The sequence below is a fragment of the Streptomyces yunnanensis genome (assembly GCF_029011865.1).
Lineage (GTDB): Bacteria > Actinomycetota > Actinomycetes > Streptomycetales > Streptomycetaceae > Streptomyces > Streptomyces yunnanensis.
This window is the reverse complement of the sequence record NZ_CP095749.1, coordinates 7,141,318-7,198,368: the sequence shown is the minus strand read 5'-3', so window position 1 is coordinate 7,198,368 and position 57,051 is coordinate 7,141,318. Positions and strand designations below refer to the sequence as shown.

Annotated in this window: 48 protein-coding genes, 3 rRNA genes and 1 pseudogene (2 of these 52 cut by a window edge); 20 read left to right on the top strand and 32 right to left on the bottom strand. The window is 71.7% G+C overall.

The window, feature by feature from the left end:
* Positions 1–295 carry the 3' portion of a helix-turn-helix domain-containing protein gene (locus MOV08_RS31400; protein WP_275306792.1) on the top strand. Its footprint begins 59 nt before the window's first position, so only the last 295 of its 354 coding nucleotides appear in the window; its start codon lies beyond the left edge, outside the window; its stop codon occupies positions 293–295.
* Between the two features lie 119 nt (positions 296–414).
* Here MOV08_RS31400 and MOV08_RS31395 read toward each other — a convergent pair whose 3' ends face one another.
* Positions 415–1,629: a beta-1,3-glucanase family protein gene (locus MOV08_RS31395; protein ID WP_275309727.1), complete on the bottom strand. Its 1,215-nt coding sequence runs from the start codon at positions 1,627–1,629 to the stop codon at positions 415–417.
* A gap of 209 nt (positions 1,630–1,838) precedes the next feature.
* Between MOV08_RS31395 and MOV08_RS31390 the strand changes: the two genes are divergently transcribed.
* Positions 1,839–3,464 (top strand): PucR family transcriptional regulator, encoded by a 1,626-nt coding sequence (locus MOV08_RS31390; protein ID WP_039637666.1) that lies wholly within the window; start codon positions 1,839–1,841, stop codon positions 3,462–3,464.
* A gap of 19 nt (positions 3,465–3,483) precedes the next feature.
* On the opposite strand, the gene MOV08_RS31385 is transcribed toward MOV08_RS31390, so the two are convergent.
* The 3 genes from MOV08_RS31385 to recN form a co-directional block, all read right to left on the bottom strand.
* A complete protein-coding gene (locus tag MOV08_RS31385; protein ID WP_275309726.1) occupies positions 3,484–4,647 on the bottom strand; it encodes a glycosyltransferase family 4 protein in 1,164 nt (387 codons plus the stop codon).
* A gap of 401 nt (positions 4,648–5,048) precedes the next feature.
* Entirely contained in the window at positions 5,049–5,876 is an 828-nt protein-coding gene (locus tag MOV08_RS31380; protein ID WP_275309725.1) for a hypothetical protein, read from the bottom strand.
* A 41-nt stretch (positions 5,877–5,917) separates the two neighbouring features.
* Positions 5,918–7,654, bottom strand: a complete 1,737-nt coding sequence (gene recN / locus MOV08_RS31375; RefSeq protein WP_275311944.1) for a DNA repair protein RecN — start codon at positions 7,652–7,654, stop codon at positions 5,918–5,920.
* 245 nt (positions 7,655–7,899) lie between these two features.
* On the opposite strand from recN, the gene MOV08_RS31370 reads away from it, so the two are divergent.
* Positions 7,900–9,366, top strand: a complete 1,467-nt coding sequence (locus MOV08_RS31370) for a S41 family peptidase (RefSeq protein WP_275309724.1) — start codon at positions 7,900–7,902, stop codon at positions 9,364–9,366.
* Between the two features lie 15 nt (positions 9,367–9,381).
* Here MOV08_RS31370 and MOV08_RS31365 read toward each other — a convergent pair whose 3' ends face one another.
* Genes MOV08_RS31365 through MOV08_RS31355 form a run of 3 tightly spaced genes read right to left on the bottom strand, consistent with a single transcriptional unit; the run spans position 9,382 to position 11,527 of the window.
* Entirely contained in the window at positions 9,382–10,260 is an 879-nt protein-coding gene (locus MOV08_RS31365; RefSeq protein WP_338057424.1) for an NAD kinase, read from the bottom strand.
* Between the two features lie 59 nt (positions 10,261–10,319).
* Positions 10,320–11,135: a TlyA family RNA methyltransferase gene (locus MOV08_RS31360; RefSeq protein ID WP_102923805.1), complete on the bottom strand. Its 816-nt coding sequence runs from the start codon at positions 11,133–11,135 to the stop codon at positions 10,320–10,322.
* Positions 11,136–11,149: 14 nt separating this feature from the next.
* Positions 11,150–11,527 carry a hypothetical protein gene (locus tag MOV08_RS31355; protein WP_275309722.1) on the bottom strand — a complete coding sequence of 126 codons (378 nt, stop codon included), beginning with the start codon at positions 11,525–11,527 and terminating at the stop codon, positions 11,150–11,152.
* A gap of 64 nt (positions 11,528–11,591) precedes the next feature.
* On the opposite strand from MOV08_RS31355, the gene MOV08_RS31350 reads away from it, so the two are divergent.
* On the top strand, positions 11,592–11,939 hold the full coding sequence (locus MOV08_RS31350; protein ID WP_039637659.1) for a sterol-binding protein: 348 nt from the start codon (positions 11,592–11,594) through the stop codon (positions 11,937–11,939).
* Here MOV08_RS31350 and MOV08_RS31345 read toward each other — a convergent pair.
* From MOV08_RS31345 to MOV08_RS31335, 3 genes are all read right to left on the bottom strand, one after another.
* Positions 11,923–12,759 carry an ABC transporter ATP-binding protein gene (locus MOV08_RS31345; protein ID WP_275309721.1) on the bottom strand — a complete coding sequence of 279 codons (837 nt, stop codon included), beginning with the start codon at positions 12,757–12,759 and terminating at the stop codon, positions 11,923–11,925. The two genes, MOV08_RS31350 and MOV08_RS31345, sit on opposite strands and share 17 nt — an antisense overlap.
* 76 nt (positions 12,760–12,835) lie before the next feature.
* Positions 12,836–13,975 (bottom strand): FecCD family ABC transporter permease, encoded by a 1,140-nt coding sequence (locus tag MOV08_RS31340; RefSeq protein ID WP_420834228.1) that lies wholly within the window; start codon positions 13,973–13,975, stop codon positions 12,836–12,838.
* 118 nt (positions 13,976–14,093) lie between these two features.
* Positions 14,094–15,152: a FecCD family ABC transporter permease gene (locus MOV08_RS31335; RefSeq protein ID WP_275309720.1), complete on the bottom strand. Its 1,059-nt coding sequence runs from the start codon at positions 15,150–15,152 to the stop codon at positions 14,094–14,096.
* Between the two features lie 111 nt (positions 15,153–15,263).
* On the opposite strand from MOV08_RS31335, the gene MOV08_RS31330 reads away from it, so the two are divergent.
* Positions 15,264–16,298: an ABC transporter substrate-binding protein gene (locus MOV08_RS31330; RefSeq protein WP_275309719.1), complete on the top strand. Its 1,035-nt coding sequence runs from the start codon at positions 15,264–15,266 to the stop codon at positions 16,296–16,298.
* A gap of 73 nt (positions 16,299–16,371) precedes the next feature.
* Positions 16,372–17,274, top strand: a complete 903-nt coding sequence (locus tag MOV08_RS31325) for a siderophore-interacting protein (RefSeq protein ID WP_039637655.1) — start codon at positions 16,372–16,374, stop codon at positions 17,272–17,274.
* Positions 17,275–17,369: 95 nt separating this feature from the next.
* Here the strand turns inward: MOV08_RS31325 and MOV08_RS31320 are convergent, their stop codons facing one another.
* The gene (locus MOV08_RS31320; protein WP_275309718.1) at positions 17,370–18,392 is read right to left on the bottom strand and encodes an HAD-IIA family hydrolase; all 1,023 of its coding nucleotides are present in this window, start codon (positions 18,390–18,392) and stop codon (positions 17,370–17,372) included.
* A 177-nt stretch (positions 18,393–18,569) separates the two neighbouring features.
* Between MOV08_RS31320 and MOV08_RS31315 the strand changes: the two genes are divergently transcribed.
* From MOV08_RS31315 to MOV08_RS31295, 5 genes are all read left to right on the top strand, one after another.
* Positions 18,570–19,835, top strand: coding sequence for a DUF1015 domain-containing protein (locus MOV08_RS31315; RefSeq protein ID WP_275309717.1), 1,266 nt, complete (start codon positions 18,570–18,572; stop codon positions 19,833–19,835).
* A gap of 161 nt (positions 19,836–19,996) precedes the next feature.
* On the top strand, positions 19,997–21,544 hold the full coding sequence (locus MOV08_RS31310; protein ID WP_275309716.1) for a pyridoxal phosphate-dependent decarboxylase family protein: 1,548 nt from the start codon (positions 19,997–19,999) through the stop codon (positions 21,542–21,544).
* A 41-nt stretch (positions 21,545–21,585) separates the two neighbouring features.
* Positions 21,586–22,911, top strand: a complete 1,326-nt coding sequence (locus MOV08_RS31305; protein WP_275309715.1) for a lysine N(6)-hydroxylase/L-ornithine N(5)-oxygenase family protein — start codon at positions 21,586–21,588, stop codon at positions 22,909–22,911.
* Positions 22,908–23,474, top strand: a complete 567-nt coding sequence (locus MOV08_RS31300) for a GNAT family N-acetyltransferase (RefSeq protein ID WP_275309714.1) — start codon at positions 22,908–22,910, stop codon at positions 23,472–23,474. The genes MOV08_RS31305 and MOV08_RS31300 overlap by 4 nt, the downstream gene beginning before the upstream one ends.
* The gene (locus MOV08_RS31295; protein WP_275309713.1) at positions 23,474–25,279 is read left to right on the top strand and encodes an IucA/IucC family protein; all 1,806 of its coding nucleotides are present in this window, start codon (positions 23,474–23,476) and stop codon (positions 25,277–25,279) included. The genes MOV08_RS31300 and MOV08_RS31295 overlap by 1 nt, the downstream gene beginning before the upstream one ends.
* A 67-nt stretch (positions 25,280–25,346) precedes the next feature.
* Here the strand turns inward: MOV08_RS31295 and MOV08_RS31290 are convergent, their stop codons facing one another.
* From MOV08_RS31290 to MOV08_RS31265, 6 genes and pseudogenes are all read right to left on the bottom strand, one after another.
* Positions 25,347–26,099 (bottom strand): tetratricopeptide repeat protein, encoded by a 753-nt coding sequence (locus MOV08_RS31290; protein WP_338057422.1) that lies wholly within the window; start codon positions 26,097–26,099, stop codon positions 25,347–25,349.
* 99 nt (positions 26,100–26,198) lie between these two features.
* Positions 26,199–26,942 (bottom strand): annotated as a pseudogene (locus MOV08_RS31285) (hypothetical protein); the annotation flags it as partial.
* A 326-nt stretch (positions 26,943–27,268) separates the two neighbouring features.
* Positions 27,269–27,385: ribosomal RNA gene (gene rrf / locus MOV08_RS31280) — 5S ribosomal RNA — on the bottom strand.
* Between the two features lie 139 nt (positions 27,386–27,524).
* Positions 27,525–30,645: ribosomal RNA gene (locus tag MOV08_RS31275) — 23S ribosomal RNA — on the bottom strand.
* A gap of 308 nt (positions 30,646–30,953) precedes the next feature.
* A 16S ribosomal RNA gene (locus MOV08_RS31270) occupies positions 30,954–32,482 on the bottom strand.
* Together the 16S, 23S and 5S rRNA genes form the textbook arrangement of a ribosomal RNA operon.
* A gap of 637 nt (positions 32,483–33,119) precedes the next feature.
* Positions 33,120–33,770, bottom strand: coding sequence for a DNA-3-methyladenine glycosylase (locus MOV08_RS31265; RefSeq protein ID WP_275309712.1), 651 nt, complete (start codon positions 33,768–33,770; stop codon positions 33,120–33,122).
* A 153-nt stretch (positions 33,771–33,923) separates the two neighbouring features.
* Between MOV08_RS31265 and MOV08_RS31260 the strand changes: the two genes are divergently transcribed.
* The 3 genes from MOV08_RS31260 to MOV08_RS31250 all read left to right on the top strand — a co-directional run bounded on the left by MOV08_RS31260 (position 33,924) and on the right by MOV08_RS31250 (position 36,250).
* On the top strand, positions 33,924–34,706 hold the full coding sequence (locus MOV08_RS31260) for a sporulation protein (RefSeq protein WP_275309711.1): 783 nt from the start codon (positions 33,924–33,926) through the stop codon (positions 34,704–34,706).
* Positions 34,707–34,748: 42 nt separating this feature from the next.
* Positions 34,749–35,288, top strand: a complete 540-nt coding sequence (locus MOV08_RS31255; RefSeq protein ID WP_039637644.1) for a YbhB/YbcL family Raf kinase inhibitor-like protein — start codon at positions 34,749–34,751, stop codon at positions 35,286–35,288.
* Positions 35,289–35,743: 455 nt separating this feature from the next.
* Positions 35,744–36,250 carry an HNH endonuclease gene (locus tag MOV08_RS31250; protein WP_275309710.1) on the top strand — a complete coding sequence of 169 codons (507 nt, stop codon included), beginning with the start codon at positions 35,744–35,746 and terminating at the stop codon, positions 36,248–36,250.
* 49 nt (positions 36,251–36,299) lie between these two features.
* Here the strand turns inward: MOV08_RS31250 and MOV08_RS31245 are convergent, their stop codons facing one another.
* The 4 genes from MOV08_RS31245 to MOV08_RS31230 all read right to left on the bottom strand — a co-directional run bounded on the left by MOV08_RS31245 (position 36,300) and on the right by MOV08_RS31230 (position 39,547).
* Complete coding sequence (locus tag MOV08_RS31245; protein WP_275309709.1) at positions 36,300–37,073, bottom strand: sulfite exporter TauE/SafE family protein; 774 nt, start codon at positions 37,071–37,073, stop codon at positions 36,300–36,302.
* A gap of 78 nt (positions 37,074–37,151) precedes the next feature.
* Positions 37,152–38,084 carry an SPFH domain-containing protein gene (locus MOV08_RS31240; protein WP_039637642.1) on the bottom strand — a complete coding sequence of 311 codons (933 nt, stop codon included), beginning with the start codon at positions 38,082–38,084 and terminating at the stop codon, positions 37,152–37,154.
* 99 nt (positions 38,085–38,183) lie between these two features.
* Positions 38,184–38,597: an NfeD family protein gene (locus MOV08_RS31235; RefSeq protein ID WP_039637641.1), complete on the bottom strand. Its 414-nt coding sequence runs from the start codon at positions 38,595–38,597 to the stop codon at positions 38,184–38,186.
* A gap of 137 nt (positions 38,598–38,734) precedes the next feature.
* Positions 38,735–39,547, bottom strand: coding sequence for an ABC transporter ATP-binding protein (locus MOV08_RS31230; RefSeq protein WP_275309708.1), 813 nt, complete (start codon positions 39,545–39,547; stop codon positions 38,735–38,737).
* 90 nt (positions 39,548–39,637) lie between these two features.
* Here MOV08_RS31230 and MOV08_RS31225 point away from each other — a divergent pair, with 90 nt between their 5' ends.
* Positions 39,638–40,453 carry a hypothetical protein gene (locus tag MOV08_RS31225; protein ID WP_275309707.1) on the top strand — a complete coding sequence of 272 codons (816 nt, stop codon included), beginning with the start codon at positions 39,638–39,640 and terminating at the stop codon, positions 40,451–40,453.
* A 102-nt stretch (positions 40,454–40,555) separates the two neighbouring features.
* On the opposite strand, the gene MOV08_RS31220 is transcribed toward MOV08_RS31225, so the two are convergent.
* The 4 genes from MOV08_RS31220 to MOV08_RS31205 all read right to left on the bottom strand — a co-directional run bounded on the left by MOV08_RS31220 (position 40,556) and on the right by MOV08_RS31205 (position 43,216).
* Positions 40,556–40,801, bottom strand: a complete 246-nt coding sequence (locus MOV08_RS31220) for a chaplin (protein WP_039637639.1) — start codon at positions 40,799–40,801, stop codon at positions 40,556–40,558.
* 163 nt (positions 40,802–40,964) lie between these two features.
* Positions 40,965–41,177 (bottom strand): chaplin, encoded by a 213-nt coding sequence (locus MOV08_RS31215; protein WP_039641913.1) that lies wholly within the window; start codon positions 41,175–41,177, stop codon positions 40,965–40,967.
* 217 nt (positions 41,178–41,394) lie between these two features.
* Positions 41,395–42,078 carry a response regulator gene (locus MOV08_RS31210; protein WP_052286966.1) on the bottom strand — a complete coding sequence of 228 codons (684 nt, stop codon included), beginning with the start codon at positions 42,076–42,078 and terminating at the stop codon, positions 41,395–41,397.
* The gene (locus MOV08_RS31205; protein ID WP_275309706.1) at positions 42,071–43,216 is read right to left on the bottom strand and encodes a GAF domain-containing sensor histidine kinase; all 1,146 of its coding nucleotides are present in this window, start codon (positions 43,214–43,216) and stop codon (positions 42,071–42,073) included. The genes MOV08_RS31210 and MOV08_RS31205 overlap by 8 nt, the downstream gene beginning before the upstream one ends.
* A gap of 456 nt (positions 43,217–43,672) precedes the next feature.
* Here MOV08_RS31205 and MOV08_RS31200 point away from each other — a divergent pair, with 456 nt between their 5' ends.
* Together MOV08_RS31200 and MOV08_RS31195 are read left to right on the top strand one after the other, a co-directional pair.
* Positions 43,673–44,401: a nitroreductase family protein gene (locus MOV08_RS31200; protein ID WP_203232601.1), complete on the top strand. Its 729-nt coding sequence runs from the start codon at positions 43,673–43,675 to the stop codon at positions 44,399–44,401.
* Between the two features lie 337 nt (positions 44,402–44,738).
* A complete protein-coding gene (locus tag MOV08_RS31195; protein WP_275309705.1) occupies positions 44,739–45,458 on the top strand; it encodes a transglycosylase SLT domain-containing protein in 720 nt (239 codons plus the stop codon).
* Positions 45,459–45,560: 102 nt separating this feature from the next.
* On the opposite strand, the gene MOV08_RS31190 is transcribed toward MOV08_RS31195, so the two are convergent.
* Positions 45,561–48,110: an ABC transporter ATP-binding protein/permease gene (locus MOV08_RS31190; protein WP_275309704.1), complete on the bottom strand. Its 2,550-nt coding sequence runs from the start codon at positions 48,108–48,110 to the stop codon at positions 45,561–45,563.
* A 463-nt stretch (positions 48,111–48,573) separates the two neighbouring features.
* Between MOV08_RS31190 and serB the strand changes: the two genes are divergently transcribed.
* Positions 48,574–49,821 (top strand): phosphoserine phosphatase SerB, encoded by a 1,248-nt coding sequence (serB, locus tag MOV08_RS31185; protein ID WP_039637634.1) that lies wholly within the window; start codon positions 48,574–48,576, stop codon positions 49,819–49,821.
* 168 nt (positions 49,822–49,989) lie between these two features.
* On the opposite strand, the gene MOV08_RS31180 is transcribed toward serB, so the two are convergent.
* The 4 genes from MOV08_RS31180 to MOV08_RS31165 all read right to left on the bottom strand — a co-directional run bounded on the left by MOV08_RS31180 (position 49,990) and on the right by MOV08_RS31165 (position 52,632).
* Complete coding sequence (locus MOV08_RS31180) at positions 49,990–50,508, bottom strand: SixA phosphatase family protein (RefSeq protein ID WP_275309703.1); 519 nt, start codon at positions 50,506–50,508, stop codon at positions 49,990–49,992.
* A 111-nt stretch (positions 50,509–50,619) separates the two neighbouring features.
* A complete protein-coding gene (locus MOV08_RS31175) occupies positions 50,620–50,838 on the bottom strand; it encodes a hypothetical protein (protein ID WP_039637632.1) in 219 nt (72 codons plus the stop codon).
* A gap of 219 nt (positions 50,839–51,057) precedes the next feature.
* Positions 51,058–51,174 carry an SGM_5486 family transporter-associated protein gene (locus MOV08_RS31170; RefSeq protein WP_268825885.1) on the bottom strand — a complete coding sequence of 39 codons (117 nt, stop codon included), beginning with the start codon at positions 51,172–51,174 and terminating at the stop codon, positions 51,058–51,060.
* A 135-nt stretch (positions 51,175–51,309) separates the two neighbouring features.
* Positions 51,310–52,632 carry a CynX/NimT family MFS transporter gene (locus MOV08_RS31165; protein ID WP_275309702.1) on the bottom strand — a complete coding sequence of 441 codons (1,323 nt, stop codon included), beginning with the start codon at positions 52,630–52,632 and terminating at the stop codon, positions 51,310–51,312.
* A gap of 154 nt (positions 52,633–52,786) precedes the next feature.
* Between MOV08_RS31165 and MOV08_RS31160 the strand changes: the two genes are divergently transcribed.
* Complete coding sequence (locus MOV08_RS31160) at positions 52,787–53,488, top strand: FadR/GntR family transcriptional regulator (protein ID WP_039637630.1); 702 nt, start codon at positions 52,787–52,789, stop codon at positions 53,486–53,488.
* Positions 53,489–53,836: 348 nt separating this feature from the next.
* Here MOV08_RS31160 and fabI read toward each other — a convergent pair whose 3' ends face one another.
* Together fabI and fabG are read right to left on the bottom strand one after the other, a co-directional pair.
* On the bottom strand, positions 53,837–54,607 hold the full coding sequence (fabI, locus tag MOV08_RS31155) for an enoyl-ACP reductase FabI (protein ID WP_039637629.1): 771 nt from the start codon (positions 54,605–54,607) through the stop codon (positions 53,837–53,839).
* Positions 54,608–54,612: 5 nt separating this feature from the next.
* Entirely contained in the window at positions 54,613–55,317 is a 705-nt protein-coding gene (gene fabG / locus MOV08_RS31150; protein ID WP_039637628.1) for a 3-oxoacyl-[acyl-carrier-protein] reductase, read from the bottom strand.
* A gap of 162 nt (positions 55,318–55,479) precedes the next feature.
* Here fabG and MOV08_RS31145 point away from each other — a divergent pair, with 162 nt between their 5' ends.
* Positions 55,480–57,051, top strand: partial view of a TldD/PmbA family protein gene (locus MOV08_RS31145; protein WP_275309701.1) — the 5' portion only. The gene runs 6 nt beyond the window's last position; only the first 1,572 of its 1,578 coding nucleotides appear in the window; its start codon is at positions 55,480–55,482; its stop codon lies beyond the right edge, outside the window.

Sequence of the window (57,051 nt, the reverse complement as noted above, 5' to 3'; positions counted from 1 at the left end):
GGAAACCTCCTCAGCCCAGATCCACACCGCCACCGGCATTCCGTTCACCACCGTCTATAAGCAGGTCAAGCGCCTGGAAGCAGCCGGCTGGCTCACAAGCCGCCTCGAAACCCGTGCCGAACGGCCAGGCTCCGCACGCCGACGAACGTTCTACTCACTCACCACCGCGGCGCATCAAGCCGCTTCCACGATCACCCGACGTCCCGCGGCGCCGAGGAAAACGACAGCACCGCGGGACGAAACCACCGACACAACGGCAGGACCGCTCTATGAAATCCCAGGTCAGGAGACCTAACGATGGGTCAGATCAGTGAAACCTACACGCCCCTTCGGGGCGCCAACCTCCCGGCGGCCTTCGCTGCCGTCGGATGCCGGCATTCCGCGGGTGGCTTTCCGTGGGTGGCTTTCCGTCGGTCAGAACGGCGTCAGGGTGAGGGTCAGCTCCTTGGGGGCGTGGTCCTCGATGTAGGAGGCGAAGCCGGCGACGTCGTCGAAGGCGAAGCCGTACGCCTTGCCGTCCGACGTCGCGGCGTGCATGGCGCGGGCGTAGTGGTTGGCGAGCGGCTGCTGGTAGAAGGCGGCCGGGTCGGTGACGGGCTGGGCGGCGTGGGTCGCCAGGGTGGCGCGGTTGAGGGCGGCGCCGAGGACGGCGGCCACCGGGCCTCGGGTGCCGTCGTTGGGGGCGGCCAGGGCGCCGTCGCAGAAGAGGACGTCGCGGGTGGACGGTTTGTCGAAGGCGACCGTGCCGACGGGGGCGCTCCCCCATCTGCCGACGGGGGCACCCCCACCCCGGCCCTTGGGGCCTCGGGGGCCGGTGAAGGTGAGCCGGCCCCCGTCGGTCCGGCCGGTGAAGGCGCCGGCGGTGGTGGTGACGGTCAGGTCCTTGGCGGCGTACGCGGACCAGGCGGCGTCGATGGCGGGGGCGAAGTAGTCGGCGGCGAACAGGACGCTGTCCAGGCCGTGGCCGGGGGCGATCACCCGCCGGTCGCCGACGACCAGGCGGTCGAAGCCCGCGGCGGCCTTGACGTCGGCGAAGATCCGGGCCCGGGCGCCGTCCTTGAGCGTGCCGGTGGTCTGGTCGGCGGCGCCGGTGAGCCGCAGGGCGAGCGGGACGCTGAACATGTCGACCATGGTGGTGTTGCAGTACATCCCGTCGGGGGTGTGGGTGAACTCGGCGCAGTCGTGCAGGACGTCGTAGTTGGGGTCGGAGGCGACCCAGCCCGCCGGGTAGGCCAGCGCGGGCCGGCCGTTGCCGTCGGCGACCGCCTTGATCTTGAGCTTGGCCCCCAGGCTGACGTAGATCCGGCCGGACATCGGGGGCAGCGCGAGGGTGGTGGGGCCGTTGGCGGCGAGCGGTATCGCGTAGTCGGTGTAGCCGTCCGGGCCGTTGTCGGCCAGGGCGACGGGGGCGGGGCGGCCGTCCGGGGTGACCCGGATCTGCTGGGTGCCGTCGTTGCCGAGGAGGTAGATCCAGACGGAGCCGTTGGCGTAGGCGCCGGAGTTGTTGACGACGTGCAGCGGGAGGGGCGCCGCGGCGGGGCGGGCGGGGGCGCCGGCGGCGCGGCCGGCGAGGACGGCGGTGGCGGCGCCGGCGGTGAGTCCGCCGAGCAGGGTGCGACGGGTGATCATGAGGCGGCTCCTTGTGGGGGGTGGGGTGAGCGCTCTCGGTGGGACGTGCGGGCACCCTGCCCAGTTGCCGCCGATCTCGTCAAGTGGACCGCCGGGGGCGGGAGTTGGGAAACGCGCCGGGTGGGGCGGGGCGGCCCTCTCCCGGGGCCGCCGGGGGCCATCCGGATCACATTCCTCCGGATGGTCGTACGCGCGGTAGCGTTCGCGCCATGGGGCCGCATGCGAGGACCGACGCCGACATCACGGTGCGCAGGGCGCTGGAACTGCCGGCGCTGCGGCGCGGCCTGCCCGAGGTGCTGGCCGGCGAGGACCGGCTGGGCCGGCCGGTGCGCTGGGTACACGCCGGCGAGGTCCCGCACATCGCCTCGCTGCTCAAGGGCGGCGAGCTGCTGCTGACCACCGGCCTCGGCGTGGGCACCCGGCCGTCCGAGCAGCGCGCCTTCATCCGCAAGCTCGCGGACCGGGACGTCGCCGCGCTGGTCGTGGAGCTGGGTTCGCGGTTCGACGCGCTGCCGACGGCGCTGATCGACGCCGCGCGGGACTGCGGGCTGCCGCTGATCCAACTGCACCGCGAGGTCCCGTACGTCACGGTCACCGAGGAGATCCACACCGAGATCATCAACGGCCACTACACCCTGCTGCGGCGCGCCGACGAGTTGTTGCGGCGCTGCACCGACGTGCTGCTGCGGGGCGGCGGCGCCCCGGAGGTGCTGCGGCTGCTCGCCGTCTTCACCGGCAATCCGCTGTGCCTGGAGGCCCCCGACGGCAGCCCGCTGTACGCGGCCGGGCCGGAGGGCGACGACGGCGGCGCGGACGCCGACCCCCTGCTGGCCTGGGAGGGGCTGCGGGAATCCGGCCTGCGGATCGAGGTGCCCGGCGGCGGACACGGGCCCGACACGGTGCGCGCCCGACTGGTGCTGCTCCCGGTGAACGGGCCGCTGGAGCCGGTGCACCGGATCGCCGCCGAGCGGGCCGCCGATCTGCTGGCCGTGGTGATGCTCCAGTCCCGGCAGGAGGAGGTGCTGGCCGCCCGGGGCCGCGGGGACTTCCTCGCCGAGCTCGCCGAGGGCCGGATCTCCGCGTCCGAGGCGCCGGCGCAGGCCCGCCTGCTCGGATTCCGGCCGGGCGCCGACCCGGTGCTGCCGGTGGTGATGCGGCTGCCGGCCGCGCTGCCCTCCCCCGGCAGCTGGGCGGTGCTCGCCCAGGCGCTGCGCGAGGAGCTGGCCGCCCCCGGCGTGCCGGTGCTGCTCGGTGTGCGGCCCGTGGAGGGCCGGGTGCCGCTGCTGGTGGCGCTGCGGGCGGGCCAGGACCGGGCGGCGCTGGCCGACCGGGTCGCCGAGGCGCTGCGGGCCGGGGTCGTCCGGGCCGGCCTGGACCGGCCGTCCGCGCACCGCCCGGTGGTGGTGGTCGGCACGGCGGGCGACTGGGCGGCGGCCGGTCCCGGGCTGCGGCACGCGGCGGAGGCGGCGGCCGCTGCCCAGGGCCTGCCGGAGGCGTCCTGGTACGACGCCCGTCGCCTGGACATCGAACTGCTGCTGTGGCGGATGCGGGAGCACGGCGAGCAGGGGGTGCTCACCGACTTCGTCGAGCGCGCCATCGGCCCGCTGCTGGCCCACGACCGGGGCGCCCGCCAGCCGCTGCTGCCGACCCTGGAGGCGTATCTGGCCAGCGCCGGCCGCAAGGCCGAGACCGCCCGCGATCTGAACGTCAACCGGCAGACCCTCTACGACCGGCTGGCGCGGATCGCCCAGCTGCTGGGGACCGACCTGGACGATCCGCAGACCGTGCTGGGGCTGCGGCTGGCGCTGCGGGCACGGCGGCACACCGAGCGGTAGGGCCCCATGCCGCCCGGGGTCAGGCCGACCGTTGCGCCGACCGCGGCTGGGTCAGCTCGTCGTAGACGCTGAGGACCTGGGCGACGGTGTCGTTCTCGCTGGGCCAGCCGGCGGCCTGGGCGCGGCCGGCCACGGCCAGCGCGTCCCGGCGCACCGGGTCGGCCAGCAGGTCGAGGACCGTGTGGGCCAGGGCGGAGGCGTCGCCGTAGCGGACCAGGGCGGCGGCCCGGCCGACCAGTTCGGGGGTGCCGCCGGTGTCGGTGGCCACCAAGGGGACGCCGGCGCGCAGCGCCTCCTGGGCGATCAGCGAGCGCGCCTCCCAACGGCTGGGCAGCACCACCAGGTCGGCGGCGGCGAGGAGTGCGGGCACGTCGTCGCGGCGGCCGAGCAGTTGGACGGGCAGCCGTTCGCTGTCGATCCGGCGCTGCAGCGCGGCCCGTTGGCCGCCCTCGCCCGCGATGGCGAGCAGCGGCTGGGGGTCCAGACCGCACCAGGCGTGGGCCGCGTCCAGCAGCAGGTCATGGCCCTGGGCGGGGTCGAGCCGGCCGACCGCGAGCAGCAACGGCCGGTCCACCACGCCCAGTTCGGCGCGCTCCTTGTCGCGGCTGCGGTCGGGGTCGGCGGCGGCGACCCGGCCGGGCCGGGGGCGCGGGATGGCGACCGGCGCGAGGCGGGCGTCCCGGGCACCCCGTTCGCGCGCCCGGTCGACGAGGTCGGAGCAGACGCCCAGGACGACCGCCGCGGCCCGGGCCACCCGCCGCTCCATCAGGTGCACCAACCCGGCCCGCGCGCCCTCGGTGTGCGCCTTGGTGTGCCAGGTGATGACGAGCGGGACCCTCCCGCCGCGCGGGCCGCGCAGCCCGCGCAGCGCCATCGACGCGCGCAGCCCCGCCCGCAGACCGTGCGCATGGACCAGGTCGGTGTCCCAACAGGCGCCGCGCAGGACGGTCATGTTCGCCGGGTCCATCCGCGGGGCGACCGGCACGAACCGGGCGCCCGCCGCGGTGAAGCGGTACGCCTCCTCGGCCTCGGGTGGGGCGCACACGGTCACCCGGACCCCGCGGGCGGCCAGCCCCTCGGCCAGCGAGCGGACGTGGGCCGCGCTGCCGGCTCCGCCGTGGCCGAGCACCTGGACCGTGCGCAGCGGCGCGAGCCCGTGCGGCGGGGTCGGGGTGCTGGTCACGGCGTCGGGCTCCTGGGTCGGGGGGTGCGGTACGGACCGTACCGGCGGGGCGGTTTGGCACTGCGAGGTGCTGCGATGCGCCGGGGCAGAGCGACGCACCGGCCTGCGGGCAGGTCGGGGCGGGCACGCTCCGGCTCCGCGCACCGCGCCCAGGATGCCAGTCCGGCGACGTCAATTCGGCACCGTGCGGACGCCGTTCCGGTGGGAAGTCTCACCCGCCGTTCCCCGGATTCACCCACATGGGCGACCCGGCGCGTGAGCGGACCGCAGCCCGAAAGGGGTGAAGCCCCCCTTCCGGTCCACCTCCGCCGCTGTCCGGAACCCGCCCTTCACTGTCCGGATCGGGTCGCTCCGGATCTTCCGCGGGGCCGAGCGACACCCGGCGCGGGCACCGGGCCCGGTCAGAGCGCCCCGGCCAGCCGGCTGATCCGGTCGCCGGCGGCCGCCGCGGCGACCAGCGCGGCGGCGTGCGCGGCCAGCCCCGCGCGGCCTGCTCCGCTCTCGACCCCGCCGGAGCGGGCGGACCCCCATCCCGCGACGGCGGCCACCCCCAGGGCGGCGCCGAGCGCATGCGCCCCGGCGTCCCCGAGCATCGTCCGCTCCCGGAGGTCGTCCGCGACGACCGCGGCGGCGGCGCCCATGGGGACGGCGGAGAGCGGACCGGCCGGCCCGCGGCGCAGCAGCCCCGGTGCGGCCAGCGCCAGCGCGGCGCCGGCGGCCCGGCCCGGCCGGACGTCCAGGAGGTTGACCAGGTGGGCCGAGCCGGCGATCACCACGCCGGCCAGCAGCTTGTCGGCCGGGCGGTCCTTGAGCAGGGCGCCGGCGGCGAGCCCGGCGGCGCCGATCCCGAAGAGCTTGACCGCGCCGCTGGTGACCTCGCCGTGCCGCAGCGCGGTCAGGTGTGCCCGGAAGCCGCGCCGCGGGTCCCCGGCGCCGGCGATGTCGTCGTAGGCCCCGCAGCCGCCGGCGGCCAGGACGGCCAGCGCCGCCGCGCCACGGGCCCGGGCGGGCAGCCCCGGCGCGCCGGCCGCGGCCAGCGCGACGCCGAGCGCGGCGGCCGGGCCGGCGTGCAGGGTGACCGTCCGGCCCGCGTAGTTCTTCCGCTCCCACCGGGCGGCGCCGCCCGGTGGCCGGCGCCGCAGCACCCCGTAGACCGCCCGGGTCGCGCCGGCCGCCACGAGCAGCGCCGCGCTCCGGGCCGGCGTCCCGCCGGCCGCTCCCACCGTCATCGCCCCTCCCCTTCTCCCCGTTTCTCCCCGTACCGGTGCCGCTACCGGCTGGTGCGGGCGGTCTCCAGCAGTTCCTCGGCGTGCGCGCGGGCCGTTTCGGAGTCCTCCTGGCCGGCCAGCATCCGGGACAGCTCGCGGATCCGGTCCTCGCCCTCCAGGACGGTGACGCCGCTGCGGGTCACCGACCCGTCGTTGGTCTTCTCCACCAGCAGCTGCCGGTCGGCGAACGCGGCGACCTGCGGGAGGTGGGTGACCACCACGACCTGCGCCGACTTCGCGAGCCGGGCCAGCCGCCGGCCGACCTCGACGGCCGCCTTGCCGCCGACGCCCGCGTCCACCTCGTCGAAGAGGTAGGTCGGCACCGGGTCCGAGCCGGCGAAGACGACCTCCACGGCCAGCATCACCCGGGAGAGCTCACCGCCGGAGGCGCCCTTGGCGATCGGCCGGGGCGGGGCGCCCGGGTGCGGGGCCAGCAGGATCTCGACCTCGTCGGCGCCGGCCGGGCCGTAGGCCACGGTGCGGCCGTTCACCTCGATGCCGTCGGCCTCGTCGGCGTCCTCGGCGAGCTCGGTCTGGTGCAGGGCGACGCTCACCCGGGCGTGCGGCATGGCCAGTTCACCCAGTTCGGCGGTGACCGCGTCCGCGAAGCGCTCCGCGGAGGCGGCCCGGGCGTCGGTCAACTGCTGGGCCAGTTCGCCCAGTTCGGCGCGGAGGGCGTCGCGCTCGGCGGTCAGCTCGGCGATCCGGTCGTCGTCGCCGTCGAGTTCGGCGAGCCGGGCGGCGCTCTGCTCGGCCCAGGCCAGCACCGCGGTGATGTCCTCGCCGTACTTGCGGGTGAGGTGGTTCAGGGCGGCGCGGCGCTCCTCCACGGCGGCCAGTCGCCGCGGGTCGGCGTCCAGGCCGTCCGCGTAGCCGGCGAGTTCGGTGGCGACGTCGGCCATCAGGATGCCGATCTCGCCGAGCCGGTCGGCCAGTGCGGCCAGGTCGCGGTCGTGGCCGCGGACCGACTCCAGGGCGCGGTGGGCGCCGGCGACCAGGGTGGTGGCGTCGACGCCCTCGGGGTCCTCGGGGTTGCCGGCCAGCGCGGCGTGCCCGGCGACCGCGGCGGACGCCAGCGCCTCGGCGTGGCCGAGCCGTTCGGCCTCGGCGGCGAGTTCGGTGTCCTCGCCGGGCAGCGGCTCGGTGGCGGCGATCTCGTCCAGGCCGAAGCGGAGCAGATCGGCTTCCTGGGCGCGCTCGCGGGCCCGGGTGGTCAGCTCGTCCAGCTCGGCGGCGACGGTGCGCAGCCGGCGGTGCGCGGCGGTGTACTTGGCGAGCGGGACGGCGACCGCGTCCCCGGCGTAGCGGTCCAGGGCCTGGCGCTGGCGGGCCGGCCGCAGCAGGCCCTGCTGGTCGGTCTGGCCGTGCACCGCGACCAGGTCGTCGGCGAGTTCGCCGAGCACCCCGACCGGTACCGAGCGGCCGCCCACATGGGCCCGCGAGCGGCCCTCGGCGGAGACCGTGCGGCTGATCAGCAGCGCACCGTCGTCCAGCTCCGCGCCGGCCTCCTCGGCCCGCACGGCCGCGGGGGACGAGGAATTGAGGACGATCGTGCCCTCGACCACCGCCGCCCTGGCCCCGATCCGCACCAGGGCGGGGTCCGCGCGCCCGCCCAGCAGCAGGCCGAGGCTGGTGACGACCATGGTCTTGCCGGCGCCGGTCTCGCCGGTCACCGCCGTGAAGCCCGGGGACAGCTCGACGACCGCGTCGTCGATGACACCCAGGGACCGGATCCGCATCTCCTCCAACACGGGTATGACCTTACGAGGTCCGGGGGCCGCCCCGCGACGGCCTCCCCCACACCGCTTCCCGGCTCCGGCCCCCGTCCCGCCCGGTCCGGACGCCGCGCAGGCCCGGGACGTGCGGAAAACCGCACCATGGAACGGGGTGGCCGCCGCAGTGCGCCCGGCCGGGCCCGAACGGCACGCTGAGGGGACACCGCGGCCCGTGCCGCAATCCGCTCCGACTTCCCCGAGGTACTCCCATGAGCGACCCGGCAGCGCCCCGCCCGGCCCGCCGCCCGCGCACCGCCGTCCTCCTGGCCACCGCGCTGGCCACCGTCACCGCGCTCACCGCCTGTGCCGCCCCGGCGGCCCCCGCCCGCGCCGCGGGGGCCGCCGCGCCCTCCCTGGACGGCGTCTGGCGGACGGACGGCTACGGCACCCTCGTCACGATCGAGGGCCGCACCCTGAAGACGTACGAGACCACCGCGCTCAGCTGCCTGCCGGGCGCGGTCACCGGCAGCCGGGCCGGCGCCCCCGGCGCGGACGGCACGCTCCGCTTCACCGTGCCGGACTCCGCGCCGCTGACCGTGGCCCCGGCGGGCACCGACCGCGCCCGGATGGCCTTCGAGGACAACGTCGGCCACCACGCACTGCGCCGGGCCGGGGCGCTGCCGAAGCGCTGCGCTGCCCGGCCGGCCCGGGACCCGCGGGCGGTCTTCGACGTCTTCTGGCAGACGTACGCGGAGAACTACCCCTTTTTCCGGGCGAAGGGCATCGACTGGAACGCGGTCCGGGACCGCTACCGCCCCCGGATCACCGCCACGACGACGGACGCCGAACTCTTCGCGGTGCTGCGCGCGATGATCGAGCCGCTGCACGACGCGCACACCCGGGTCGTCGCCGGACCGGACCGGTGGTTCGCCGGCAGCCGTCCCGGCACCGTGCTGCCCACGCCCGAGTTCACCGCCCGCGTCGACCGGGCGATCGCCGCGAACCTCGGGCCGGGCGCCGTCCAGCGGCACTGGGCCGGCGGCAGGCTCTCCTACGCCGATCTGCCCGGCCGGATCGGCTACTTCCGGGTCACCCAGTTCGCCAAGTACACCGAGCGGGGCGACTACGCGGGGGACGTCGCCGAGCTCGACCGGGCACTGGACGCGATCTTCACCAGGGCCCGCACCCAGGGCCCCACCGCGCTGCGCGGACTCGTCCTGGACCTGCGGCTCAACGGCGGCGGCTCGGACGCCCTGGGCCTGCGGATCGCCTCCCGGCTCACCGACCGGCCCTACACCGCGTACCGCAAGCGGGTCCGGAACGACCCGCGGCACCCGGGCGGGTTCACCGCGCCGGAGCCGATCAGCGTCCGTCCGCACCGCGGCCCGCTCTACACCGGACCGCTGGCCGTGCTCACCGGCCGGCTGACGATCAGCGCGGGCGAGACCTTCACCCAGTCCCTGATGGGCCGCTCCCCCGCGCCCACCCGGATCGGCGAGAACACCCAGGGCGTCTTCTCCGACGTGCTGGAGCGGGCGCTGCCGAACGGCTGGAGCTTCGGCCTGCCCGACGAGGAGTTCCTGACGGCCGACGGCCGGACCTTCGACGGCCCCGGCATCCCGCCCGCCGTCCGCACCCCGGTCTTCACCGACGCGGAACTGACGGCCGGGCGCGACACCGCCCTGGCCCGGGCGCGGGAGCTGCTGGCGCGCGGCACCGGGGCGGCGTCGTCCTGACGAGGCCCTGTCGGGTCAGTGGGGCGCGCCCCGCCAGCCGGCCACCGGGAGGGCGAACTTGGCGACCAGCCGGTCGGTGAAGGAGGCGTGGTGCAGCCGGGCCAGACGGACCGGGACCGCGCCGCGGCGGACCTCCACCCGGGCGCCGGCGGGGAGCTCGACGCTGCGCCGACCGTCGCACCACAGCACCCCGTGCGGGGTCTTGGGCTGGACCTCGACGGCCAGCACCGAGGTCGGCGAGGTGACCAGCGGCTTGGCGAACAGCGCGTGGGCGCTGATCGGCACCATCAGCAGCGCCTCGACCTCCGGCCAGACGACCGGGCCGCCGGCCGAGAAGGCGTACGCGGTCGAGCCGGTCGGGGTCGCGCAGACCACCCCGTCGCCGCCGAAGCGGGAGACCGGCCGGCCGTCCACCTCGGTGACGACCTCCAGCATCCGCTCGCGGGCGGCCTTCTCCACGGACGCCTCGTTGAGCGCCCAGTCGGTGTGCACCACGGCGCCGTTGTTGCGCACCAGGACGTCGAGGGTCATCCGCTCCTCGACCTCGTAGGAGCGGGTGACGACCCGGTCGACGACCTTGTCGAGGTCGTCGCGCTCGGCCTCGGCGAGGAAGCCGACCCGGCCGAGGTTGACGCCGAGCATCGGCACGCCGGACGTCCGGGCGAAGTCGGCGCCGCGCAGCAGCGTGCCGTCCCCGCCGAGGACGACCAGCAGTTCGCAGCCCTCGGCCGCGCAGGGCTCGGACTCCACGCGCTCGACCGGGTCCGGCAGCGGCAGGTCGGTGGCCTCCTCGGCCAGTACCCGCACGCCGATCCCGCTTCTCAGCAGCCCCTGGACGACGAGTTCGGCGCTGCGGACGGCCGCCGGGCGCCCGGTGTGCGCGAGCAGGAACACCGTCCGCCCGGCGCCGCCGCTCTGCGGTGCTGCGCTGCCTTCAACTGCCTGGGTAGTGGTCAACTGGGCCCCTCCGCCACTGCACGGTCGACATCCGCCGGGTCGAGTGCAGGCGCCCCGGCGCGCAGCCACAGAAAGTACTCGACATTGCCCGAGGGACCGGGCAACGGGCTCGCGGTCACGCCGAGGACGCCCAGCCCCAGCCCGGCCGCGCGGTCCGCGACGCCGCGCACCGCCTCGGCCCGCAGTGCCGCGCTGCGCACCACCCCGCCGCTGCCCAGCCGCTCCTTGCCGACCTCGAACTGCGGCTTGACCATCAGCACCAGGTCGGCGTCGGGCGCCGCGCAGCGCACCAGCGCGGGCAGCACCAGGCCCAGCGGGATGAAGGAGAGGTCGCCGACGACCAGGTCGACGGGCCGGTCGTCGATCTGATCGAGGGTCAGCTCGCGGACGTTGGTGCGGTCCTTGACGGTGACCCGCTCGTCGCTCTGCAGCTGCCAGGCGAGCTGCCCGTAGCCGACGTCCACCGCGACGACATGGCCGGCGCCGGACCGCAGCAGGACGTCGGTGAAGCCGCCGGTGGAGGCGCCGGCGTCGAGCGCCCGGCGGCCCTCGACGCGCAGCCCGCGCGGGACGAAGGCGGCCAGCGCCCCGGCGAGCTTGTGACCGCCGCGCGAGACGTACTCCGGGTCGCTCTCGTCCGCCCGGACGACCAGGGCCGCGCTGGTCTCCACCTGGGTGGCCGGCTTGGTCGCGGTCGTCCCGCCGACCGTCACCCGGCCCGCGGCGATCAGCTGGCTCGCGTGCTCCCGCGAGCGGGCCAGCTTGCGGCGTACCAGCTCCGCGTCGAGACGGCGTCGTGCCACTCCTGCCACCTGTGGTTCAGCTCCTACTGTTCGAGCCGGCCGGGACGGCCGGGACGGTCGTGCGTCGGGGACGGGGACGGGACGGGCGGCCCGGGGTGCTGGTCGAGGCCGGCCAGCACGTCGCGCAGCCCACGGTGGACATCCTCGTACATGTCCAGGTGGCCGCTCACCGGGAGGTGGTCGGCTTCGGTCAGGCGCCGCAGGCCGCCGTCGACCGCGGCCTGGCCGGTGGGGGTCACCGCCAGCCCGAGCGGCCGGGGGCCGGCCGGCTCGGCGGGCTCCACAGCCTCGGGGGCCTCGGGGGCCGCGGCGGCCTCGGGGGCCTGCCGGGGGGCCGGCTCCGGTGCTGCGTCCGGGGTGTCGGGGGCCGCCTGCGCCGGGCCGTTCGTCGGGTCTGCCATGCCCCCGACGCTACCTCGGCCGTGCGCCCCCGGCCGTCCGTGACCTGGCGTATCGTCGGGCGCGATGGCAACTCTCGACCAGTGCCGCGCCGCGCTCGACCGGCTGGCCCACAACCTTGCGTCGGCGGACGGCGAGGTGCGCAGCGCCACGGCGCTCGACCGCTCCGTCAGCTGCCGCATCACCGACCTCGACACCACCTTCGTCGGCCGGCTGGCCGGCGGCAGCCTGCGGGACGTGATCTGCGTCGCCGGACCGCCGCCCCAGAAGGCCGAGATCCGGCTGGCGATGGCCGGGGACGACCTGGTCGCGCTGGTGGACGGCCGGCTCAACTTCGCCCGGGCCTGGGGCAGCGGCCGGGTGAAGCTGGAGGCCGGCCTGCGCGACCTGCTGCGGCTCAGGGCCCTGCTGTAGCCGACGCGGTGGCCGACGCCGCCGCGGCGGCCTCCCGGGGTCGGCGGGCGGCCGGCACGACCAGCGGGGTGCCGCTCTCGGGGTCGTCGATGATCCGGCAGTCGATGCCGAAGACCCGGCCCACCAGGTCGGCGGTGACGATGTCCGACGGCGCGCCCTCGGCGATCACCTCGCCGTCCTTCATGGCGATCAGGTGGGTGGCGTAGCGGGCCGCCTGGTTGAGGTCGTGCAGCACCGCGACCAGGGTGCGGCCCTGGTCCTCGTGGAGGGTGGCGCACAGGTCCAGCACCTCGATCTGGTGCTGGATGTCGAGGTAGGTGGTCGGCTCGTCGAGGAGGAACAGCGGGGTCTGCTGGGCCAGCGCCATGGCGATCCAGACCCGCTGCCGCTGCCCGCCGGAGAGCTCGTCGACGTAGCGGTCGGCCAGCGCGGCCACGCCGGTCGCGGCCATCGACTCCTGGACGATCCGCTCGTCCTCGGCCGACCACTGGCGCAGCAGTCCCTGGTGCGGGTAGCGGCCGCGGGCCACCAGGTCGGCGACGGTGATGCCGTCGGGGGCGACCGAGGACTGCGGCAGCAGGCCCAGCGTGCGGGCGACCTGCTTGGCCGGCAGCGAGGAGATCGCCTGGCCGTCGAGCAGGACCGCGCCGGCGGCCGGCTTGAGCATCCGCGACAGCGCGCGCAACAGCGTGGACTTGCCGCAGGCGTTGGGGCCGACGATGACGGTGAAGGAGTGGTCGGGGATGGCGACCGAGAGGTTCTCGGCGATGGTCCGCTGGTCGTAGGCGAGGGTGAGGCCCTCGGCCGTGAGACGGCTCACTGGATGGCTCCTGAGGTGATGGGGGTGGTCGGATCGCTGGGGTCGCCGGGGGCCGCGATGACGGGCGGCCGGCCGCTCACACCCGTCCCGCCTTGCGCTCGGCGACCAGCAGCCACAGCAGATAGCCGCCGCCGAGGACGCCGGTCAGCACGCCGACCGGCAGTTGGTCGGCGCCGAAGAGCCGCTGGGCGGCCCAGTCCGCGCCGACCAGCAGTGCGGCGCCCATCAGCGCGGCGGGCAGCAGGTTGGGGCCGGGCGCGCGGGTCAGCCGGCGGGCGAGTTGGGGTGCGGTGAGGGCCACGAAGGAGATCGGGCCGGCCGCGGCGGTACCGGCCGCGACGAGGACCACGGCGACCAACAGGACGGTGATCCGCACCCGTTCGGTGCGGACGCCCAGCGCGGCGGCCGCGTCGTCGCCCATCTCCAGCATCCGCAGCGGCCGCGCGCACAGCAGCGCCACCGGGACCAGCACCGCGCAGACCGCGGCCAGCGGGCCGACCTGGCTCCAGTCGCGGCCGCTCAGCGAGCCGGTCATCCAGAGGGTGGCCCGGGCCGCGTCGTAGAGGGTGGACTTCGTCAGGAGGTAGAGCACGACGGCGTAGAGCATGGCGGCGGTGCCGATGCCGACGAGGACGAAGCGGTAGCCGTGGACGCCGCGCTTCCAGGCGAGCAGGAAGAGGGCCAGGCCGGTGATCACGCCGCCGACGACCGCGCCGGCGGCCACCGTGCGGGGCTCGCCGTGGAACCACACGAGGACGACCAGCGCGCCGACCGAGGCTCCCTGGGAGAGCCCGAGCATGTCCGGGCTGCCCAGCGGGTTGCGGGAGACGGCCTGGAAGGCCGCGCCGGCGATCCCGAAGGCGGCGCCGACCAGCAGCCCCACCAGCACCCGCGGCAGCCGCAGTTCGTGCACGATGAACTCCTGGCCGGTGGTGCCGCCGCCGGTCAGGGTGGTGAGCACCTCCGAGGGGGTCATCGGGTAGTCGCCGGAGCCGATCAGGGCGACGGTGGCGGCCACCGCGACGGCCAGCAGCAGCGCCCCGGACAGGACGGCGCGCAGGTCCAGGCGGAGCGAGAGCCCGCCCGCGGTCCGCACCACCCGGGTCCGCCGGCCGGCCGGCGCCCCGCTCGGCACCCCGTTCCGCGGCCCGGCCGCGGCGGTCTCCGCCGGCCGTCCCGGGGTCCCGGACCCGTCCGGCTTCACTGTCGTGTGCACTGCCTCTCCTCGCTCGCCGCGTCCGTTCACAGCGCTCCCCCGCCCGCTTCTCCGCCCGCGCGGCGCGGCAGCGCGCCTCTCGTACCCGTCAGCAGCCCGGCGGCCGCACGCGCGACGCTCACAGTTGGGCCATCCGTCGGCGTCGGACGAGGAGGATGAAGACCGGGCCGCCGATGACGGCGGTGACGATGCCGACCTGGAGTTCGCCGGGCCGGGCCAGCACGCGCCCGAGCACGTCCGCGCCGACCAGCAGCACCGGCGAGAGCACCGCCGAGTACGGCAGGATCCAGCGCAGGTCCGGCCCGGTGAGGACGCGGACCGCGTGCGGCACCATCAGGCCGAGGTAGACGATCGGGCCGCAGACCGCGGTGGCCCCGCCGCACAGCAGGGTGACCACGAGCATGGCCAGCACCCGGGTGCGGGTCAGCCGGGCGCCCAGTGCCCGGGCCTGGTCGTCGCCGAGCGCAACGGCGTTGAGCGGGCGGGCGAGCAGCAGCGCGAGCAGCGCGCCGACGGCCAGGAACGGCGCGATCCGCGTCACCGTCGGCAGGGTCGCGTTGGCCAGCGAGCCGACCGTCCAGAACCGCATCCGGTCCAGTGCCGCGGAGTCCATGAGGTTGACGGCGTTGAGGTAGCCGGTGAGGACGGCGGTCAGCGCGGTGCCGGCCAGCGCGAGCCGGACCGGGGTGACGTTGCGGGTGCCGCCGAGCACGTGGACCGCGACGGAGACCAGCGCGGCGCCGGCGAAGGCGAACCACACATAGCCGGTCAGCGAGGTGACGCCGAGGAAGCTGATGGCGGAGACCACCGCGGCCGAAGCGCCGGCGTTGATGCCGAGGATGCCGGGGTCGGCGAGCGGGTTGCGGGTGACCGCCTGCATGACGGTGCCGGCCAGGCCGAGCGCGGCGCCGACCAGCAGTCCGAGGAGCGTGCGCGGCAGCCGTACGTCGCGGATGACGACGTCGGTGTCGGAGCCGGAGTAGTGGAACACCCCGTGCCAGACCTGGTCGAGGGGGATCGCCTTGGCGCCGACGGCGATGCCCAGGACGGCGACGCCGGCGAGGAGCGCGAGGCAGGCGGCCAGTCCCGCGGCGCGGGCGGCGGGCCGCCGCCGGGGTGCGGTGGGGGCCGTCGCCGCGTCGGTGGAACTGTCGACGGGAGGACTGTCAACCAACACGCCAGTTAGGTTAGCCTACCCTCACAAGCAGTCGATCTACCGGCCCTTGCGGTTCGGCCCGTCCGCCATGCCCGTTGGGGCGCTCCGCCTCCAGAGAGGAGCACGCACGTCATGAGAACCCCCCGAAGCGTATCCCCGTCCCGACGCGGTGTCCTGGCCGCCGGCGGTGCCCTCGGCATCGGCGCGCTGCTCGCCGCCTGCGGGGGGAGCAAGGGGTCCGCAGGGTCCGGGGGTTCCGACGGCGGCAAGGGCGGCCCGTGGTCCTTCACCGACGACCGCGGGCAGAAGGTCTCGCTGCCCGGGACACCGCAGCGGATCGTCGCCTTCACCGGCAGCGCCGCGGCCCTGCACGACTTCGGGATCGACGACCGGATCGTCGGCGTCTTCGGCCCCACCAAGCTGCCGAACGGCAAGCCCGACCCGCAGGCCGGCGACCTCGACGTCGACAAGGTCACCATCCTCGGCAACGCCTACGACCAGTTCAACGTCGAGAAGTACGCCGGCCTCGGCCCCGATCTGCTGGTCACCAACATGTACGAGCCCGGCGCGCTCTGGTTCGTCCCGGACAGCAGCAAGGACAAGATCACCAAGCTGGCCAGGTCCGTGGCCCTCACCTCGTCGAGGGTGCCGCTGGACCGGATCATCGGGCGGTACGCGGAGTTCGCCGCGTCGCTCGGCGCGGACCTGAAGGCCAAGAAGGTCACCGACGCCAAGGCCCGCTTCGAGCAGGCCGCGGCGCGGCTGCGCAAGGCCGCCACCGCCCACCCGGTCAAGGTCCTCGCCTGCTCCGGCAGCGCCGACTTCTTCTACGCCTCCAACCCCGGCATCAGCGCGGACCTGATGTACTTCAGGTCCCTCGGCGTGGACCTGATCGTCCCCGACCACCTCGACAAGGGCGGCTACTTCGAGAGCCTGAGCTGGGAGAACGCCGACAAGTACCAGGCCGACGTCCTCCTGCTGGACAACCGGACCGCCACCCTCCAGCCCAAGGACCTGGCCGCCAAGCCGTCCTGGGCCCGACTGCCCGCCGTCAAGGCCGGCCAGATCACCCCCTGGGCCAGCGAGCCGCGCTTCTCCTACGCCGGCGCCGCCCCGCTCCTGGAGTCGCTCGCCCAGGCCGTCGAGCACGCGAAGAAGGTCAACTGACGCACCGCCGGGCCGGCTTCGCCGCCGGCCCGGTCACCCCACCCCGCCCCGCACCGTCCCGGGAGGTTCCCGAATGACCGCGACCGCCACCCCCACCACCGCGCCGTTCCGCTTCTTCGACGTCCAGGTCGCCCGCACCCGGCGACTGGGCCCCTCCATGGTCCGGATCACCTTCACCGGCGAACGGCTGGCGGAGCTGGCGTCCGGCGGCCGGGACCAGCGCTTCAAACTGTTCCTCCCGCAGCCCCACCAGACCGCGCCGGTCTTCGACGACATGGGGGACGGCTGGTACACCGCCTGGCGGGCGCAGGACCCGGCCGAGCGCCCGGTGATGCGCTCGTACACGATCCGCGAACAGCGCCCCGACCCTTGCGAGTTCGACGTGGACTTCGCGCTGCACGGCGCCGACGACCCGGCGTCCCCCGCCCTCGCCTCCGGCGGACCGGCCAGCCGCTGGGCGCTCCGGGCCCGGCCGGGCGACCGGCTGACCGTCCTGGCCCCGGCCGTCGAGGACAACGGCGGGGTGGACTTCCGGCCGCCGCCCGGCACCGACTGGATCCTGCTGACCGGTGACGAGACCGCCCTGCCGGCCATCGCCGGGATCCTGTCCTGGCTCTCGCCCGGCACGGTGGCCAAGGTGTGGATCGAGGTCGGGCACGAGGACGACCGGCAGCCGCTGCCGACCTTCGCCGACGTCGAGGCCACCTGGCTGGTCCGCTCCCACGGCCGCGACGGCGCGGACGGCGGGCCCGTCCTGGACGCGCTGCGCGCCGCCGACCTGCCCGAGGGCACCCCGTACTCCTGGATCGCCGGCGAGGCCGGCACCGTCAAGGCGGTGCGCCGGCATCTCGTCGGGGAGCGCGGATTCGACCGCCGCGCGGTGAAGTTCACCGGCTACTGGCGGCGCGGCGCCACCGAGGAGGACCTGATCGCGGAGCTGACCGCGGCCGCCACGGCCGCCGCCGGCAAGGAGTGACCCACCGGCCCGCCCGTCCCCCGCACGGCCCCGCCGCTCCTCGCGACGGGGCCCGCCGGCCTTCCGGCCCGCGCCGTAAGTAATATGACGTGCCGTCACATACCGAGCGCGCGCAGGGACTTGGTCGCGTCGGCCGGACAACTCCCGGTGCCCGCCGCGGTCCAGGCCGCCGCGCACAGCGCCCGCAGCCCGTCCAGCGGCTCCCCCACGCCGTCCAGGACCAGTTCGTCGCCGGCCGCCTCGGCCCGCCAGTCGCCGCAGCGGAAGCCGGTGCCGTCCGCCGCCACCTCCGGCTGCGGTCGCAGCAGCCCCCGCAGGTCCGCGTCCACGTACGTCGGCCGGTGCTCGGGCGGCGCGGCCAGCAGGGCCGCCGGGGTGGTGATGCCGGTGAGCACCAGCAGGGAGTCCACGCCGCCGTTCCAGGCGCCCTCGATGTCGGTGTCGAGCCGGTCCCCGATCACCAACGGCCGCTGCGCGCCGGTCCGCAGCACCGTCTCGCGGTGCATCGGCGGCCGCGGCTTGCCCGCGACCTGCGGCGCCCCGCCGGCGGCGATCCGCACCACCTCCACCAGCGCGCCGTTGCCCGGCGCGATCCCGCGCTCCTTGGGGATGGTCAGGTCGGTGTTGGAGGCGAACCACGGCACCCCCCGCTGCACCGCGTAGGCGGCCTCCGCCAGCCGCTCCCAGTCCAGCGCCGGGTCGAAGCCCTGGACCACCGCCGCCGGGTCGTCATCCGCCGACGCCACCGGCACCAGCCCGCGCTCGCGCAGCGCCACCCGCAGCCCCTCGCCCCCGACGGCCAGCACCCGGGAGCCGGCCGGCACCTGCTCGGAGATCAAGCGGGCCACCGCCTGCGCCGAGGTGATCACGTCCTCGGCGGTCGTGGGGAGACCGAATCCGGACAGTTGGCCGGCCACCGCCTGCGGGGTCCGGGAAGCGTTGTTGGTCACATACGCGAGGTGCATGCCGCCCTCCCGCGCCGTGGTGAGCGACGCCACGGCGTGCTCTATGGCCCGTCCACCGGCATAGACCACCCCGTCCAGATCCAGCAGCGCCGTGTCGTACGCCTCGCTCAGCGCGCGCCGGCATCCGTCGGGCCGCCTGCGAACCTCTTCCATGCCGTCCTGCTCCTCGCTCCTCCGTGCCGCACGGAGGCTCGCCCCGCACTCCGTGCGCGGGCCGTCCGGCGCCCCCCGGGCCGGTCCCTCCGCCGTCGCGCGGCCACCGATAATTCCGGCCGATTCACGGCCGCTCCCCCGATCATCCCGCACCCGCTCCCGGCATAGCATTCTTCAATGACCAGTACCGACGGCCTCCGCCTCCTCCCGTTCCGCGGCCTGCGCTACGCCCCGGACCGGGTCAGCAGCCTCACCGCGGTCACCTCCCCGCCCTACGACGTCGTGGTCCGCCCGGACGGGGTCCGCGAGTTGGAGACCTCCGATCCGTACAACATCGTCCGGCTGATCCTGCCGCACACCGCGGACCCCACCGCCCGCCACCGCCAGGCCGCCGAGACCCTGCGCCGCTGGCGCGACGAGGGAATCCTCACACCGGATCCGGAGCCCGCGCTGTACGTCTACGAGCAGCGCGGCGGCGACACCCTCCAGCGCGGCCTGATCGGCGCGCTCCGACTGGACGGCCCGGTACTGCCCCACGAGGACGTCATCCCCGAGGTGGTCGAGGACCGGGCCGCCCTGATGGGCGCCGCGGCGGCCAACTTCGAGCCACTGCTGCTGTCGTACCGCGGCCAGGGCACCGCGAACGGCGCCACCGCGGTCATCGAGCGCACGGTCCAGCACGCCCCGCTGCTGGCCACCACCACCGAGGACGGCTTCGCGCACCGCCTGTGGGCGGTCACCGACCCCGCCGAGCTGGCCGCCGTCGACGCGGACCTGGCCCAGCGGCAGGCGCTGATCGCCGACGGCCACCACCGCTGGGCGACCTACCAACGGCTCCACGAGCAGCGGCCGGAGGCCGGCCCGGACTCCCCGTGGGCATCCGGGCTGGTGCTGCTGGTCGACACCGCCCGTTATCCGCTCCAGGTCCGGGCGATCCACCGGGTGCTGCCGCACCTGTCGCCCGACAAGGCACTGGCGGACGTGGCCGGCGCGTTCCGGGTCAGCCGGCTGCCCGACGACCCGGCCGCCGCCCTGGAGGCACTGGCCCGGACGCCCGGAACCGCCTTCGTGCTGTCCGGCGGCCCGGACTCCTTCCACCTCCTGGACCGCCCCGACCCCGGCCTGCTGGACCGGGCGATCCGCACCGACCGGCCCGAGGCGTGGCGGCGGCTGGACGCGACGGTGCTGCACTCGGTGCTGCTGGACGAGGTCTGGCGGATCCCGGACCACCCGTCGGACATCGGCTATCTGCATCACACCGGGGCGGCGGTGGCGCAGGCCGCCCGGCACGGCGGGACGGCGGTCCTGATGCGCGCCACTTCGGAGGAGACGGTCCGTCAACTCGCCCAGCAGGGCGTGACGATGCCCCGCAAGTCCACCTCGTTCGGCCCCAAGCCGGCGACCGGTCTGGTGCTGCGCACCCTGGACGACGAAGGGAGCTGACCCTCCGCGGGAGCCCGTCCCGGACGGCACCCCGCACTCACCCGGTGATCCAGTTAGGTTAGGCTTACCTCACTGCGTCACCGGGCGGGTCCCCCTGCCCCTGTGCACACCTCCGCACCCTGCACAGGACGCGGTTGACCCCGCACCAGGGAGGGCACTTCATGAGTCGCCTCGAGCACCCCGCCGAGGACCCGGCCGACAGCCGCACCTATCTCCTCAACAACCGTACCGCCGACCGCTATCGCTCCGCCGTCACCGAGAGCGTCACCCGGCTCAGCGACCGGTTCGCCACCACCGAGCGCCCCTTCACCGGCGTCTCCGTCGACGAGCTGGCGCCCACCGTCGCCGCCGTCGACCTCGACGCCCCGCTCCACGACCCGGCCGCCGCCCTCGACGAGCTGGAACGCGTCTACCTCCGCGACGCGATCTACTTCCACCACCCGCGCTACCTCGCGCACCTCAACTGCCCGGTGGTGATCCCGGCCCTCGTCGGCGAGGCGGTGCTCTCCGCCGTCAACTCCTCCCTCGACACCTGGGACCAGAGCGCCGGCGGCACCCTCATCGAGCGCCGCCTGGTCGACTGGACGGCCGAGCGGATCGGCCTCGGCCCGACCGCCGACGGCATCTTCACCAGCGGCGGCAGCCAGTCCAACCTCCAGGCCATGCTGCTCGCCCGGGACGAGACCTGCCGCCGCGAACTGGCCCGCCCGGATTCCCCGGACGGCGCCCGGCTCACCGACCTGCTCCCCCGGCTGCGCATCCTCACCTCCGCCTGCAGCCACTTCAGCATCCGCAAGTCCGCCACCCTGCTCGGCCTGGGCGCGGAGGCCGTCATCGCCGTCCCCGCCGACGCCACCAAGCGGATGCGCACCGACGCGCTCGCCGCCGAACTGGAGCGCTGCCGCCGCGAGGGCCTGATACCCATGGCGGTCGTCGCCACCGCCGGCACCACCGACTTCGGCTCCATCGACCCGCTCCCGGAGATCGCCGACCTGGCCGCCCGCCACGGCGCCTGGATGCACGTGGACGCCGCCTACGGCTGCGGCCTGCTGGTCTCCCGCCGCCGCGACCTGCTCACCGGCATCGAGCGCGCCGACTCGGTCACCGTCGACTACCACAAGTCCTTCTTCCAGCCGGTCAGTTCCAGCGCCGTCCTGGTCCGCGACCGCGCCACGCTCCGGCACGTCACCTACCACGCGGACTACCTCAACCCGCGCCGGATGGTCGAGAAGCGGATCCCCAACCAGGTCGACAAGTCGCTCCAGACCACCCGCCGCTTCGACGCCCTCAAACTCTGGCTGACCCTGCGCATCATGGGCGCCCAGGCCGTCGGCGAACTCTTCGACGAGGTCATCGACCGGGCCGCCGACGCCTGGAAACTGCTGCACGACGACCCGCGCTTCGAGGTCGTGGTCGAGCCCCAGCTGAGCACCCTGGTCTTCCGCTACCTCCCCGGCGGCCCCCAGGACCCCGAGCTCACCGACCGGATCAATCTGCACGCCCGGGAGGCCCTCTTCGCCTCCGGTGACGCGATCGTCGCCGGCACCAAGGTCGACGGCCGGCACTACCTCAAGTTCACCCTGCTCAACCCGGAGACCACGCTCGACGACATCGCCACCGTCCTCGACCTGATCGCCGAGCACGCCGGCCGCCACCTGGCCGAGCAGCCCGTCGTCGACCGCCCGGCGCCCGCCCTCAGCGCCCCCTGACCTCCCCACCGACCGACCATCTCCGAAGAGAGCCCCCCCCCGTGACCGTCCCCCACGATGCCCCCTACGACTTCCTCGCCATCGGACTCGGCCCGTTCAACCTCGGCCTGGCCTGCCTGACCGCCCCCATCGACGGACTCGACGGCCTCTTCCTCGACGACCGGCCGGGCTTCGACTGGCACCCCGGCATGATGCTGGACAGCACCCACCTCCAGGTGCCGTTCATGGCCGACCTGGTCACCCTCGCCGACCCCACCTCGCCCTTCTCCTTCCTCAACTACCTGAAGGAATCGGGCCGGATGTACTCCTTCTACATCCGCGAGAACTTCTATCCGCTGCGCGCCGAGTTCAACGACTACTGCCGCTGGGCCGCCGGCAAGCTCGACACCGTCCGCTTCTCCCACAAGGTCACCACCGTCGAGTACGACGAGCGCGCCGAGGTCTACCTCGTCCACGCCGACCACCAGGGCGAACGGCGCACCTTCCGGGCCCGCAGGCTCGTCCTGGGCACCGGCACCCCGCCGCACCTCCCCGACGCCTGCCGGGACCTGGGCGGCGACGCCCTGCACAACGCCGGCTACCTGGACGCCAAGACCACCCTCCAGGCCAAGGACAGCATCACCATCGTGGGCAGCGGCCAGAGCGCCGCCGAGATCTACTACGACCTCCTCCAGGACATCGACACCCACGGCTACCACCTGACCTGGGCCACCCGCTCCCCCCGCTTCTTCCCCCTCGAATACACCAAGCTCACCCTGGAGATGACCTCCCCGGAGTACGTGGACTACTTCCACGCCCTCCCCGCCGCCACCCGCGACCACCTCAACGCCACCCAGAAGCACCTCTACAAGGGCGTCGACTCGGAGCTGATCAACGACATCTTCGACCTGCTCTACCAGAAGCGTCTGGCCGGCCCGGTCCGCACCCGCCTGCTGACCAACTCCGCGCTCCAGGAGGCCCGTTACGACGAGGCCACCGGCACCTACACCCTCGGCCTGCGCCAGGAGGAGCAGGGGCGGGACTTCACCCTCGCCACCCAGGGCCTCGTCCTCGCCACCGGCTACCGCTACCGCGTCCCCGACTTCCTGGACCCGGTCCGCGACCGCATCGCCTGGGACGCCGCCGGCCGCTACGACGTCGCCCGCAACTACAGCATCGACACCACCGGCCGGGACATCTTCGTGCAGAACGCCGAGCTGCACACCCACGGCTTCGTCACCCCCGACCTCGGCATGGCCGCCTACCGCAACTCCTGCATCATCCGCGAGCTGCTCGGCCGCGAGTACTACCCGGTCGAGAAGGCCATCGCCTTCCAGGAGTTCGCCGCCCCGGCCGGCCCGCACGACCCGATGGAGATATCCGCATGAACGCCCCCGCCTTCACCCGCACCGACCCCGCGCTGGGGGAGTTCGCCCTGCGGCCCGTCGACCCCGCCGCCGACGCCCCCGTCCTGCACTCCTGGGTCACCCACCCCAAGGCCGCCTTCTGGCTGATGCAGGACTGCGACCTGGCCGCGGTCGAGAAGGAGTTCACCCGGATCGACGCCGACCCGCACCACGACGCCCTCCTCGGCCTGCACAACGGCACCCCGGCCTTCCTCATGGAGCGCTACGACCCCGCCCACCGCGAACTGGTCGGCATCCACGCCGCCCGGCCCGGCGACGTCGGCATGCACTTCCTGACCGCCCCCACGGACACCCCCGTCCACGGCTTCACCCACGCCGTCATCACCACGGTCATGGAGAGCCTCTTCGCCGACCCCGACGTCCGGCGCGTGGTCGTCGAACCCGACACCCGCAACACCGCGGTCCACGCCCTCAACAAGGCCGTCGGCTTCGAGGTCGTCCGCACCGTCTCGCTCCCGTCCAAAGACGCCTATCTCAGCACCTGCACCCGCGAACAGTTCCTGGCCACCCGAGGAGACCGCTGATGCCCGCCCCCACCGCCCCGGAGCAGCCCGCCCAGGACGCCGTCGCCCACCTCACCCCGGAGCTGTGGGCCCGCGCCAACCGCGCCCTGGTCCGCAAGGCCCTCGCCGAGTTCGCCCACGAACGCCTGCTGACCCCCGAGCCGCTGGCCGACGACGGCCGCTACGCCGTCCACAGCGACGACGCCACCACCAGCTACCGCTTCACCGCCCGCAGACAGGCCCTCGACCACTGGCAGATCGACGCCGAGAGCATCACCCGCCACCGCGACGACGCCGAACTCCCCCTGGACGCCCTGGACTTCATCACCGAGTTCCACACGACCCTGGGCCTGTCCCCGGACGTCCTCCCGGTCTACCTGGAGGAGATCAGCTCCACCCTCTCCGGCACCGCCTACAAGCTCGCTGGCAAGGCCCCCACCGCCGCCGAACTCGCCAGCGCCGACTTCCAGGCCGTCGAGACCGGCATGACCGAGGGCCACCCCTGCTTCGTCGCCAACAACGGCCGCCTCGGCTTCGGCATCCACGAGTACCACGCCTACGCCCCCGAGGCCGCCGCCCCGCTCCAGCTCCTCTGGCTGGCCGCCCACCGCGACCACAGCACCTTCACCGCCGGCGCCGACCTCGACTACGACACCCTGATCGACGCCGAGCTCCCCGCCGCGACCCGGGCCCGCTTCACCGCCACCCTCACCGACCTCGGCCTCGACCCGGACGCCTACTACTTCTTCCCCACCCACCCCTGGCAGTGGTGGAACAAACTCTCCGTCACCTTCGCCGCCGAGGTCGCCCAGCGCCGCCTGGTCTGCCTGGGCCCCGGCGACGACCAGTACCTCGCCCAGCAGTCCATCCGCACCTTCTTCAACACCACCCAGCCCACCAGGCACTACGTCAAAACCGCCCTGTCGGTCCTCAACATGGGCTTCATGCGCGGCCTGTCCGCCTCCTACATGGAAGCCACCCCGGCCATCAACGACTGGCTGGCCCGCCTGATCGACGCCGACGACACCTTCCGCGCCGCCCGCTTCTCGATCATCCGCGAGCGCGCCGCCATCGGCTACCACCACCGCCAGTACGAGGCCGCCACCGACAAGGGCTCCCCGTACCGCAAGATGCTCGCCGCCCTCTGGCGCGAGAGCCCGGTCCCCACCCTCGAACCGGGCCAGCGGCTGGCCACCATGGCCTCCCTCCTCCACGTGGACCGGGACGGCGACTCCTTCGCCGCCGCCCTCGTCGCGGAATCCGGCCTGGCCCCCGAAGCCTGGCTCCGCCGCTACCTCGACGGCTACCTCACCCCGGTCCTGCACGCCTTCTACGCCTACGACCTGGTCTTCATGCCGCACGGCGAGAACGCCATCCTGGTCATCGAGGACGGCGCGGTGGCCCGAGTGATCTTCAAGGACATCGCCGAGGAGATCGCCGTGATGTCCGCCGACGCGGTCCTGCCGCCCACCGTCGAACGCATCCGCGCCGACGTCCCCGACGACAAGAAGCTGCTCTCGGTCTTCACCGACGTCTTCGACTGCTTCTTCCGCTTCCTCGGCGCCACCCTCGCCGACCGCGGCGTCCTCGACGAGGACACCTTCTGGCGCACCGTCGCCGCCACCGTCACCGACTACCAGGCGGCCCACCCCGAACTCGCCGACAAGTTCGCCGAGTACGACATGTTCGCCCCCGAGTTCGCCCTCTCCTGCCTCAACCGCCTCCAGCTGCGCAACAACCAGCAGATGGTCGACCTCCAGGACCCGGCCGGCGCCCTCCAGCTCATCGGCACCCTGCACAACCCCATCGCCCGCTACGCCCCCTGACCCCACCCCCGCAGACATACGAAGAAGGGCGGACCCGCACCGGGTCCGCCCTTCTCTCGTCACTCAGCTACTCGGTCTTCTCCGACCCGCCACCGGACTGCGCCTCACCGCCGGCCTCGGCCTCAGCCTCGGCCCGCGGCTCTCCGGCACCCTTCTCGTCCTCGACCTCGTCCTCGGCCTCGTCTTCGACCAGCGCATCGGTGAACTGCACGCCGTCCATCTCGGCCAGCCGGTCCGATGCATCCGTGGTGCCCGCCTGATCGGCCTCAAGCGCCTTGGCGAACCAGTCCCGCGCCTCGCCCTCGCGCCCGACCTCCAGCAGCGCGTCCGCGTACGCGTACCGCAGCCGCGCGGTCCACGGGTGCACCGCGTTCGACGCCAGCTCGGGGCTCTGCAGCGTCACCACCGCAGCGTCCGCCTGCCCCATGTCCCGCCGGGCCCCGGCCGCGACCAGCCGCATCTCGACCTGCCCGGCCCGGTCCAGCTTCTGCACCTCGGGCTCACCGGCCATCGCCAACGCCTTCTCCGGCCGACCGAGCCCCCGCTCGCAGTCCGCCATGAGGGGCCACAGTTCCGCGCTGCCGGTCATCCGCCGCGCCGCCCGGAACTCCTTCAGCGCCTCGGCGTACTTGCCGGTCCCGTACGCCGCGAAGCCGGCGGCCTCGCGCACCGCCGCGACCCGGGACGCCAGCCGCAGCGCGACCCGCGCGTACCCGTACGCCTCCTCCGGCTCCTCGTCGAGCAGCCGCGCGACCATCACCAGGTTCTTGGCGACGTCCTCGGCCAGCGTCTTCGGCAGGCTCTGCAGCTCCTGCCGCACCGCCTTGTCGATCTCCTCGCCGGTCACGTCCTCCGGAATCGGCAGCCGCTTGATCGGCTCCCGGTCCCGGTCGTAGTCCCGCCGCTCGTCCCGACGCGGCCCGTCCCGACGGTCGTCCCGGCGGTCGTCCCGGCCGCGCCCACCGCCGTACGGCCGCCGCGCCCCGCGCTCGTCGTCCCGCCGGAAACCACCGCGGTCGTCCCGCCGCGGCCCCCGATCGTCCCGCCGGAATCCGCCGCGCTCATCATCACGCCGGAACCCGCCGCGCTCGCCCCGGTCGTCGCGGCGCTCGTCACGCCGGAAACCACCACGATCGTCGTCCCGACGGAAGCCACCACGCTCGTCGTCCCGACGCGGCGCCCGCGGACGGTCATCCCGCCGGAACCCACCACGGTCGTCCCGCTCATCACGCCGGAACCCACCACGACCCCCACCGCGCTCGTCCCGCCGGAACCCGCCCCGGTCGCCGCGGTCGTCCCGGCGCTCGTCACGCCGGAAACCGCCCCGGTCGTCCCGCTCATCGCGCCGGAAACCGCCACGGTCATCGCGCCGCTCGGGCCGCTCGTCCCGACGGAACCCGCCACGGTCGTCACGCCGCTCGAAGCGGTCGTCACGCCGGAAGCCACCGCGCTCGCCCCGGTCGCCACGGTCGTCACGCCGGAAACCGCCACGGTCGTCGCGACGCTCGCCCCCACCGCGGTCGTCCCGCCGGAACCCGCCCCGGTCGCCACGGTCGTCCCGGCGCTCGTCACGCCGGAACCCACCGCGGTCGTCGCGACGCTCGCCACCGCCACGGTCGTCCCGACGGAACCCACCGCGGTAGCCGCCCCGGTCACCGCGCTCGCCCCGGTCACCGCGCTCGCCCCGCTCACCGCGGTCGTCGCGCCGGTAGCCACCGCGCTCACCACCACGGTTGTCACGGCTGTCGCGGTTGTCCCTGCTGTCGCGCCGCGGCCCACGGTCGTCCCGTCGGAAACCACCACGGTCACCGCCGTCGCGCCTCGGCCGGCGCTCCGAACGATCGTCGGAAGGGTTGGTGGACATCGACGTGACTCCTGTCTTCGGTACTGCATTCATTCTCACGCACCGACCCGTTCGGCGCGCTTCGGCAAAACAAAAGGACCCTTGGTCCCAGCGTGAACGCTGGGACCAAGGGTCCTTGAAAAATTGTTCGGCGGCGTCCTACTCTCCCACAGGGTCCCCCCTGCAGTACCATCGGCGCTGAAAGGCTTAGCTTCCGGGTTCGGAATGTAACCGGGCGTTTCCCTAACGCTATAACCACCGAAACCCATTCGGGTTCAAGCGAACAAGCACACTCTTCAGTTAAAGAAGTGGAACCGCCACCCCGCGGAGCGGGATATCAGTTCGTGTACCGACGCTGCGACTGTTCGCAACCCGGGAACAACACAGTGGACGCGAGCAACTGAGGACAAGCCCTCGGCCTATTAGTACCAGTCAACTCCACACCTTACGGCGCTTCCATATCTGGCCTATCAACCCAGTCATCTACTGGGAGCCTTACCCCATCAAGTGGGTGGGAGCCCTCATCTCGAAGCAGGCTTCCCGCTTAGATGCTTTCAGCGGTTATCCTTTCCGAACGTAGCCAACCAGCCATGCCCTTGGCAGAACAACTGGCACACCAGAGGTCCGTCCGTCCCGGTCCTCTCGTACTAGGGACAGCCCTTCTCAAGACTCCTACGCGCGCAGCGGATAGGGACCGAACTGTCTCACGACGTTCTAAACCCAGCTCGCGTACCGCTTTAATGGGCGAACAGCCCAACCCTTGGGACCGACTCCAGCCCCAGGATGCGACGAGCCGACATCGAGGTGCCAAACCATCCCGTCGATATGGACTCTTGGGGAAGATCAGCCTGTTATCCCCGGGGTACCTTTTATCCGTTGAGCGACGGCGCTTCCACAAGCCACCGCCGGATCACTAGTCCCTACTTTCGTACCTGCTCGACCCGTCAGTCTCACAGTCAAGCTCCCTTGTGCACTTACACTCAACACCTGATTACCAACCAGGCTGAGGGAACCTTTGGGCGCCTCCGTTACCCTTTAGGAGGCAACCGCCCCAGTTAAACTACCCACCAGACACTGTCCCTGATCCGGATCACGGACCCAGGTTAGACATCCAGCACGACCAGAGTGGTATTTCAACAACGACTCCACACCAACTGGCGTTGGCGCTTCAAAGTCTCCCACCTATCCTACACAAGCCGAACCGAACACCAATATCAAGCTATAGTAAAGGTCCCGGGGTCTTTCCGTCCTGCTGCGCGAAACGAGCATCTTTACTCGTAATGCAATTTCACCGGGCCTATGGTTGAGACAGTCGAGAAGTCGTTACGCCATTCGTGCAGGTCGGAACTTACCCGACAAGGAATTTCGCTACCTTAGGATGGTTATAGTTACCACCGCCGTTTACTGGCGCTTAAGTTCTCAGCTTCGCCCCACCGAAATGGAGCTAACCGGTCCCCTTAACGTTCCAGCACCGGGCAGGCGTCAGTCCGTATACATCGCCTTACGGCTTCGCACGGACCTGTGTTTTTAGTAAACAGTCGCTTCTCGCTGGTCTCTGCGGCCACCCCCAGCTCAGACAGCAAATGTCATCACCAGAAATGGCCCCCCTTCTCCCGAAGTTACGGGGGCATTTTGCCGAGTTCCTTAACCATAGTTCACCCGAACGCCTCGGTATTCTCTACCTGACCACCTGAGTCGGTTTAGGGTACGGGCCGCCTTGAAACTCACTAGAGGCTTTTCTCGACAGCATAGGATCATCCACTTCACCACAATCGGCTCGGCATCAGGTCTCACCCTGCATGAGAGACGGATTTGCCTATCTCTCGGGCTACACCCTTACCCCGGGACAACCACCGCCCGGGCTGGACTACCTTCCTGCGTCACCCCATCGCTTACCTACTACAAGTCTGGTCCGTCGGCTCCACCACTCCCCTTCACCCGAAGGATCCAGGACGGCTTCACGGACTTAGCATCGCCTGATTCAGTATTGGGCGCTTCAAAGCGGGTACCGGAATATCAACCGGTTGTCCATCGACTACGCCTGTCGGCCTCGCCTTAGGTCCCGACTTACCCTGGGCAGATCAGCTTGACCCAGGAACCCTTAGTCAATCGGCGCAAGAGTTTCCCACTCTTGTATCGCTACTCATGCCTGCATTCTCACTCGTGAACCGTCCACAACTCGTTTCCACGGCTGCTTCACCCGGCACACGACGCTCCCCTACCCATCACAACAGGCGTTAGCCCTCATGCTGCAATGACACGACTTCGGCGGTGTACTTGAGCCCCGCTACATTGTCGGCGCGGAATCACTTGACCAGTGAGCTATTACGCACTCTTTCAAGGGTGGCTGCTTCTAAGCCAACCTCCTGGTTGTCTCTGCGACTCCACATCCTTTCCCACTTAGCACACGCTTAGGGGCCTTAGTCGATGCTCTGGGCTGTTTCCCTCTCGACCATGGAGCTTATCCCCCACAGTCTCACTGCCGCGCTCTCACTTACCGGCATTCGGAGTTTGGCTAAGGTCAGTAACCCGGTAGGGCCCATCGCCTATCCAGTGCTCTACCTCCGGCAAGAAACACACGACGCTGCACCTAAATGCATTTCGGGGAGAACCAGCTATCACGGAGTTTGATTGGCCTTTCACCCCTAACCACAGGTCATCCCCAGGTTTTCAACCCTGGTGGGTTCGGTCCTCCACGAAGTCTTACCTCCGCTTCAACCTGCCCATGGCTAGATCACTCCGCTTCGGGTCTTGAGCATGCTACTCCAACGCCCTATTCGGACTCGCTTTCGCTACGGCTTCCCCACACGGGTTAACCTCGCAACATACCGCAAACTCGCAGGCTCATTCTTCAAAAGGCACGCAGTCACGACGCAAAGAACAAGTCTCTGCGCGACGCTCCCACGGCTTGTAGGCACACGGTTTCAGGTACTATTTCACTCCGCTCCCGCGGTACTTTTCACCATTCCCTCACGGTACTATCCGCTATCGGTCACCAGGGAATATTTAGGCTTAACGGGTGGTCCCGCCAGATTCACACGGGATTTCTCGGGCCCCGTGCTACTTGGGTGGCTCTCAAGCAAGCCGCTGACGTTTCAGCTACGGGGGTCTTACCCTCTACGCCGGACCTTTCGCATGTCCTTCGCCTACATCAACGGTTTCTGACTCACCGACCGGCCGGCAGACCGATCAAGAAAGCTCCCACAACCCCAACCACGCAACCCCTGCCGGGTATCACACGTGACTGGTTTAGCCTCATCCAGTTTCGCTCGCCACTACTCCCGGAATCACGGTTGTTTTCTCTTCCTGCGGGTACTGAGATGTTTCACTTCCCCGCGTTCCCTCCACACTGCCTATGTGTTCAGCAGCGGGTGACAGCCCATGACGACTGCCGGGTTTCCCCATTCGGACACCCCCGGATCAAAGCTCGGTTGACAGCTCCCCGGGGCCTATCGCGGCCTCCCACGTCCTTCATCGGTTCCTGGTGCCAAGGCATCCACCGTGCGCCCTTAAAAACTTGGCCACAGATGCTCGCGTCCACTGTGCAGTTCTCAAGCAACGACCAGCCACCCGTCACACACCCACAAGAGGCGCTTCACCGGGGCCGGCATCGCGAAGGTTCAGACCATAAGTCCGCACCCTCAGACACCCAACAGCGTGCCCGACCAGTTCAACCCACAGTCCCGTGTTCCACGCCGAAGCAGTACTAACGAGCCATGACCCTGAACAGGCCGAGTAGTCAACGTTCCACCCATGAGCAACCAGCATCAGACACTCGCTGATGTACTGGCCTCTGACCAAGCACAAAGCTCGGTAAGAAGTGCTCCTTAGAAAGGAGGTGATCCAGCCGCACCTTCCGGTACGGCTACCTTGTTACGACTTCGTCCCAATCGCCAGTCCCACCTTCGACGATTCCCTCCCACAAGGGGTTGGGCCACCGGCTTCGGGTGTTACCGACTTTCGTGACGTGACGGGCGGTGTGTACAAGGCCCGGGAACGTATTCACCGCAGCAATGCTGATCTGCGATTACTAGCAACTCCGACTTCATGGGGTCGAGTTGCAGACCCCAATCCGAACTGAGACCGGCTTTTTGAGATTCGCTCCACCTCGCGGTATCGCAGCTCATTGTACCGGCCATTGTAGCACGTGTGCAGCCCAAGACATAAGGGGCATGATGACTTGACGTCGTCCCCACCTTCCTCCGAGTTGACCCCGGCAGTCTCCTGTGAGTCCCCATCACCCCGAAAGGCATGCTGGCAACACAGAACAAGGGTTGCGCTCGTTGCGGGACTTAACCCAACATCTCACGACACGAGCTGACGACAGCCATGCACCACCTGTACACCGACCACAAGGGGGACCGTGTCTCCACGGTTTTCCGGTGTATGTCAAGCCTTGGTAAGGTTCTTCGCGTTGCGTCGAATTAAGCCACATGCTCCGCTGCTTGTGCGGGCCCCCGTCAATTCCTTTGAGTTTTAGCCTTGCGGCCGTACTCCCCAGGCGGGGAACTTAATGCGTTAGCTGCGGCACGGACGACGTGGAATGTCGCCCACACCTAGTTCCCAACGTTTACGGCGTGGACTACCAGGGTATCTAATCCTGTTCGCTCCCCACGCTTTCGCTCCTCAGCGTCAGTATCGGCCCAGAGATCCGCCTTCGCCACCGGTGTTCCTCCTGATATCTGCGCATTTCACCGCTACACCAGGAATTCCGATCTCCCCTACCGAACTCTAGCCTGCCCGTATCGAATGCAGACCCGGGGTTAAGCCCCGGGCTTTCACATCCGACGTGACAAGCCGCCTACGAGCTCTTTACGCCCAATAATTCCGGACAACGCTCGCGCCCTACGTATTACCGCGGCTGCTGGCACGTAGTTAGCCGGCGCTTCTTCTGCAGGTACCGTCACTCTCGCTTCTTCCCTGCTGAAAGAGGTTTACAACCCGAAGGCCGTCATCCCTCACGCGGCGTCGCTGCATCAGGCTTTCGCCCATTGTGCAATATTCCCCACTGCTGCCTCCCGTAGGAGTCTGGGCCGTGTCTCAGTCCCAGTGTGGCCGGTCGCCCTCTCAGGCCGGCTACCCGTCGTCGCCTTGGTGAGCCACTACCTCACCAACAAGCTGATAGGCCGCGGGCTCATCCTTCACCGCCGGAGCTTTCCACACGGAGATCATGCGACCCCGTGTCATATCCGGTATTAGACCCCGTTTCCAGGGCTTGTCCCAGAGTGAAGGGCAGATTGCCCACGTGTTACTCACCCGTTCGCCACTAATCCCCAACCGAAGCCGGTTCATCGTTCGACTTGCATGTGTTAAGCACGCCGCCAGCGTTCGTCCTGAGCCAGGATCAAACTCTCCGTGAATGCTTACCGGCCTGCGTTTAATTAAAAACTGCCGGTATCAACACTCGCGTTGAGCGGAACCACAAGGAGGAATAATCCTCGCGGTTCACAGCGTCCTCGCTGTGCGCCTCCCAAAGCCATTGGAAGGACTTTTCAAAGGAACCTCATCTCCATGATGGAGACGGGGTATCAACATATCTGGCGTTGACTTTTGGCACGCTGTTGAGTTCTCAAGGAACGGACGCTTCCTTCGGCCACCCTCTCGGGCTTCCTCCGGGCGCTTCCCTTCGGTCTTGCGTCTCCGACTCTATCAGATCCTTTCGGCTCCGATTTTCGCCGGTGCGATTCGGCCTTTCGGCTTCCTCGCGGTTCCGACTTTATCAGATCCTTTTTCGTTTCCGGGCCGCTTCCCGAGGGGCGCTACCGGCTTCGAATTCGGTTCCGATTTTCGTCGGAGGGGTTCGCCTTTCGGCGTGGTCACTACTTTAGCGGCTTTTCCTGACGGCTCATAATCGAGCCGATCGGGGTGAATTTCGGCAACGCCGAAAGAAACCCGCCAGGGAGTCGTTCGAAGTAGTGGTGGTGCCGCCTCGGGTGTGCAGATAGCACTGCCCGGGTTCAGCGGCTCGGGATACGTTAGGCGTTTGGCGGGACAGAGTCAAGTCGTCGTGGCGGTGCGTCGCCTGGGCGTGTGGGGGCGGTAGGTGCTGACGGTGGGGTCACCGTCGATCCAGTAGCGCCACGGGTGGTCGGCACCGTCGCCGCCGACGCCGGTGCGGGGACCGTTGCACACCCGATCGCGCGGGGCGGGGGTGCCGTGGAGGATCGTGAGCGGGCTGTGGGCCGGGGCGCAGACGTCGACGCCGTCCAGGGAACGGTCGATGTCGAGAGCGGTGGCCAGCCGGGCCGGGCCCTTGGCGAGCTCGTCGGTGTTGCGGGCCTTGGGGCGGCGGCCGGCGGCCAGGGGCGCACCGGTGAGGATCTCGCCGGCGCGCAGCAGGACCGCGCCGGCCTTGCCCTCGGGACCGCAGACCAGGTTGATGCTGAACCACATGCCGTAGATGAAGTAGACGTACGCGTGGCCGGGCGGGCCGTACATCGTGGCGTTGCGGGCGGTGCGGCCGCGGTAGGCGTGCGAGCCGGGGTCGGTCTCGCCGTCGTACGCCTCGACCTCGGTGAGGCGGAGTTCGATCGGGCCGGCGGGGCTGTGACGTACCAGGGTGCGGCCGAGCAGGGCCGGGGCGACGTCCAGGACGGGGCGGTCGAAGAAGTCGCGCGGGAGGGGGGTGCGGCCCGGTACGTCGGTCATGGATCCCGAGCGTAGTGGAGGGGCGCGGGTGGGCGGCGGGGCGGTTTGGGCGGTTGTGGAAACGGAATTGGGCCGATCGGTTCGGGGTGCGTAAGGATCGGGCCACGATCGGCCGGCTGTACGGGGCGCGGACTGCGTCAGGGGAGGGCGAGCATGGGGTTCAGGAAGTTGCTGGCGAGTCTGGGGGCCGGGGGCGCGTCCGTGGAGACGGTGCTCTTCGAGGAGAACGTGGTGCCCGGCGGGGTGGTGCAGGGGGAGGTCCGGCTCCAGGGCGGGTCGGTGCCGCAGGCGATCCAGGGGCTGTCCGTCGGGCTGCAGGCGCGGGTGGAGGTCGAGCGCGGGGACGAGCAGGTCAGGCGGGACGTCGCATTCGCCCGGCTGAAGTTGGGCGGGGCGTTCGAGGTGCAGGCGGGGGCCGTGCACACGGTGCCGTTCGGGCTGGAGATCCCCTGGGAGACGCCGATGACCACCTTCCCGGGGCATCAGCTGCCCGGGGTGAGCGTGGGGGTGACGACCGACCTGGCGATCGCGCGGGCGGTGGACTCCAGTGATCTCGACCCGGTGCAGGTGCACCCGCTGCCGGCGCAGCAGGCGATCCTGGACGCCTTCGGGCGACTCGGGTTCCGGTTCAAGACGGCGGACCTGGAGCAGGGGCGGATCCACGGGACGCGTCAGCAACTGCCCTTCTACCAGGAGATCGAGTTCTCGGCGCCGCCGCAGTACCGCGGGCTGAGCGAGGTCGAGCTGTCCTTCGTGGCCGACGGCCGGGAGATGGACGTGGTGCTGGAGATGGACAAGAAGCCGGGGCTGTTCAGCGAGGGGTCGGACACCTATCGGTCGTTCACGGTGGGGCTGCACGACTTCGAGGGGACCGACTGGGCCGGTTATCTCAACCACTGGCTGGCCGAGGTCGGCGGGCGGCGCAACTGGCTCTAACCTGGCCGGACAGAGTGTCAGCAAGCGACCAGGAGGTCCGAGGTGTCCGAGCTGAAGCGGCGGCCGCTCCCGCACGATTTCCACCCGCCGGTGGCGGAGTTCACCGTGGTGAGCGAGGAGGTGCAGCCGGGCGGGACGCTGCGGCCGGAGCAGGTCCACGCCGCGGGGAACCGCTCGCCGCAGCTGCGGTGGGAGGGTGCTCCCGCGGGGACCAGGAGCTACGCCGTCACCTGCTACGACCCGGACGCGCCGACCGGCAGCGGGTTCTGGCACTGGGTGCTGTTCGACATCCCGGCGTCGGTGACGGAGCTGCCGGCCGGGGCGGGCAGCGGTGACATGAAGGGGCTCCCCGAGGGTGCCGTGCACGTCCGCAACGACTACGGGACGCGGGACTTCGGCGGTGCGGCGCCGCCGCCCGGTGACGGTCCGCACCGCTATGTGTTCACCGTGTACGCGGTGGACCAGGAGAGGTTGGGTCCGGACGCGGACGTCTCGCCCGCGGTGGTCGGCTTCAACCTGCGGTTCCACGCGATCGGGCGGGCCCAGCTGATCGGCGAGTACGAGGTGCCCGCCGCCGGCTGACGCCGGTGCCGGCCGGGCCGTCGGGCCCGGGAGAAATGCGTTGCGCCCCGGCGCTCCCCGCGCGCACAGTGGTACGCGTGCCGCCGCCTCCACGAGGCGGCGGGCAGCTGGTACCACCGTGGGCGGGAGTGCTGGGGCGCAGGTGTGTTCGCCCCCTCCCCCGTGCCTCAGGAGCACGGGAGGGTGCCCCGTCCGGAGTCCGCACGCGCCGGACGTCCGTACCGGCTGTCGTTCGCTCCGGGTTCCGTGCGTCACGGGGGACGGGACTCGGAGCGCACCCTTTTGTGTGTCTTCGCGGCGCCCCCGCCGTCGCTGCGGCACACCTCTTCTTCACCCTGCCCTCACCCGCCATTTCCCTTGTGGCACACGGAAATTGCGTTGTCCGGGAAATACCTGCCCCTGCACAGTGGAGCCACTTCGCCACGGCGGCGATCAGGGTCCGGGAGGTGGACGGGATGCGCGAGACGCTGGTGCTGAATGCGAGCTTCGAGCCGCTGGCGACGGTGTCGCTGCGGCGTGCGGTGGTGCTGGTGATGCAGGACAAGGCGGTCGTCGAGCACGCCCACCCGGGGCTGCGGATCCGGGCGGCGTCGGTGGACGTACCGGTGCCGCGGGTGATCAGGCTCAGCAGGTACGTCCGGGTGCCGTTCCGAAGACAGGCGTCGTGGTCCCGGCGCGGGGTGCTGGCCCGTGACCAGCATCGATGCGCGTACTGCGGGAAGCGGGCGATGACCGTGGACCACGTGCTGCCGCGGTCGCACGGCGGTGGGGACACCTGGCTGAATACCGTCGCTTCGTGTGCGGAGGACAACCACCGCAAGGCGGACCGGACGCCGGAGCAGGCGGGGATGCGGCTGCTCCGGCGGCCCTTCGTGCCGACGCCGGCGGACGCACTGGTGTCGGCCCTGGGGGTGTCCGCGCGGGACGAGCTGCCGGAGTGGCTGGGGGCGCTCCCGGCGTAGCGCCGCGGACGGCTGGCCGACCGGCCGACAAAAGGGCGTCCAACTCCCCCTACTTCAGGAGGAGTTGGACGATGGCCACCAGTCCCACCGCGACGATCACGGCACGCAGGGCGGTCGGCGGGAGGCGTCGGCCGATCGTGGCCCCCAGCTGGCCGCCGAGGGCGGAGCCGATCGCGATCAGGGCGACCGCGGTCCAGTCGAAGTCGGCGACGAAGAGGAAGAAGATCGCCGCGACGCCGTTGACGAGCGCGGTGAGGACGTTCTTGAGCGCGTTGACGCGCTGGAGGTCGTCGCTGAGCAGGACGCCCATCAGGGAGAGGTAGATGATGCCCTGGGCGGCGCCGAAGTAGCCGCCGTAGACGCTGGCCAGCAGCAGGCCGGCGAAGAGGGCGAGGCCGCCGTCGCGGTGGGCGGCGGTGCCGTTGCGGGCACGGCGGGCGCGGACCGCGGCGGCGAGCCGAGGCTGCGCGACGACGAGCACCAGGGCGACGGCGATCAGGGCCGGGACGACCGTGTCGAAGGTGCGGGAGGGCAGGGCCAGCAGCAGGACGGCACCCGTCAGGCCGCCGATGAGGGCGGCGGTCGCGAGGCGCAGCACCCGGCGCCCCTGGCCGCGCAGCTCGCGGCGGTACCCTATTGCGCCGCTGATCGAACCGGGCACCAGGCCAAGGGAGTTGGAGACGTTGGCGGTCACCGGCGGGAGGCCGACGGCGAGCAGGACGGGGAAGGTGATCAGGGTGCCGGAACCGACGATGGTGTTGATGGTGCCGGCGCCCAGGCCGGCGACGAAGACTGCGACTGCTTCCCAGAGGGACAAGTCCATCTCCTCACATGATCAGGGTTGCCTCCCCGCCCTTAGGGCGCTGGGCAACCCTGATCATGCACGAGGGGTGTCGCGGCGTCAGTCGATCGGAGGCGCCTGGCGCTCGGGGCCGCCGGGCTTGGGGATGTTGGCGCCGCCCGCGGGGTTGAAGTTGCCGAGGGCGCCGCCGAGGCCCTTGAGCGCGTCGCCGATCTCGCTGGGGACGATCCAGAGCTTGTTGGCGTCGCCCTCGGCGATCTTCGGGAGCATCTGGAGGTACTGGTACGACAGCAGCTTCTGGTCCGGGTCGCCGGCGTGGATGGACTCGAAGACCACCCGGATCGCCTGGGCCTCGCCCTCGGCGCGCAGGGCCGCGGCCTTGGCCTCACCCTCGGCGCGGAGGATCGCGGACTGCTTCTGGCCCTCGGCGGTGAGGATCTCGGACTGCCGGACACCTTCGGCCTGGAGGATGGCGGCGCGCTTGTCGCGGTCGGCGCGCATCTGCTTCTCCATCGAGTCCTGGATGGAGGTGGGCGGCTCGATCGCCTTGAGCTCGACGCGGTTGACGCGGATGCCCCACTTGCCGGTGGCCTCGTCCAGGACGCCGCGCAGCGCCGCGTTGATCTCCTCGCGGGAGGTCAGGGTGCGTTCGAGGTCCATGCCGCCGATGATGTTGCGCAGGGTGGTGACGGTGAGCTGCTCGATCGCCTGGATGTAGCTGGCGACTTCGTAGGTGGCGGCGCGGGCGTCGGTGACCTGGTAGTAGATGACCGTGTCGATGTTGACGACGAGGTTGTCCTGCGTGATCACCGGCTGCGGCGGGAACGGCACGACCTGTTCGCGCAGGTCGATGCGGTTGCGGATGGTGTCGATGAACGGGACGACGATGTTCAGGCCCGCGTTGAGCGTGCGGGTGTAGCGGCCGAAGCGCTCGACGATGGCGGCGCTGGCCTGGGGGATGACCTGGATCGTTTTGAGGAGTGCGATGAAGACGAGCACCACCAGGATGATCAGGACGATGATGATATCCACAGCGGCTCCCGTTGCCCTTCGTTGCTGGCCCGTCCGGCCGCGGCCGGCTTTCTGTTGATCAGTCTTTCAGAGGTGCGGGGCGTCGTGCACCGGGTTCGGTCAGATGACAAGGGCGGTGGCACCCTCGATTTCCACCACGTCGACCTGTTGGCCCGGTTCGTAGACCCGGTCGCCGTCGAGGGCACGGGCGGACCAGACTTCTCCGGCGAGTTTGATGCGGCCGCCGCTCCCCGCGTCGACCCGTTCGAGGACCGTGGCGGTCCTGCCCTTGAGGGCGTCGATGCCGGAGGCGAGGCGCGGGCCCTGGCCGCGGTGGCGGTTGGCGATCGGCCGGACGACGGCGACCAACGCCACCGACACCACCACGAACACCAGGAATTGTGCGACGGTGCCGCCACCGAGCGCTGCGGTGACGGCACCGGCGACGGCGCCGACCGCGAACATCCCGAATTCGGGCAGCGCGGTCACGACGAGCGGAATGCCCAGACCTACGGCGGCGATCAGCCACCACACCCATGGATCCACGGCCTCATGGTAGGTCCGGCGGGCGGCCCGGGGACAGGGCGCGATCGGTCAGCGACCGGTGGCCGCTGCGCGATGGGGGTACCCCCGGACGAAGTCTGGGGGAGCTTCCGCTCGGGCGGTGGCGGTCACTTGAGGGGCAGCCCCTGCGCGGTCCAGCGGTCGGCGCCGTTGCGCTCGACGACGAGCGGGAGGCCGAAGCAGTGCGAGAGGTTGCTGGAGGTCAGCTCCAGGTCGAGCGGGCCGGCGGACAGCACCTTGCCCTGACGGATCATCAGGACATGGGTGAAGCCCGGCGGGATCTCCTCGACGTGGTGGGTGACCATGATCATCGAGGGTGCGTAGGGGTCGCGGGCGAGCCGGCCCAGGCGGCGCACCAGGTCCTCGCGGCCGCCGAGGTCGAGGCCGGCGGCGGGCTCGTCCAGGAGGAGCAGCTCGGGGTCGGTCATCATCGCGCGGGCGATCAGGGTGCGCTTGCGCTCGCCCTCGGAGAGGGTGCCGAACTTCCGGTCCAGGTAGGCGTTCATCCCGAGGCGGTCGAGGAAGGCCCGGGCGCGCTGCTCGTCGACCTCGTCGTAGTCCTCCCGCCAGCTGGCGGTCATGCCGTAGGCGGCGGTGAGGACGGTCTGCAGCACCGTCTGGCTGCGCGGCAGCTTGTCGGCGAGCGCGATGCCGGCGATGCCGATGCGCGGCCGCAGGTCGAAGACGTCGACGCGACCCAGCTGCTCACCGAGGATCCGGGCGGAGCCGGCGCTCGGGAAGAGGTAACTGGAAGCGACGTTCAGCAGGGTGGTCTTGCCGGCGCCGTTGGGGCCGAGGATCACCCAGCGTTCCCCCTCCTTCACCGACCAGGAGACCTGGTCGACCAGAGCCCGTCCTTCGCGGACCACGGATACGTCCACCAGCTCCAGCACATCGCTCATGAGCGCACTGTCTCCCATTGCTTCTCGGTCGTCGTGTGCGCCTGTAGGCGCAGCCCCCCTGCAAACCTACGCCACTCGATGTCAGTGCCGTTCCCTAGGCTGGGGACCATGCTCGACGAACCTCGTTCAGGACGGCTGGCGGCATGGGGAAATGCCCTTTTGGCCGGATTTGTCTCACCTGATGATGCCGCGCACCGGATCGCCGGCGACGACGCGGTGCACCGCGTCTCGGGCCTGCCCGGGGAAGACGCCCCGGTCGGCCTGACGCTCGCCCTGGGGCGACTGCGGACGCTCGGCGCGACCGGCCTGCGGGTGGCACTGCCGGTGCCGGGGCACCCGCTGGGGCTCAGCGGCCCGCCGGAGTTCAACGCGCGGGCCCTGGAGGCCGAGGAGGCGGTGGTCGCCCAGGGCGCCGGTCTGGGCCTGGTCCCGGAGGTGTTCGAGGCGGGCCCCGAGGGTGCGGCCGGCCCCGATGTGCATGTCGAGGTGGTCTGGCACTGCCTGCCGGCGCGCGAGGCGCCGCCGGCCGATGTGCCCTCGCTGGGCGAGGCCGAGCGGGAGCTGGCGGAGGCCCTGCGGGAGGCGACGGAGGTGCTCTCGCGGCTGGACGTGGCCGGATCCGGCCCGGTGGCGGACGCGGCGCTGGCGGCCTACCGGGCGCGGGCGGAGGCCGGCCGGCAGGTGCTGGCGCCGGGCTATCCGCCGCGGGCGGTGCGGGTGCTGGAGCTGGCCCAGCGGGTCGGCGCGTTGATCGACATCGCCCGGAGCGCGGGCGGGGACGGCCGGGAGCACGGCGCGGCGGTCAGTTCGTCGGAGATCGCGGCCCGCGCCGAGGCGCTGCGGCCGGTGGAGCGCACGGCCCGCCGGGCGCAGGTGGCCGCGTACAACTCCGCGGTGGAGGAGCAGGAGCGCCGCCGGGGGTGAACGGCGAAGGTCCCGCCGGCCATGGCGCGGCCGGCGGGACCCACAGGAGAGCCGGGCTGAAGAGCCCTGGGCGGCCCGGGAGTTGGCCCCGGGCCGGCGGTGTCAGTTGTTGACGGACGCGTTGCCGAAGGCGGGGTTGAGCACGCCCCCGACGTTGACGCTGTTGCCGGTGGCGTTCACGGGCACGTGCACCGGGCCCTGGACGACGTTGCCCGAACCGACGCCCGGGGAGTTCACGGCCTCACCCTTGGCGTGCCCGCCGTCGTGGGCGAACGCCGAACCGGCGGCGGCACCGACGGCGAGACCGGTGGTGGCAAGGACAAGGGCGGCCTTTTTGACGCTGTTCATGGTGGCGTGTTCCTCACGTGGTGGCACAGGGCCGGAATGACGGTGACGGTGGAGAGCGGACCGGCCGCACGGCCAGGGCTGGCGGGGCCGGTCCGGATGACCCGCGCGGGCCGGTGGGCGGCCCGGCGCAGGGGTCAGGTGGTCGGAGCGGACGCTCCGACGATCACTTGTTGACGCAGGTGTTGCCGAAGGCCGGGTTGAGCAGGCCGACGATGGAGAGGGTGTTGCCGCAGACGTTCGTGTCGGTGTCCACCGGAGACTGGACGACGTTGCCGGAGAGGACGCCCGGGGACTGCACCGCGGCACCCTGGGACTGCGGGGCGTCGTGCGCGGAGGCGATGCCGGCGCCCGCCAGGACGAGGCCGGCCCCCGCCATCGTGATGGCCGCAATCCGCTTGATGTTCTTCACTTCTCTTGCTCCTCGTTGCCGATGCCGTGGCCAGCCGCCACGACTGCACTGGGAAACGGCCCGGCACGGAGCGGGGATACGCCAAACGGGCTACGTATACACGACAGTATGAATCTCGGATCCGCGAGGCGACGTTCGGCTAATAGCTTTGATGGTCCGTCAGTGCGCCGCACTCCCCTGTGTTTCAGGCCCCGATGCCGTGTCGCACGGCCCACAGGGCGGCCTGGGTGCGGTCGGCGAGGTCGAGTTTCATCAGGATGTTGGAGACGTGGGTCTTGACGGTCTTCTCCGACAGCACCAGCGCGCGGGCGATCTCGCGGTTGGAGCGGCCGTCCGCGATCAGGCCCAGCACCTCGCCCTCCCGCTCGGTGAGCGAACTCCCGCGTCCCTGGCCACCGTTGCCGTCCTCCTGGGAGAGCAGCGCGCCGGCCACCTCGGGCTGGAGCAGGACGTGCCCGGCGTGCACCGAGCGGATGGCGCCAGCCAGGGCGTCGGGGTCGATGTCCTTGTAGACGTAGCCGGCCGCGCCGGCGCGCAGGGCCGGGACGACGGTGCGCTGCTCGGTGAAGCTGGTGACGACCAGCACCTTGGCCGGGTTGTCGAGGGTGCGGAGCTGGCGGAGGGCCTCGATGCCGTCCATGCCGGGCATCTTGATGTCCATCAGGACGACGTCCGGCCGCAGTTGCTCGGTGGCCGCGATGCCCTCGGCACCGTCCGACGCCTCCCCCACCACCTCGATGTCGTCCTGGACCTCCAGGAACGTCCGCAGGCCGCGGCGCACCACCTGGTGATCGTCGACCAGCAGCACGCGGATCGCGCGCCCTTCGCCCGTGGCCCGTTCCGTACCGCCCCGCGTGTGGTCAGCCACCGGGCACCTCCATCTCGACAGTGGTGCCCTTGCCGGGCTCCGATTCCACGGTGAGCTTGCCACCGACACCGCCGGCGCGGTCGCGCATCGACACCAGTCCCAGATGCCGACCGGCCCGGCGGACCACCCGGGTGTCGAAGCCCCGCCCGTTGTCGGCGATCTTCAGCAGGGTGCCCTGTCCGGCCCGACCGAGGCTGACCTCGACGCGCTCGGCGCCGGAGTGCCGGAGCGCGTTGTGCAGCGCCTCCTGGGCGACCCGGAGCATCGCCTCCTCCTGGGCGCTGGGGAGGGCCCGTACGCCCTGGGCGGTGAAGGTGACGCGGGCGGAGTGGGCCCGGTCGAGGACCTGGATCTGGGAGCGCAGGGTGGCCACCAGCCCGTCCTCGTCCAGTGCCGCGGGGCGCAGCTCGACGACGGCGGCGCGCAGCTCGTCGGCGGCCTCCGCGGCCAGCGCGGCGACCTGGTGGAGCTCGTCCTTGGCGCGGGCCGGGTCGCGGTCGACCAGGGCGGTCGCGGCCTGGGCGGTGAGCCGGAGCGAGAAGAGCTTCTGGGAGACCGCGTCGTGCAGCTCGTGGGCGAGCCGGGCGCGCTCGCCGGCGATGGTCAGCTCGCGGCTGCGCTCGTAGAGGCGGGCGTTGGTCAGGGCGATGGCGGCGTGCTGGGCGAGTATCCCCAGGAGCCGTTCGTCCTCCTCGGTGAATCCGCAGCCGCCGGTGGGCTTGGGGCAGCGCTTGTTGGCCAGGAAGAGGGCGCCGAGGATCTCGTCGCCGTCGGCGACCGGCAGGCCGAGGAAGTCGGACATGTCCGGGTGGGCGGCGGGCCAGCCGCCGAAGCGGGGGTCCTCGCGGACGTCGGCGAGCCGCTCGGGGGTGGCGTTGTGCAGCATCGCGGCGAGGATGCCGTGCTGGCGGGGCAGCGGGCCGATGGCCTTCCACTGCTCGGCGCTGACGCCGTCCACGACGAACTGCGCGAAGCCCCCGTGGTCGTCCGGCACGCCGAGCGCGGCGTACTCGGCGTCCAGCAGCTCACGGGCCGAGGCGACGATCGTCTTGAGGACGTCGCGCACCTCCAGATGCCTGCTCATGGCCAGGATCGCGGTGCTCACCGCGGGAATCCCGGCTCCCGGTCCGTTGCTCATGCGTTCACCGTACCGGCGCGCCGAGCGGCCGGTATCGGTCCGCCGACGCTGCGTGCCTACGCCGGCGGCCCTAGGCCGAACGCCCCGCTCACAGCCGTGCGCGCACCACACCGGAGCCTGGTTTATACCGATTCGCTCTTATGTATGCCTTACACCCCCTTACGTTGCCTGTTGTGTCCCCTTATATAGAGGGCCCCATATAGAGGGGTTCGACGGAGAGGATCGATGCGGGGGATCGATGCAGGGGAGCGATGGAAGGGCGCCCCGGCGCGGGGGCGGATACGGGAGCCGGCAATCGGAATCTTTCCCCTTATATAGGGGTGAAGGGGATTAATGAGGACAGAGTGCGTGATACCGAGGACGGCTTCGCGTCGATCTCGTCCTGGACGCGTGGGGTCTCGGCGGGAATTCGGTGATCCGCGTCTCACGCCGCCGTCGTCGCCCCACACTCTGGGCATGTCCTCTTCACCGCAGGCGCGCACCGCGCCGACACCCCCCGAGCGTTGGACGCCGACCCACGGAGAGCCCTACCGCCCGGTGCCGTACCGGCCCGAGCGGATGCCCGCGGCCGAGTCGCTGGCCCGCGCCGCCGAGCTGCGGGCCCGGATGGACGGCCGTCGGACGGTGCGGCAGTTCGCCCCCGATCCGGTGCCGGAGCAGGTGGTCCGGGACGCGATCGGCTGTGCGGCCACCGCACCGTCCGGGGCCCATCAGCAGCCGTGGACGTTCGTCCTGGTCAAGGACCCCGAGGTGCGCCGCCGGATCAGGGCGGCGGCGGAGGCCGAGGAGCAGCGCTCCTACGAGGGGCGGCTGGGCGAGGAGTGGCTGGCGGCGCTGCGGCCGCTGGGCACGGACGAGGTCAAACCGCACCTGACCGACGCCCCGCACCTGATCGTGGTCTTCCAGCAGCGGCACTGGCTGGGACCGGACGGCACCAAGCGCAAGCACTACTACGTGGACGAGTCGGTGGGCATCGCGGTCGGCATGCTGCTGTCCGCGCTGCATCTGTCGGGGCTGGCGGCGCTGGTGCACACGCCGAGCCCGATGCGGTTCCTCCAGGAGGTGCTGGGGCGGCCGGCCAACGAGAAGGCGTTCGCGGTGATCCCCGTGGGGTACCCGGCACCGGACTGCCAGGTGCCCGATTTGGTCCGAAAGTCCCTTGACCAGGTGCTGGTCGAGGTCTGAGCCGCACAGCCGGCCCACAAAGTACGCACAGTCTGTGCGATTGCAATTACTACCGGCGAGATAAACCTCGACCCGATGTGACCCCGCGCATAGGGCGCAGGTCACTTACGACCCCGGTTAGTGGACTAGCAAATCCGCCTTGAACTGGGAATATTCCCGTCCCGACGCAATCCGGGCAAGGTCGGTTCCACTAACCGGGGTCGTACGTCACACCATTGCTCGGCGAATTTTCGGCCGCTAAGAATGGCTCCCGTCGCTCGGCGCCGGATCGGAACTCGGCGTAATGCCGCCGCTCATGGCCCGTGCGACGCCCCCCATTGGAAGAGGTCGAGCCGCCATGCCCAAGTACGCCGTCTCCGGTCTGAATCTGACCCGCGTCCACAAGCTCACCGCCGCCGGCATCGCCGCCGCGGGTGCCGCCGCGCTGGTCTTCACCGCCGTCCCGGGTGCCGACGCCGGCCAGAGCAAGGCCGAGGCCGCCTCTGCCAGCCTGAACGTCAAGCCGGTGGCCTTCAGCGCCGTCGACACTGCCGCCCGCGCCCAGCAGGCCACCATCGCCCAGCAGGCCGACGCCTCCGCCGCGCAGGGCAAGGCCGAGGCAGCCGCCGCCAAGAAGCGGGCCGAGGCCGAGGCGAAGGCGAAGGCCGAGAAGGAGCGCCAGGTCGAGGCGGCCGCGAGCCGCGCCGCCGTCCGCCAGGCCATCCCCGCCGCCGTCGAGAAGCCGGCCAAGGTCTACCCGAACACCCTGGACGGCTGGATCCGCGAGTCGCTGGACGTCATGGCCAAGCACAACATCCCGGGCAGCTACAACGGCATCTACCGCAACCTGATGCGCGAGTCGTCCGGCAACCCCAAGGCGATCAACCTCTGGGACTCCAACGCCCAGGCGGGCATACCCTCCAAGGGCCTGCTCCAGGTCATCGACCCGACGTTCCGCACATACCACGTCTCCGGTACCTCCTGGAACATCTACGACCCGGTCGCCAACATCACCGCAGCCTGCAACTACGCGGCCGCCCGCTACGGCTCGATGGACAACGTCAACTCGGCCTACTGAGCCGGACGTTCACCGCGGACCACAGCACCCGCGCACACCGCCGAGGGGCGGCACCCGATTCCGGGTGCCGCCCCTCGGCGGTGTGCGCGGTGGTCGCGGGCGCTACTTGCGCATGACCTCCGGCTCGTGGCGGCGCAGCAGCCGCGAGACGACGAGGGCGAGTGTCACGCCCAGGGCGACCAGGATGATCACGTCCATCACGTAGACGCCGGTCTGGTGCTTCCACAGCGGGTCGGGGGTGCCCGGCTCCCACGGCAGCAGGGTGTTCATGTCCTCGGTGGCGCCGAGCGCGGCGACCGCCCAACGGGACGGCATCAGCCAGGAGACCTGGGAGACGCCGACGGTGTCGAAGAGCTGGAAGAGGACACCGGTGAAGACGACCTGGACGATGGCGAACATGACCAGCAGCGGCATGGTCTTCTCGGCCGTCTTGACCAGCGACGAGATGATCAGGCCGACCATCATCGAGGTGAAGCCGAGGGCGATGATCGCGATCGTCATCTCGACGGCCGGGACCTTGGCCACGATCAGGCCCTGGGTCGGCATCTTCCGGGTGGAGAAGCCGATGGCCGCGATGATCACGCCCTGGAGGGCGGTGGCCACGCCCAACACGATGATCTTGGACATCAGGTACGCCGACCGCGACAGGCCGGTGGCCCGTTCGCGCTCGTAGATGACCCGCTCCTTGATCAGCTCACGGACCGAGTTGGCCGCGCCGGAGAAGCACATGCCGACCGCGAGGATCAGCGAGATGGTGCTCGCGTCGCGGTTGGTCTGGTGCTTGGAGACCGGGCCGTACCCGAGGCCGTAGTCGCTGGGGATCAGCAGGGAGACCACGCCGAGCACCGCCGGCAGGATCACCATCAGGGCGAGGAAGCCCCGGTCGGAGGCGAGCACCGAGACATAGCGCCGCATCAGGGTCCACAGCTGGGAACCCCAGCTCTGCGACTTCTGTATGCGGGCCGGCGGGGCCTGGACGCTGACCGACTGCGGCGGGGCGGCGTCGAGGTCCGCGGCGTACATCTGGTAGTGCGGGGAGCCGCGCCAGCGGCCCGCCCAGTCGTAGTCGCGGTAGTTCTCGAACGCCGAGAAGACGTCGGCCCAGGTCTCGTACTGGAAGAAGTTCAGCGCCTCCTCGGGCGGGCCGAAGTAGGCCACCGAGCCGCCCGGCGCCATCACCAACAGCCGGTCGCACAGGGCGAGTTCGGCCACCGAGTGGGTGACGACCAGGACCGTGCGGCCGTCGTCGGCGAGGCCGCGCAGCAGCTGCATGACGTCGCGGTCCATGCCCGGGTCGAGGCCCGAGGTGGGCTCGTCCAGGAAGATCAGCGACGGCTTGGTCAGCAGCTCCAGGGCGACCGAGACGCGCTTGCGCTGGCCGCCGGAGAGCGAGGTGACCTTCTTGTCCTTGTGGACGTCGAGCTTGAGCTCGCGCAGCACCTCGCCGATCCGTGCCTCGCGCTCGGACTCCGCGGTGTCGCCGGGGAAGCGGAGCTTGGCGGCGTAGCGGAGCGCCTTCTGGACGGTCAACTCCTTGTGGAGGATGTCGTCCTGCGGGACCAGGCCGACGCGCTGGCGCAGCTCGGCGAAGTGCTTGTAGAGGTTCCGGTTGTCGTAGAGGACCTCGCCCTCGTTGGCCGGGCGGTAGCCGGTCAGCGCCTTGAGCAGCGTGGACTTGCCGGAACCGGAGGGGCCGATGACGGCGACCAGCGACTTCTCGGGGACGCCGAAGGAGACGTCCTTGAGGATCTTCTTGCCGCCGTCGACGGTGACGGTGAGGTGGCGGGCCGAGAAGGAGACCTCGCCGGTGTCGACGAACTCCTCCAGGCGGTCGCCGACCAGCCGGAAGGTGGAGTGGCCGACGCCGACGGTGTCGTTCGGACCGACCGGCGCGGTGCCGGACTTGGGGACCGGCTGGCCGTTGACGTAGGTGCCGTTGTGGCTGCCCAGGTCGCGGATCTCGAACCGGCCGTCGGGGGTGGCGCGGAACTCCGCGTGGTGCCGGGAGACCTGGAGGTCGGAGACGACCAGCTCGTTGTCGAGCGCACGACCGATCCGCATCACCCGGCCCGAGTCCAGGCGGTGGAAGGTGGTCGGGCTGCGGTCGCCGCCCTGGGCCTGCGGGGCCGGGCGCTGCTGCGGCTGCCCCGACTGCTGGGCGGGGGCGGCCTGCTGGGGCACGCCCTGCTGCGGCTGGCGGGCCTGTTGGGCCTGCTGGGGCGGGACGTACGGCGGCTGCTGGGCCGGGGCCGGGGCCTGCCAGTTCTGCTGGGCCGGCGGCTGCTGCGCGGGCGGCGGCTGCCAGCCCTGCTGCGGTGCGGTCGCGGCGGGCTGCGCGCTGAAGGCGTCGGCGGGCGCCGCGGCGCCGGACAGGCTCAGCCGCGGGCCGTCGGTGGCGTTGCCCAGGTGGACGGCGGAGCCAGGGCCGATCTCCAGCTGCTGGATGCGCTGGCCCTGGACGTAGGTGCCGTTGGTGCTGCCGTGGTCTTCGATGAGCCAGCTGCGACCGGACCACCGGATGGTGGCGTGCCGCCAGGAGACCCTGGCGTCGTCGAGCACCATGTCGCCCTGCGGATCCCGGCCCACGCTGTAGGTCCTGGACGGGTCGAGCGGCCAGGTCCTTCCGTTCAATTCCAGTACGAGTTCAGGCACTCCAGCCCCATTACATAGTCCCCCGAGTGACGCCCTGTGCGGGAAGTCTAGGGATGGCGAAACATCGTGAGGAACTATTTCAGGCTCGGCCCGCGGACCGGAAACCGGGACGGCGCCGGCGCACGGGGTGCACCCGCCGGCATCCGGCGAACCCTCCCGGAGAGCCGGAAGGGCCCGTGGTGTCTGCGATAGCCGGAATTCTGGGCATTTGGCGCACCGCGGGTGGCGTCGGACGCCCTCCGGGCCCCGAAGGCGCCATACCAAAAGGGGAGTTGGAGTGCCAGCCCGGTCCCTCGCACCGGTGCAACCGGGCGGACGCGACACGAGTGCATAACGATCGCGCCGCGCCCCCGGGACCCGGCGCACGGCAGGCCGGGCACCGGCCCGGCGCCCCGGAGACGCGGGGTCCGAACCCCGGACACCCGTACGGCCGCGACCGCCCGCCGGATACCGTGGGGGCACCATGAGCGCATCGCAGACCCCGCCTGCCGCCGCCGCACCAGGCGAAGACGTACCGACACTCCTCGTCAAGATCTTCGGGAAGGACCGGCCCGGCATCACCGCGGGCCTCTTCGACACCCTCGCCGCCTACTCCGTCGATGTCGTGGACATCGAGCAGGTGGTGACCCGGGGCCGCATCACCCTGTGCGTGCTGGTCACCGCCCCCTCCCCCGACCAGGGCACCACCGGGTCCTCCGAGGGCGACCTCCGGGCCACCGTGCACAGCTGGGCCGAGTCGCTGAACCTCCAGGCCGAGATCATCTCCGGTCGTGGCGACAACCGTCCGCGCGGCGTCGGCCGCTCCCACGTCACCGTGCTGGGCCACCCGCTCACCGCGGAGTCCACCGCCGCCATCGCCTCGGCCATAACGGCCACCGGGGGCAATATCGACCGTATTTTCCGGCTCGCCAAGTATCCGGTGACGGCGGTCGAGTTCGCCGTCTCCGGCGCGGAGACCGAGGCGCTGCGCACGGTGCTGGCCCCGGAGGCGGCCCAGCTCGGGGTGGACGTCGCGGTGGTCGCGGCCGGACTGCAGCGCCGGGCGCAGCGGCTGGTGGTGATGGACGTGGACTCCACGCTCATCCAGGACGAGGTCATCGAGCTGTTCGCGGCGCACGCCGGCTGCGAGGCCGAGGTCGCCGAGGTGACCACCGCCGCGATGCGCGGCGAGTTGGACTTCGAGCAGTCGCTGCACGCCCGGGTCGAGCTGCTCCGCGGGCTGGACGCGTCCGTGGTGGACCTGGTCCGCAAGGAGGTGCGGCTCACGCCGGGGGCCCGCACCCTCGTCCGCACGCTCAAGCGGCTCGGCTACCAAGTGGGCGTGGTCTCCGGCGGCTTCACCCAGGTCACCGACGCGCTCCAGGAGGAACTGGGGCTGGACTTCGCCTCCGCCAACACCCTGGAGATCGTCGACGGCAAGCTCACCGGGCGGGTCACCGGCGACATCGTGGACCGGGCCGGCAAGGCCCGGCTGCTGCGGCGGTTCGCCCACGAGGCCGGGGTGCCGCTGGCGCAGACCGTCGCGATCGGCGACGGCGCCAATGACCTGGACATGCTCAACGCCGCCGGGCTGGGGGTCGCCTTCAACGCCAAGCCGGTGGTCCGCGAGGCCGCGCACACCGCGGTCAACGTGCCGTTCCTGGACACCGTGCTCTATCTGCTGGGGATCACCCGCGAAGAGGTGGAGGCGGCGGACACCCACGCGGAGTGAGCGGCCGGGCCCGGCCCGCCGCCCCTCCCGGCCCACCGCCGGCTACCGGACGAGCGACGGGGCCCCGGTGCGCACGATGCGCGCCGGGGCCCCGTCGCATGTCACCCGCCCGCCGCGGGTCGGGCACCGTCGGCTCGCCCGGCGTCCGGGAAGGCGCCGGGGGTGGCCTCAGGCGTGCGGCGACCAGAACGCGACGAGCCGGCCGATGCCGTGCTCGACCGCCTTCCAGGTGCCGTTGAAGGTCAGCACGGCCATCGACGCCGTCGGGAAGCCGCTGCGGTTCATCCGCGCCAGCAGATCCCCCTCGGCCTCCCCCGCCAGGGCGTCGGCGAGGGCGTGCACGCCGGGGTTGTGCCCGACGACCAGCAGGTCGCTCACTTCGTCGGAGGTCTCGTTCAGGATCGCGATGAGCTCGCCGAGGGAGGCTTCGTAGAGCCGCTCGTCGTAGACGGTCTTCGGGCGGTGCGGCAGCTCGGAGACGACCAGCTTCCAGGTCTCGCGGGTGCGGGCGGCCGTCGAGCAGAGGGTCAGTTCGGGGGTGACACCGGCTCCGGCAAGCCAGCGGCCGGCGACCGGGGCGTCCTTGCGGCCGCGGTCGGCGAGCGGACGCTGATGATCGCTCTCGTCGGACCATTCGGCCTTGGCGTGTCGGAGCAGGACAATCCGGCGGGGTGTATCGACGCTCATGCGTCCCAGCTTCGCATGAAACCCGCCGACCGGCGCGGGGTGTTGAAGCGCTGCGCTCGGCCGGGTGATGCTCGCCGCCGGCGCCGGCAGGCGCCCCCGCGCGGGCCCCGCTCACCCCCCGAGCCGGAGCATCCGGGCGAGGAATTCCAGCAGCGGCGCGAGGCTCTGCGTGGCCCGCTCGGCGCCGGCCGCACCGGCCTCGCCGGGACTCGCCACCAGCACCAGCAGGGCTATGAAGGAGACCACCGGCAGCGCCAGCCCCCACCACGGCAGCGCCTTCCGCAGGCGCGGTGCCTTCGCTGCGGACGAACGGCTGAACGCGGCGGACATGGCGGGCTCCAGGAGGAAGTCGCGGGGACGGCGCGCCCCACGAGCGGCGGCGCGCCCACCGCGGTGCCGCGGTGTGACTCCGACGCTACGGATCTCCGGCCGCCGTTCCCATCCGGGAAGCCCCCCATTCGTCCCTGATACCCGCCCCCTAGGGGACGGGGGGACACCCCCACCCCGCGGCGTCCGACCGGCGACCGCACCGGGGAGCCGGCCGCCGGATCATGGCGCGGCGATGCTCGCGACGATCGCCACGATGACGGTGACCCCGAGCATCAGACCCAGGACGAGCAGCAGCTTCTTCTGGCTGCCCTGCGGATTCGGTTCGAGCACTGGCATGCGCCCAGTGTCGCACCCGCCCTCCGCACCGCACCGGCCAGGGCTCGCGAGCGGGTGCGGGGGGCGCGGTGCGGCACCTCGGAAGCCGCCCGGAGGGGACCCGTGACCGGGCGGTTCAGCCGCCGGCCGGCGCCGTCACCGCTCGTCCTCGATGCGGCGGTTCCGCCCCGCCAGTACGCCGACCGCGATCTGCGGCACCATCAGCCCCACCATCAGCGCGATCGGCAGCCCCCAGCCACCGCTGTGCTGGTAGAGCGTGCCGACCAGCAGCGGACCGGGGATGGAGATCAGATAGCCGACGCTCTGCGCGAAGGCGGAGAGCTTGACCACCCCGGCCGGGGTGGCGGAGCGCATCCCGATCATCGTCAGGGCAAGCGGGAAGGCGCAGTTGGAGATGCCCATCAACAGCGCCCAGCCCCAGGCGCCGGCGGCCGGCGCCAGCCACAGACCGGTGTAGCCGGCCAGCCCGCAGACGCCGAGCGCGACCACCAGGGGACCCTGGTGCCGCATCCGGGACGCGAGCCGGGGCAGCACGAAGGAGAGCGGCACGCCCATCGCCATGGTGACGGCCAGCAGCACCCCCGCGGTGCCCGCCGAGACCCCGGCGTCGCGGAAGATCTGCGGCATCCACCCCATGGTGATGTAGGCGGCGGTCGCCTGGAGGCCGAAGAAGACCGCGAGCGCCCAGGCGGTCGGCGACGAGGTGATCCGGATGGGCGGTTCCCCGGTGCCCGGCCTGCCGCTCCCCGGCGCCATCCCTGCCGGCCGCCGCCGCAGCAGCAGCACCAGCCAGGGCAGCACCGCGAGCGCGGCGAGCAGCGCCCACACGGCCAGGCCGGTGCGCCAACTGCCGCCCAGCGCCGCCGTCATGGGGACGGTGAGCGCCGCGGCGAGCGAGGTCCCCAGGGCCAGCGCCATCGAGTAGAGCCCGGTCATCGGCCCGACCCGGTCGGGGAACCAGGTCTTGATGACCACCGGCAGCAGCACGTTGCTGACCGCGATGCCGGCCAGCGCCAGCGCGCTGCCGGCCAGGAAGCCGGGCGTACCGCCGGCGAACGGGCGCACCACGACACCCACCGCGATCGCGGCCATGCCGGCGCAGACGACCGCGCCGGGTCCCCAGCGCCGGGCCAGCCGGGGCGCGGCGAAGCCGAAGACGGCGAAGCACAGGGCCGGGACGGACGTCAACAGGCCGGCGACGGTGCCGCTCATGCCGAGCCCGTCGCGGACCTCCTTCAGCAGCGCGCCGAGGCTGGTGATCGCCGGACGGAGGTTGAGCGCGGCGAGAACGAGACCCGCGATCACGATCCCGGTGAGCCAACCGGCGGCGGGCCCGGACTCCGGGACGCGCTCGGGGACGGCGTTGGGGTGCACCGCACCGGTGTCCCGGGCGGGCGGGGCGGCGGGGGTCAGGGGCTCGGCGGCCGGGCCGAGGGTCGCGAGGTCTTCGTCTGCCATAGGGGACATCATAGAATCATGGGATGAATAGTTGTCCAGGGGAAATCGATAGCCTCTGCACACCTCCACGGCGCCCCGGACCCCGCCGCCCCTCCCCTGTCCGCGCCGCCTCCGTCCGCCCGGACCCCCGGGCCCAGCACCCCGGAGCCCTGCCATGCCCCTGACCTCGCCCCGCCGGTCCGCGCTGGCCGACCAGGTGATCGCGCAGCTGCGCGCCCAGATCACGTCCGGCGAGTGGCCGGTGGGGTCCCGCATCCCGACCGAGCCGGAGCTCGTCGAGCAGCTCGGGGTGGCCCGCAACACCGTCCGCGAGGCCGTCCGGGCGCTGGCCCACAACGGCCTGCTCGACATCCGGCAGGGCTCGGGCACCTACGTCGTGGCCACCAGTGAGCTGGCCGGGGTGATGAACCGCCGGTTCGCCGACGCCGACCCCGGGCACGTCGCCGAGCTGCGCTCCGCCCTGGAGGCCGAGGCCGCCCGGCTCGCCGCGTACCGCCGCACGGAACAGGATCTGCGCCAGCTCGACGCCCTGCTGGAGCGGCGCGAGCGGGCCTGGGAGTCGGGCGCCGCCGAGGCGTTCGTGGAGGCCGACGCGACCTTGCACATGGCGGTGGTGGCGGCCTCCCACAACGACGTGCTGGCCGCGATCTACGCCGATCTGGGCGGCGTGCTGCGCGACTTCCTGCGGGCCGACGTCGGCGCCGTGCTGCGGCCCGAGGCGCACATGGACCACTCCCGTCTGGTGGAGGCGATCCGCGCCGGGGACGGGGAGCGGGCCGCCGCCGAGGCGAGCGCGCACCCCTACGGCTGCCGACCGGGCCCGGGGGCCCTAGGGGGAGTCGAACAGACTCCGTAGGGGGCGTCGGCGCCCCCTCGGGGCCACAACGGGGCGGGGGCCGGGGGCTATTCCCGGGCGGGGGTTCCCAGCGGGGCAACGGATGCACCGCCGGCGCACGCGCGGCGCAGGCGACCAGGCAGCGCACGCACACGCAGCGGAGGCGCCCCGCCGGCGCACGCACAGCGGTGGCGACGCGGCAGCGCACACGCGCACGGTGGGGACGCCCCGCCGGCGCACGCGCGCGGTGGGGGTCCCCACGCGCCGACGCGGAGCGGAGGCGGCCGGGCACCCGGTCGTCTCCGCTCCGGAATGCGACACCGCCCGCCCCGGTGGACCGGGACGGGCGGTGTCGGCGGGTGGTGGGCGTCAGGCGCCCATCATGTGCACGCCGCCGTCGACGTGCACGATCTCGCCCGTCGTGCGGGGGAAGAAGTCGGACAGCAGGCCGACGACACCGCGGCCGGCCGGCTCCGGGTCGGCCAGGTCCCAGCCGATCGGGGCGCGGTGGTTCCACACGTCCGCCAGCTCCTCGAAGCCGGGGATGGACTTGGCGGCCATCGACTTGATCGGGCCGGCCGAGACCAGGTTGCAGCGGATGCCCTTCGGGCCCAGGTCGCGCGCCAGGTAGCGGTTGGTGCTCTCCAGCGCCGCCTTGGCCACGCCCATCCAGTCGTACTTGGGCCAGGCGATCTGCGCGTCGAAGGTCAGGCCGACGATCGAGGCACCGTTGCTCATGAGCGGCAGGCAGGCCATCGTCAGCGACTTGTAGGAGTACGCCGAAACCTGCACGGCCGTCGAGACGTCGTCCCAGTCGGCCGCCAGGAAGTTGAAGGCGCCCTGCGGGCCGAAGGCGATGGAGTGCACGATGCCGTCGAGGCGGGCGTCCTCGCCCAGGTGCTCGCGGATCTTGCCGGCCAGCCCGTCCAGGTGCTCCTGGTTGGTCACGTCCAGCTCGATGACCGGGGCGGGCTTGGGCAGCCGCTTGGCGATCCGCTCGACCAGGGAGAGCCGGCCGAAGCCGGTGAGGATGACGTCGGCGCCCTCGTTCTGGGCGACCTTGGCCGCCTGGAACGCGATCGACGACTCGGTCAGCACACCGGTGACCAGGATGCGCTTGCCTGCGAGGATTCCACTCATGCTGATCAGTGCCCCATGCCCAATCCGCCGTCGACAGGAATGACGGCTCCGGTGATGTACGCGGCCTCCTCGGAGGCCAGGAAGCGGACCGAGGCGGCGACCTCCTCGGGCTGGGCGTAACGCGCCAGCGGCACCTGCTTCACGATGCTCTCCCGCTGCTCGTCGCTGAGCACCCGGGTCATGTCGGTGTCGACGAAGCCGGGGGCGACGACGTTGACGGTGATGTTGCGGCTGCCCAGCTCACGGGCGAGCGAGCGGGAGAAGCCGACCAGCGCGGCCTTGGAGGCGGCGTAGTTCGCCTGCCCCGCCGCGCCCATCAGGCCGACCACCGACGAGATCAGGACGATCCGGCCCTTACGGGCGCGCAGCATCGCCCGGTTGGCGCGCTTGACCACACGGAACGTGCCGGTCAGGTTGGTGTCGAGGACGGCGCTGAAGTCCTCCTCGGACATCCGCATCAGGAGCTGGTCGCGGGTGATGCCGGCGTTGGCCACCAGCACCTCGACCGGGCCGTGCTTCTCCTCGATCTCCTTGTACGCCTGCTCGACCTGCTCGGTGTCCGTGATGTCGCACTTCACGGCCAAAAATCCCGCCGGGGGCTCGCCCGAGCGGTAGGTGATGGCGACCTTGTCGCCTGCCTCGGCGAAGGCGCGGGCAATGGCGAGGCCAATGCCGCGGTTGCCTCCGGTGACCAGAACCGAGCGGCTCAAGAGATCACCCTTTCCGTGTCCTGTCCGTCTTGCGTTCGGTACGAAACTATCGGTCGGGGCGCCCTTCCGGGGAATCGAGGCCACACAGCGGCACGCCCCGGTTCACTGTCGGGTCCCCACAGAAGCACGGCATGATGCACCCGCCGACTACGGGAGGATGCCGTGCCAGCCGCACCCCATGACCTTGACCAGACCTTCCTCGCGCTGCCGCTGCGCGCACTGGCCGACGCCGCACTGGCGCGGGCCCGCGCACTGGGCGCGGAACACGCCGACTTCCGCCTGGAACGGGTGCGCAGCGCGATGTGGCGCCTGCGGGACGCCCGCACGTCGGCCACCTCCGACACCACCGACCTGGGCTACGCGGTGCGCGTGGTGCACAACGGCGCCTGGGGCTTCGCCGCCGGCGTCGACCTGACGATGGACGCCGCCGCGCGGGTGGCCGGCCAGGCGGTGGCGATGGCGAAGCTGTCCGCCAAGGTGGCCGAGGCGGCGGGCACCGGAACGGCGGCGCCGAGCACATCTGCCGAAGGGCGGCGGTGGGTGACGGGCGGGAAGGTGGAGCTGGCCGACGAGCCCGTCCACCCGGACCGCACCTGGGTCTCCTCGTACGAGATCGACCCCTTCGGCGTCCCGGATGCCGAGAAGACCGGGCTGTTGGCGGAGTGGAGCGCCCGGCTGCTGGCGGCACCGGGCGTGGCGCACGTCGACGCGCAGCTGCTGGCCGCGCAGGAGAACAAGTTCTACGCGGACACCGCCGGCACCAGCACCACCCAGCAGCGGATCCGGCTGCACCCGGAGTTGACCGCGGTCGCGGTGGACCCGGCCACCGGCGACTTCGAGTCGATGCGGACCCTCGCGCCGCCGGTCGGCCGCGGCTGGGAGTACCTGACCGGCGGCTACGACTGGGCGGGCGAGCTGGACCGGATGCCCGAGCACCTCGCCGAGAAGCTGCGTGCGCCGAGCGTCGAGCCCGGCAGCTACGACCTGGTGATCGACCCGTCCAACCTCTGGCTGACGATCCACGAGTCGATCGGCCACGCCACCGAGCTGGATCGGGCGCTGGGCTACGAGGCGGCGTACGCCGGTACCTCGTTCGCCACCTTCGACCAGCTCGGTTCGCTGGTCTACGGTTCGCCGATCATGCAGGTCACCGGCGACCGGACCGTCGAGCACGGGCTCGCCACGGTCGGCTACGACGACGAGGGCGTGGCCGCCCAGTCCTGGGACCTGATCAAGGACGGCATCCTCACCGGCTACCAACTCGACCGCAGAATGGCGAAGTTGACGGGCTTCCCGCGCTCCAACGGCTGCGCGTACGCGGACTCCCCCAGCCATGTGCCGGTCCAGCGGATGGCCAACGTCTCGCTCCGTCCGGCGCCGGACGGCCCGTCCACCGAGGAGCTGATCGCCGGGGTGGAGCGCGGGATCTACCTCGTCGGCGACCGCTCCTGGTCCATCGACATGCAGCGCTACAACTTTCAATTCACCCAGCAGCGGGCGTACCTCGTCCGGAACGGGCGGCTGGCCGGGCAGCTGCGGGACGTCGCCTACCAGGCCACCACCACCGACTTCTGGGGGTCGATGGTCGCGCTCGGCGGCCCGCAGACCTACGTCCTGGGCGGCGCCTTCAACTGCGGCAAGGCCCAGCCGGGCCAGATCGCGGCGGTCTCCCACGGCTGTCCCTCGGCGGTGTTCGAGGGCGTGAACGTGCTCAACACGACACAGGAGGCAGGA

Bases quoted from the DNA above. Each gene is read 5' to 3' on its own strand.
- MOV08_RS31395 (WP_275309727.1), bottom strand. From the start codon at position 1,629: ATGATCACCCGTCGCACCCTGCTCGGCGGACTCACCGCCGGCGCCGCC.
- MOV08_RS31390 (WP_039637666.1), top strand. From the start codon at position 1,839: ATGGGGCCGCATGCGAGGACCGACGCCGACATCACGGTGCGCAGGGCG.
- MOV08_RS31380 (WP_275309725.1), bottom strand. From the start codon at position 5,876: ATGACGGTGGGAGCGGCCGGCGGGACGCCGGCCCGGAGCGCGGCGCTG.
- recN (WP_275311944.1), bottom strand. From the start codon at position 7,654: ATGCGGATCCGGTCCCTGGGTGTCATCGACGACGCGGTCGTCGAGCTG.
- MOV08_RS31370 (WP_275309724.1), top strand. From the start codon at position 7,900: ATGAGCGACCCGGCAGCGCCCCGCCCGGCCCGCCGCCCGCGCACCGCC.
- MOV08_RS31355 (WP_275309722.1), bottom strand. From the start codon at position 11,527: ATGGCAGACCCGACGAACGGCCCGGCGCAGGCGGCCCCCGACACCCCG.
- MOV08_RS31350 (WP_039637659.1), top strand. From the start codon at position 11,592: ATGGCAACTCTCGACCAGTGCCGCGCCGCGCTCGACCGGCTGGCCCAC.
- MOV08_RS31330 (WP_275309719.1), top strand. From the start codon at position 15,264: ATGAGAACCCCCCGAAGCGTATCCCCGTCCCGACGCGGTGTCCTGGCC.
- MOV08_RS31325 (WP_039637655.1), top strand. From the start codon at position 16,372: ATGACCGCGACCGCCACCCCCACCACCGCGCCGTTCCGCTTCTTCGAC.
- MOV08_RS31320 (WP_275309718.1), bottom strand. From the start codon at position 18,392: ATGGAAGAGGTTCGCAGGCGGCCCGACGGATGCCGGCGCGCGCTGAGC.
- MOV08_RS31315 (WP_275309717.1), top strand. From the start codon at position 18,570: ATGACCAGTACCGACGGCCTCCGCCTCCTCCCGTTCCGCGGCCTGCGC.
- MOV08_RS31310 (WP_275309716.1), top strand. From the start codon at position 19,997: ATGAGTCGCCTCGAGCACCCCGCCGAGGACCCGGCCGACAGCCGCACC.
- MOV08_RS31300 (WP_275309714.1), top strand. From the start codon at position 22,908: ATGAACGCCCCCGCCTTCACCCGCACCGACCCCGCGCTGGGGGAGTTC.
- MOV08_RS31295 (WP_275309713.1), top strand. From the start codon at position 23,474: ATGCCCGCCCCCACCGCCCCGGAGCAGCCCGCCCAGGACGCCGTCGCC.
- MOV08_RS31265 (WP_275309712.1), bottom strand. From the start codon at position 33,770: ATGACCGACGTACCGGGCCGCACCCCCCTCCCGCGCGACTTCTTCGAC.
- MOV08_RS31260 (WP_275309711.1), top strand. From the start codon at position 33,924: ATGGGGTTCAGGAAGTTGCTGGCGAGTCTGGGGGCCGGGGGCGCGTCC.
- MOV08_RS31250 (WP_275309710.1), top strand. From the start codon at position 35,744: ATGCGCGAGACGCTGGTGCTGAATGCGAGCTTCGAGCCGCTGGCGACG.
- MOV08_RS31245 (WP_275309709.1), bottom strand. From the start codon at position 37,073: ATGGACTTGTCCCTCTGGGAAGCAGTCGCAGTCTTCGTCGCCGGCCTG.
- MOV08_RS31230 (WP_275309708.1), bottom strand. From the start codon at position 39,547: ATGGGAGACAGTGCGCTCATGAGCGATGTGCTGGAGCTGGTGGACGTA.
- MOV08_RS31225 (WP_275309707.1), top strand. From the start codon at position 39,638: ATGCTCGACGAACCTCGTTCAGGACGGCTGGCGGCATGGGGAAATGCC.
- MOV08_RS31220 (WP_039637639.1), bottom strand. From the start codon at position 40,801: ATGAACAGCGTCAAAAAGGCCGCCCTTGTCCTTGCCACCACCGGTCTC.
- MOV08_RS31215 (WP_039641913.1), bottom strand. From the start codon at position 41,177: ATGGCGGGGGCCGGCCTCGTCCTGGCGGGCGCCGGCATCGCCTCCGCG.
- MOV08_RS31205 (WP_275309706.1), bottom strand. From the start codon at position 43,216: ATGAGCAACGGACCGGGAGCCGGGATTCCCGCGGTGAGCACCGCGATC.
- MOV08_RS31200 (WP_203232601.1), top strand. From the start codon at position 43,673: ATGTCCTCTTCACCGCAGGCGCGCACCGCGCCGACACCCCCCGAGCGT.
- MOV08_RS31195 (WP_275309705.1), top strand. From the start codon at position 44,739: ATGCCCAAGTACGCCGTCTCCGGTCTGAATCTGACCCGCGTCCACAAG.
- serB (WP_039637634.1), top strand. From the start codon at position 48,574: ATGAGCGCATCGCAGACCCCGCCTGCCGCCGCCGCACCAGGCGAAGAC.
- MOV08_RS31180 (WP_275309703.1), bottom strand. From the start codon at position 50,508: ATGAGCGTCGATACACCCCGCCGGATTGTCCTGCTCCGACACGCCAAG.
- MOV08_RS31175 (WP_039637632.1), bottom strand. From the start codon at position 50,838: ATGTCCGCCGCGTTCAGCCGTTCGTCCGCAGCGAAGGCACCGCGCCTG.
- MOV08_RS31170 (WP_268825885.1), bottom strand. From the start codon at position 51,174: ATGCCAGTGCTCGAACCGAATCCGCAGGGCAGCCAGAAGAAGCTGCTG.
- MOV08_RS31165 (WP_275309702.1), bottom strand. From the start codon at position 52,632: ATGGCAGACGAAGACCTCGCGACCCTCGGCCCGGCCGCCGAGCCCCTG.
- MOV08_RS31160 (WP_039637630.1), top strand. From the start codon at position 52,787: ATGCCCCTGACCTCGCCCCGCCGGTCCGCGCTGGCCGACCAGGTGATC.
- fabI (WP_039637629.1), bottom strand. From the start codon at position 54,607: ATGAGTGGAATCCTCGCAGGCAAGCGCATCCTGGTCACCGGTGTGCTG.